The sequence below is a fragment of the Ruegeria sp. CDSC002 genome (genome assembly GCF_059610905.1).
Genome location: NZ_JBXWOM010000007.1, coordinates 1 through 56,293 on the forward strand (window position 1 = coordinate 1; position 56,293 = coordinate 56,293).

Here is a 56,293-nt window from a genome sequence, read left to right on the forward strand (position 1 = left end):
ACAGGCATCTCCCACCCAGCAAAATCAACCAACTTACCCCCCAACTCAACGTGCAAAGAATGCAATGGGGTGCGTTTTAAATCGGTCATATCTCTAGCCTTTCGATCAGCGAGATTGGTCACGAACGACCATGACGGTGCAATGCGCGTTGCGCACGACACGGGCCAGATTTGGGCCAATCTCATAATTCGGGAAATCGCCTTTGGTCGACGCCATGACGATCAGATCAAAGCCGTCCTTGTAGGCCAGCTTCAGGATTTCGCGGTAGACGCTGCCTTCTTCGACATGCACTTGTACGTTAGAGGCGTTGCCGTGATCCAGAATGGCCTGAACCGCATTGCGCACGTGGTCCTTGGCGCCGGCGCCATAATTGGCGGGCAGATTCGGCAGCTGGATGATCTCGGGGATGACGGCAACCGCATGCAGTTCGGCACCGTAGAACTTCGCCTGTTCCAATGCGACCGGCAGGGCCAGTTTCCACGAGCGGTCGTCGGTGTGATCAATAGGCAGCAGGATTTTCGTGGCCATCACGTCTCTCCTCGAGATATGGAATTCTGTTTAAGTGCGGAGGGCCGACGCGGCCCCCCGTTTTATTTTGGGGCCGGATTACTCGGCAGGTGTTCCACCCGGCTCTTCGGACTTGCCACCCGAGGCAAAGAACTCTTTCGTCAGTTTGAAGACGATCGGGCTCAGTAGGGCCAGGGCGATCAGGTTCGGGATGGCCATCATGGCGTTCAGCGTGTCCGCCAGCAGCCAGATAAAGCCCAGATCCGCGGTTGCGCCAAAGTAGATCGCGATGATCCACAGGATGCGGTACGGCATCAGGGATTTGACACCCAGCAGGAACTCGACGCATTTCTCACCGTAGAACGACCAGCCGAGGATGGTTGTGAAGGCGAAGATCGACAGAGCGATTGCGATCAGAGCACCGCCACCCGGCAGCGACGTGGCGAATGCCAGCGAGGTCAAGGCCGCACCGGATTCCCCGGAGGTCCATGCACCTGTGGAGATGATCGCCAGACCGGTGATCGAGCACACGATGATGGTGTCGATGAACGTACCCAGCATCGCGATCAGGCCCTGGTTGACCGGACCTTTGGTCTCGGCTGCCGCGTGAGCAATCGGAGCCGAACCCAGACCGGCTTCGTTCGAGAACACACCACGTGCCACACCAAAACGGATGGCGGCCCAAACGGCTGCACCTGCAAAGCCACCTTCGGCGGCGGACGGCGTGAAGGCGTAGGTGAAGACCAGTGACAGCGCGTTGCCGATCTCGCCAATGTTGATGATCAGAACCAGAAGACCAGCGACAATGTAAGCGATTGCCATGGCCGGAACCAGTTTACCAGCAACCGCACCGATGCGGGTGATGCCGCCCAGAATAACGGCTGCGGTCAGGATCATCAGAACAACGCCGGTGACCGAAGTGTTCACGCCGAAGTTCGATTCCAGAACCTGCGCCACGCCGTTGGCCTGCACGCCGTTTCCGATGCCAAAGGCTGCAACTGCGCCGAACAGGGCAAATGCAACGCCCAGCCAGGCCCATTTCGCGCCGAGGCCGTTTTTGATGTAGTACATCGGGCCGCCGACAAAATTGCCCAGCTCGTCTTTTTCACGATATTTAACCGCGAGAACGGCTTCGGCATATTTGGTGGCCATGCCCACCAGGGCGGTCATCCACATCCAGAACAAAGCGCCCGGACCGCCCAGGAAGACAGCTGTGGCCACACCGGCGATGTTGCCCGTACCGATGGTTGCCGACAGCGACGTCATCAGCGCGTTGAACGGGCTGATCTGACCATCACCTTGGCCTTCGCGGCCAGCAAACAGCAGCTTGAAGCCGGTGCCGATTTTCAGGATCGGCATGAATTTCAGCCCGACCTGCAGGAAGAAGCCGACGCCAAGGATGAGGACCAGCATCAGCGGCCCCCATACGACGCCATTGATGGCTCCTACGATTGAATTTAACGCTTCCATGGTTTCCCTCCCATTTGCGTTTGGTTTATGCCCCGTTGGCGATGGCCCGCTGGCGGGCCTGCTTGAGGGCGGCAAAATCTTCGTCGGCGTGGAACGAGGAACGTGTCAGCGGCGTCGCTGACACATGCAAAAAGCCCTTGGACCTTGCGATCTGTTCCAGTTGGGCGAACTCCTCCGGTGACCAGAACCGGTCAATTGGATGGTGTTTTGGGGTCGGCTGCAGGTATTGACCTACGGTTAGAAAATCGACTTGTGCTGCGCGCAGATCGTCCATGACCTGACGCACGTCATTCAGGCTCTCGCCCAGGCCAACCATCAAGCCGGATTTCGTAAAGATTTCTGGGTTTGCGCGCTTGGCATCATCCAGAAGTCGCAGTGAAGTATAGTAGCGTGCGCCGGGGCGAACGGTCGGGTACAGGTGCGGAACGGTTTCCAGATTGTGGTTGAACACGTCCGGGGCAGCATCGAACACCACATCCGCCGCATCGCCTTTGCCCAGAAAATCGGGGGTTAGCACCTCGACCGTGGTGCCGGGGTTCTGATGACGCACGGCACGGATGGTTTGCGCGATATGCTCGGCCCCGCCGTCTGCCAGATCATCGCGATCGACCGAGGTGATCACTACGTGGCGCAAGCCTAGTTTCATAACCGCTGCAGCAACACGGCCCGGCTCGAACAGATCCAGTGCATCAGGGCGTCCTGTTGAGACGTTGCAGAAGGAACAGCCGCGGGTGCAGACCTCGCCCATGATCATCATGGTGGCGTGGCGCTTGGACCAGCATTCGCCAATGTTGGGGCATGCAGCCTCTTCACAAACCGTCGTCAGATTGTGGTCGCGCATCAGGCGACGGGTCTCGTAATACTCGGGCCCGTCGACCTTTTTCTTGCGAATCCACTTGGGCTTTCGCGGGATGACGCTGTCAGCCTTTTTGGCTTTTTCCGGATGGCGGGTGCGAAGCTGGATGGTCATCTGGCTGTTCCCTCTCAGGCGTGGATTGCGCGGCCCATGGCGTCCAGGCAGGCTTCCTTGACGGCCTCGCCCATTGCCGGATGCGCATGACAGGTTGAGGCGACCTCGCCGACGGTTGCGCCCTTGGTCATGGCCAGAACCAGTTCGGCGATCAGGTCACCGCCATGTGCGCCGCAGATATGCGCGCCCAGGATTTTGCCATTTGGGTCGGCCAGTACTTTGACGGCTCCGTCTGTCTCGCCAGTCGAACGCGCGCGTGAGTTGGCCATGAAGGCAAACTTGCCGACAGCGTATTCGGACCCGGCTTCTTTCAGCGCTTCCTCGGTCAAACCGACCGAAGCGACCTCGGGGTCCGTATACACAACGCCAGGAACGGTATTGTAGTCCACATGCCCGGTTTCACCGGCCAGCATTTCGACACAGGCGACGCCGTCTTCTTCGGCCTTGTGGGCAAGCATCGGGCCGGGGACACAGTCGCCAATCGCATAGATGCCGGGAACCGAGGTGCGGAACGACGTGTCCACCTGAATGAAGCCGCGCGGGTCAAGGGCTATCCCCAGATCTTCCAACCCAAGCCCGCGCGATACGGGGCGGCGTCCGACGGCGATCAGAACCTTGTCGGCTTCGATCACCTCTTCCTTGTCTTTGCCGACCCGGTCCAATGTCAGCGTCAGCCCAACGTTGGTTTTGTCGATGGTTTTCAGTGCGCGCCCCAGCTGAAACTTCAGGCCACGCTTTGACAGGGCGCGCTGTGCGAGTTTTGCTATCTCGCCGTCGATTCCGGGCAGAATGCGGTCAAGATACTCAACAACCGTGACCTTCGCGCCCAATCGGGACCAGACCTGTCCAAGTTCCAGGCCGATCACGCCAGCACCGACGACCACCAGATGTTCGGGAACAGCATCCAGCGCGATCGCTCCGGTCGAGCTTAGGATATCCTGCTCGTCAATCTCGATCCCGTTTAGCGGGGTTGGCTCGGAACCGGTGGCGATCAGGATGTTTTTGGCTTCATAAACATCGTCGCCAACTTTGACCTGCCCGTCAGAGGGGATACTGGCCCAGCCCTCAACCAGATCGACGCCGTTTTTCTTGAACAGAAACGCAATGCCCTTGGTCAGATCGCCGACGATCTTGTCCTTGCGACCCATCATCGAGCTCAGGTCGATGCTGGCCCCCTCGACAGCAATGCCATGGGAGGAGAGATGTGCAAGCTCGGCATACTTAGCCGAGGAGGTCAGCAACGCTTTGGAGGGTATGCACCCCACATTCAGACAGGTTCCGCCAAGCGAACCGCGGCCTTCAACGCAGGCGACTTTCATGCCCAGTTGTGCTGCGCGGATTGCTGCAACATATCCGCCGGGTCCGCCCCCGATGACGATTAGGTCGTAGATACTCATTGAACGGTCTTTCAGTAGATCGGGTGGCTGGCGCAGAGTGCGCGGACTTTTTCGCGGGTTTCGGCTTCGATCTTCGCGTCGCCCTCGGGGGATTGGGCCAAGGCCTCGAGCACGTCGCCGATCAGGTGACCGATCTGTTTGAACTCTTCCGGTCCAAACCCGCGGCTGCAGCCTGCTGCGGTACCCAGCCGGATACCGCTGGTCACGGTAGGTTTTTGCGGATCGCCCGGCACGCTGTTCTTGTTGCAGGTGAAACCGGCACGCTCCAGCGCGGCTTCTGCGTCTTTGCCGGTCACGCCCAGCGGGCGCAGATCGACCAGCATCAGGTGGTTTTCCGTGCCGCCCGAAACGATGTCACATCCACGCGCCATCATGACGTTTGCCAGCGCCGATGCGCTATCCACAACGCGTTGCATGTAGTCCTTGAATTCGGGCTTTAGCGCCTCGCCAAACGCGACAGCCTTACCGGCAATCACATGCATCAGGGGGCCGCCCTGAAGGCCGGGGAATACGGCCGAATTCATCTTTTTCGCCAGCGCCTCGTCATTCGTCAGAATGATCCCGCCGCGCGGACCGCGCAGGGTTTTGTGTGTGGTCGAGGTAACCACATGCGCGTGGCCGATAGGCGAGGGGTGCAGCCCGGTTGCGACCAGACCGGCGATATGTGCCATATCCGCCAGCAGCCAAGCGCCGACCTCATCCGCAATGGCGCGGAAGCGGGCGAAATCGATCTTTTGCGAATAGGCGGATGCGCCAGCGATGATCAGTTGTGGCTTTTCGGCTTTCGCCAGTTCTTCGACCTGATCATAGTCAATCAGACCGGCATCGGTCAGGCCGTACTGAACCGGGCGGAACCACTTGCCGGATTGTGCTGGTTTGGCACCGTGCGTCAGGTGGCCACCCGCATCCAGTGACATGCCCAGGATTGTGTCGCCGGGGCTGAGCAGGGCCAATTTAACAGCGCCGTTTGCCTGCGCGCCCGAATGGGGTTGAACGTTGGCGTATTCGCAGCCGAACAACTGTTTCAGACGGTCGATGGCCTCGGATTCAACTTCGTCTACAAATTCGCAGCCGCCATAGTAGCGACGGCCAGGGTACCCTTCGGCGTATTTGTTGGTCAGGACTGACCCTTGCGCGTCGATCACAGCTTGCGAGACAATATTCTCGGACGCGATCAATTCGATCTGTTCAGCCTGACGTTTGCCTTCTCGCGCAATTGACGCAGCGACAACCGGATCTGCTTCGGTAAGCGACGTTTTGAACATGGTTTCCTCCTCAGGCACCGAATCCTCAGTACGAAATTTTGTTTCCTATAGTGGAATTCGTGCAGCTAAAGCAACATATATCTCACATTTGTGAAGTTGTGTGGTTAGAGGGAAATCTGTAACCTCTGGTAAAAAAGGGAGATATTTATGGGCGACGAGACTCGCGGTGATGTTTCCTCACCGGAAGATCAGGACGAAGGTGAGGTTCTGGGGCGCTCCATCCGCGATGCACGACGTGCAAAAGGCTGGACTTTGGAGGAAGCCGGACGCGCGGCGGGAATCGGTCGGTCCACCCTGTCGAAGATCGAGAACAACCAGACGCGGCCAAGTTTCGACATCGTGCGCAGGCTGACGCAGGCGCTGGATATGAGCACCCCTCAGCTGTTTCTGCAGTCCGGGCAATCGGGGATTTCGGGAAGGCGCGACTTTACCCCGAAAGGTGAAGGCGAGATAAAAAGCACACCGACCTATTTGCACGAATTGCTGTGTCCCGAGCTGACCAGCAAGCGGATGCTGCCCTATATCGCGACAATCAAAGCTCGCGACCTGTCAGAGTTCGAAAACTGGATCCGGCATACGGGTGAAGAGTTCATGTATGTCATCAGCGGCGAGCTGATCTTTGTATCAGAGCATTATCGCCCGCTGCCGATGAAGGCTGGTGACTCGCTTTATTATGACAGCGGGATGGGGCACGGGTGCATTTCAACCAGTGAGGAAGATGCGAAGGTGCTGTGGGTGTCACTCGAATAAGCGCGACGCACAAGGCATGAATTAAAGCGGTCCCAGCGGCCGCTTTTTTGTAGGATAAGACGGTCTCTGGGTCAGGTGTGGCCCAGCACCTTGCGGGCAACGCGGAAACACTCCAGCGCTTGCGGGACGCCACAGTAGATGCCAATCACGTGGATGATGGCTCGGATTTCCTCGGGCGAGACGCCGTTGTTGATCGCGCCCTTGCAGTGAATTTCCCATTCATGCATTTTGCCCAACGCGCCGATCATGGACAGGTTCATCATCGATCGCGTCTTAGGGTCGATCACGTCATCGCCCCAACCAAACCCCCAGCACCACGCCGTCATCGCTTCTTGAAACGGGCGGGTAAAGTCATCGGCCGCCGCCAGGTTCTTTTCTACATATTCCGCACCAAGCGTGTTCTTGCGCTGCTCCAGGCCTTTCAGGAACAGGTCTTCGTCGAAAATATCAGCCATCTATGGTCTCCGGTTCTTCATCGCTTTGCGCGGTGTTCGTAAATGCGATCATAATGTGGGTTCGTTTTGAACTGTACCCGTTCGATCCGATCCTGCAGGTCACTTTTGGGCGCACACAGATTACTCCACCCCCTCGCGCATCCATTGCTGCAAACGGGCAATCGAGTGTTCCGACATCACACCACAACCCGGGTCCAGTACGAGCGGACCGGGGCGGTAGCCGCGGGATTTCAGGCCGCGATGGACGCTTTCAACCAGATGGATGTCTTCCTCGACCGTGGTTTCACGGTCCTGTACAGCCAGTTGCCGGATCACCGCACTTTCCGAGCCGCCCTCGGTGTACCAGCCGCGCCAGACGGTGCAGTGATCGGCATCGACCGCGCGCCAGTGATAGGTGTTCAGCACATTGCCCGGGTAACACTGGAACGAGAACATCGGCCAAAGGAACCATGACTGGTAGTCGCCCGCATGCGGCACCGACAGGTCGACCGGGTAGGTCATCTTGTCGAGGCTTTGGCATTCGGTCGTATGGCGCAGCACGTAACCGCCGCCTGCATCGGGCTGGATGTCGTAGGTCTCGGGCTTGACCACACCTTCGGCAAAGGTCGGGTGGTTGGTCGGGCAATGATAGCACTCCGAGTAATTCTCGATACTGACCTTCCAATTGCAGTTTTCCGGGATTTCGACCCATTCCAGCGGTTCCAGATCATCGATATGCTGAACGAACGCGCGGATTTCCTCGCGCACGCCGGGGTACCATTCATCCATCGGGGCGGCGTTGTCGTCGAGGTTGACGAAGATGAATCCGTTGAACACCTCGGTCCGAACCGAAGTCAGGCAGATGGCGCTGCGGTCAAAACCGGGGACGGATTTGATATTGGGTCCCGCGCGCAGCTGGCCGGACAGCTCATAGGTCCAGGCGTGATAGGGGCAGACCACGACGCGGGTGTTACCAGCACCGGTGACCATTTCATGCGCGCGGTGCTGGCACACGTTATAGAACGTTCGAATTTCGCCGTCTCGGCCCCGAATGCAGAACAGGTTTTGCCCGGCGATTTCAAAAGCAAAGTAATCGCCCGATTCCCGAACCTGCGCCACATGCCCGGCGAATTGCCATGTGCGGGCCAGAAGCCCCTGCATCTCCTGCGCGAAAATCGCGGGGTCGGTATAATACCGCGCGTCCAGTGAATGCGTCAGAGGTGCGTTCATTCGGGTTCCTCCGCGTAGAGGCCAAGCTGGTGGCGGCGTTGGTGAAATCGTTCCACCCGCTCGACGATCTCATCGCTGGAAACGGCGATCACAAAGGACAGCAGCGTTTCCAGCAAGGCGATGGTCGAAACCGAGGACGGAAAGAACTGCGGTGTGTCGGCGGCAACGACAAAACCGTGCTGTGCGTTCAGGATCACCGGGCTGGCCGGGCTGTCCGAAATGCCGATGACGGTCAGCCCCTGTTGGCGGGCCAGTTTGATCGCGTCGATGACTTCAGTGCGGTAGGGATGGCAGGTGATCGCGATCAGTACGTCTTGCTCATCCGCCCAAGCCAGATCGTCGACTGGGGTCGAGCCGGGGCGCGGGATGGCGTGAAACTGCTTCATGCCGGTTGAGGCCAGATAGGTGAAGTTTCGCGCGTTAGAATTGTTGACGCCAACGCCCAGTGTGAAAATCTGGCGACAATTCCAGATATCCTCGGCCGCGGCCTTCAGGTTTGCGGCGTCGATCCCGGCAAAGGTTTCTTCGATATTGCGGATCGCGGCGCCGATCATATCGGCATAAAGACCGCCCAGTTCCCCTGACTTGCCGATGTCCTGCAACCAGCGGGCGCGGTCCGGAAATGACACACGTCCCTGCCGGATCGCATCCCGGAACGGGGCACGGAAATCTTCGTAGCCTTCGAACCCCACCTGCTGGGCCATCCGCACGAAGGTGTTCGGTTTTACTCTGGCGGCCTCGGCAATCTCGCGCACAGTAGAAACCCCAACGTCCGTCGGGTTTTCCAGCACGTAGCGCGCGGCCTTCTGCGCCTCGGGCGTCAGGGCGTCCCATTCTTCGGACAAGCGTTCCAGAACGATCGATGATACATTTGTGTCATTCATGATTGACGATGGTACATTTGTGGAATTAGCCTGTCGAGCAGAAACGCGACTCGGGAGAGGAAAAATCATGTCCGAGAAGAATCTGCCGTCCCATTCCCGCGTGGTGATTGTCGGTGGCGGCGTCATGGGGGTCGGTCTGGCCTATCATCTGGCGCACGAAGGCTGGGGCGACGACACGGTTCTGCTTGAAAAGGCCGAGCTGACCAGTGGCAGCACCTGGCACGCCGCTGGGCAGATCACGCATTCGACGTCCAGTTTTGGGTTGGGCAAATGCGTCGACTACAACATCGGTTTGTATTCCGGCCTGCTGGAGGCTGAGACCGGCCAGCCGGTGACATGGCATGGGTGCGGGTCTTTCCGTCTGGCCTATACCGAGGATGAGATGGACTGGCTGCGCCACACCTTGTCGGTGGGCCGGTCGCTGGGGTTCAACATTGAGCTGGTCGGACCTGAAAAGGTGGCCGAACTGCACCCGTTCTACAATCACGAAGGCGTGTTGGGTGCACTGCACACGCCTGATGACGGGCATGTGGACCCGACCAACGTCACCATGGCAATGGCAACTGGAGCGCGGCAAAAGGGTGTACGCATCTTCCGCAGCTGCCGTGCGACCAACATCACCCAGGCCGAAAACGGCGAGTGGGTGGTCGAAACCGAGCAGGGCGCCATTACCTGCGAGCACGTGGTGAACGCTGGCGGCACGTATGCCCGTCAGATGGGTGAGTGGTCGGGACTGCAACTGCCCATGACTTCGATGACGCACCATTATTTTGTAACGGAACCGGTGCCCGAATTCCAGAATCTGGACAAGGAACTGCCGGTGATTCGCGATGACCGCAAGGTCTCGGGCTATATCCGGATGGAGCAGCAGCGCGGCCTGATCGGGATATACGAGAAAGAGAACCCGAACTCGGTCTGGCATGATCATTGCCCCTGGGAATACGAGAACTGGCTGTTCGATGCCGATTACGACCGGGTGATGCCGTGGCTTGAGGAAAGTCTGAACCGCATGCCGATCTTTGCCGAGTTGGGCATTCAGCGCGATGTGCATGGGGCAATTTCGCATCCGCCCGATGGCAACCCTCTGATCGGGCCGGCGCCAGGTGTGCGGAACTATTGGTGCTGTTGTGGGACGCAGATCGGCATCGGCTGGGGGCCGGGTCTGACCCGCGAGTTGGCACGCTGGATGGTGCATGGCGCGGCCGATATCTCGATGCGTGAGTTCGATCCACGCAGGTTCGGAAGCTACGCGAACAAGGATTGGCAGGTGATCAAGGCTGAGGAAGACTACTGCCTTCGCCACGAGATCCCGTTCCCGCATTTCAACCGTTTGGAAGGGCGTCCGATCAAGCCGTCGCCTCTCTATGATCTGTTGAATTCCAAGGGTGCAGTACATGAAGAGGTTTATGGCTTTGAGCGCCCCCGCTGGTTCGCGCGGGATGAGGTCGAGCAGCGTGATCACTACTCCTTCCGCCGGACCCCTGCGGATCACATGGTCGCGGCTGAGGTCAAAGCGGTGCGCGAACGCGTGGGCATCATGGACGTGACCGCCTTCACCAAGGTCGAAGTCTCGGGCCCTGATGCCTACGCGCTGCTGGACCGGCTGATCGCCAACCGGATGCCGCAAAAGGTCGGCTCGATCACTCTGACGCACATGTTGAACCGCCGTGGCCGGATCGAATTGGAAACAACCATCGTTCGGATGGCCGAAGACCGCTTCTATCTTGTCTGCGCTGCCTTCTTTGAGCAGCGTCTGCTGGACCATCTCGCGCAACAACGCACGAAGGAGAATGTTCAGGTCACGGCCCTGTCTTCCGACTGGTCCGCCCTGTCGCTGAACGGCCCCCGGTCGCGGGACGTGTTGGGGCAGTGCACCGATGCCGATCTGACCAACGCTGGTTTCCGCTGGCTGTCAGCACAGGCAATCACCATTGCAGGTCACAAGATCTGGGCCTTCCGCATGTCTTATGCCGGCGAGTTGGGGTGGGAACTGCACATGCCCAATGCCGCCTGCCTCGATGTCTACACCGCGCTCTGGACCGCTGGCGAACCGCATGGCATCACCGACTATGGCAGCTTTGCCATGAACGTGATGCGGATGGAGAAGGGGATCAAGGGCGCGGGCGAGCTGACCAACGAGGTCACTTTGGCCGAGGCTGATGTGTTGCGCTTTGCGCGTACGGACAAAGAGTATCTGGGCAAAGACAAAACCCTGAACACTGACTTGCCGTGGGTGTGTGCCTATCTCGAAATTGAGCCGGATGGTGAAATTGATGGCCACGGTGGAGAAGCGGTGATGCTGGATAGTCGTGTCGTGGGCTCAACTGCCTCGGTCGTCTATGGGCACACGGTCGGCAAGATACTCGCCTTTGCGTACATCAAGCCCGAGGTTGCTGCCCCGGGCACTGAGTTACAGGTCGTGATCCATGGCCAACCCCGCGCGGCCTGTGTTCTGGGCGAACCTGCTTATGATCCGCAAAGCCTGCTGCCCCGCACCGACGCTATTCTGGAGACTGCATAATGAGCTTGCCTGACAAAATGAAGGCCATGGTCACGATGGGCCATGGCGGCTTGGAACAAATGGTGCTGCACAAAGACTGGCCGCGCCCGGAACCCGCGGCCGGCGAGGTGTTGATCAAAGTCGCTGCCTGCGGGCTAAACAACACGGACGTCAATACGCGGTCCGGCTGGTACTCAAAAGCCGTGACCGATGCGACGACGGGCAGCGCGTTCGAGGAAGTCAGTGACGAGGATCCGACATGGGGCGGCGCGCCCATCACTTTTCCCCGAATCCAAGGGGCTGATATCTGCGGGGAAATCGTCGCCGTGGGTGGCAGTGTCGATCCCGGGCTGATCGGCCAGCGCGTCATCACCGATGGCTGGCTGCGCGACCCGTCTGATCCGGGCAATAAGGACAAAACGGGTTATTTCGGCTCGGAACGGGACGGTGGTTTTGCTGAATACGCCACGACTCTGGCGGTTAACGCGGTGCCGATCCGGTCCGACCTGTCGGATGCCGAACTGGCCACGTTCTCGTGTTCCTATTCGACCGCCGAAGGCATGCTGACCCGCGCAAATGTAACTGACACTGACACGGTTCTGGTGCCCGGAGCCTCGGGCGGGGTTGGCGGTGCCTTGGTGCAACTTGCCAAACGCCGGGGTGCACGGGTGATCGCGATGGCGTCGGATGCAAAACACGCAGACGTTGCCGAACTGGGTGCCGACAAAATCTTGTCTCGTGCCCCGGAAAATCTGCGCGCGGCGCTTGGCGATGAAAAGGTCACCGTTGTGGCCGATGTGGTTGGTGGTCCCTACTGGCCAAACCTGATCGACGTTCTGGAGCGCGGCGGGCGGTACACCTGCTCGGGCGCGATTGCCGGGCCCATGGTCGAATTCGATCTGCGCACGTTCTACCTGCGTGATCTGACCTTCACCGGCTCTACTGTGATTGATCCGCAGGTGATGCGTAACATCGTTCAGTATATCGAGGCCGGTGAGATCAAGCCCGCCCTGGCCGCGACCTATCCCCTGGAAGAGTTGCGCGAGGCACAAGCCGCATTCATTGCCAAGCAGCACACCGGCAACATCGTGGTGATCCCATGACGCTGGACGACGTTCTCGAAGCTGCCCGACAGCTGCATCAATCACATCCTGAGCTTTCAGATTTCGGAGTCTGGCCTGATGACCTGGCGCCAACGGATCAGGAGCCAAACCAAATCCCTGCCGTTGAACTGATTCAGCGGACCGGTTTCCGGACCGGGGATGCAACGCGATCCCTTTCAGACGCGATCAGGGCAACCGCACATCTGGCGCTGTGGAAACACACCTATACTGAGGAAGAGGTCGGAGCCGATTTCCTTAATCGCTATGGCTATTATGAGTTGTTCGGCCCAACTGGGCATTTCCACTCGACCCAAATGCGCGGCTACGTCGCTTACTGGGGGGCGGGCCTGAATTATGATTGGCACAGCCATCAGGCCGAAGAACTCTATCTGATCGTAGGCGGTGGGGCGATGTTCCGCGTCGAAGAAGACGAGACTTACGTCGGCCCCAATCAGACACGACATCACTGCAGCTGGCAAAGCCACGCCATGACAACAACCGACGAGCCAATTCTGGCTTTCGTTCTTTGGCGAGGACAAGGATTGAACGACTTGCCACAAATGGATGCGGCATGAAAACCATCCCGATACATATCTGGTCACCCCAATGTGGGCGGGCCTGTTTTGCGAAATGGCCCAGTATGGCCATTGAGGAGTTCCGTCTATGAGACCGCAAGCCGAAGCCACTCAGATGATTGACGACGCCCGCGTGCGTGTGACGCGATTTGACTTTGCACCGGGGGCCGAAACGGGATGGCATCGTCATGCAATGGATTACGTCATCACCGCCATAACGGATTGCCATATGCGGCTGGAACTGCCCGATGGTTCGGCCAATGAAGTGACAGTTGCTGCGGGAGTAACTTATCGCCGCGACGAGGGTGTCGAACACAACGTGATCAATGCCGGGGACGCGCCGATGACCTTTGTTGAAGTGGAACTGAAATGAAAATCACTCGTCTTTCAGTCTACCATATCGACCTACCGCTTGAGCACCCGTATTGGCTGTCTGGTGGGCGGTTGAAGTTTGAAACGCTCGACGCAACGATTGTAAAGATCGAAACCGATTCAGGTCTGACCGGTTGGGGCGAGGGTACCCCGTGGGGCCACACATATGTTCCAGCCCACGGTCCGGGTATTCGCGCCGGAATTCAGACGATGGCACCGTTCATTCTGGGCCTTGATCCGCGTCGGGTGCTGGATGTCGAACGGGCGATGGATATCGCTCTGCCAGGCCACCTCTATGCCAAAAGCCCCATTGATATGGCTTGCTGGGATATTGCGGGTCAGGCCGCCGGTCTGCCAATTGCCGATCTGATGGGCGGCGGGTCTCGCACGCCGCGCCCGATTGCCTCGTCGGTCGGTGCGAAGACCGTCGAAGAAACGCGCGAAGTGATGGAGCGCTATCGCAGCCGAGGCTACGTTGCGCATTCGGTTAAAATCGGTGGGGATGTAGAACGCGACATTGCCCGCGTCCGTGACGTGGAAAGCATCCGGCGCCCCGGCGAGATCGTCCTTTATGACGTCAACCGTGGCTGGACCCGGCAGCAAGCCCTGCGGGTGATGAGCGCCTGTGAGGATCTGAACGTGATGTTTGAACAGCCCTGCGAGTCGCTGGACGATATCGCCGCGATCGCGGGCCGCCATGCCTCACCCGTTTCGGTGGATGAAAGTCTTGTGACCCTGCAAGACGCCGCCCGCATTGCCCGCGAAGGGTTGGCTGAGGTGTTCGGAATAAAGCTGAACCGTGTCGGTGGCCTGACCAAGGCGGCACGGATGCGGGACATCGCGTTGGCGCATGGAATCGACATGTTCGTGATGGCCACCGGTGGTTCGGTTCTGGCCGATACTGAGGCGCTGCATCTGGCGGCCACCATTCCGGACGATAATTGTCACGCGGTCTGGGCGTGCCAGGATATGATCACCGTCGATGTCGCTGGTGGGCGAGGCCCCCGCAATATCGACGGCCACCTGCATTTGCCGAAAACGCCGGGACTTGGTGTGCACCCTGACGAAGGTGCGTTGGGCGATCCCGTCGGAGTTTATCATTGAGGATCATCAGGATAACGCTCTGGGCCGTCGATCTGACGAGTCATGAGACCTATCACATGGCTGAGGGTAAGACCTGCGCGACCGTGACCTCTCATATCCTGTGCCTTGAGACAGATACAGGCTTGAGGGGTTGGGGCGAGGTCTGCCCGATCCCGCACTACCTGCCAGCGTTTGCAGGCGGAGTGCCGGGCGCAGTGACAGAGATGGGCCGCGAGATTCTGGGCATGTCCCCTTTCGGGGTAGATGCGCCGATGAGAAAGCTGGACCGGTTCCTGCAGGGGCATCTCTATGCCAAGTCTCTCGTCGACATCGCGCTTTGGGATTTGTTCGGGCAGGCAACGGGCCAGCCGGTCTACGCGCTGCTGGGTGGGCGGACGCGGAAGGACATGCCGCTGTACCACTCGATCACCTGCGTCGCGCCGGATGATATGGCGCGGATCTCTAAGACGGCTTACCAGACCGGCATTCGCCAGTTTCAGGTCAAGCTAGGGGTCGAAGGCGACTGGCAGGCCGACGCCGAGCGTTTGACCAAAGTGCGTGAGGCCGTGGGACCGGGGCCTCTGGTTTATGGCGACTGGAACTGCGGTGCTTCACGCTTGCAAGCTACGCGAACGGGCAGGGCGGTGGCCCACTTGGATGTGATGCTGGAACAGCCCTGCAAAACACTTGAGGACTGTGCGGCGGTTCGACAGGCCACTGGCTTACCTATGAAGATCGACGAGAATGCCCATGATCTGGCATCACTACGGCGCGCGCATGAGTTGGGCTGCATGGATGCTGTTGCGCTCAAGCTTTCGAAGTTCGGCGGGTTGTCGGCCATGCGCCGGGCGCGTGATCTGACCGTGCATTTCGGGGCTGAGATTTGTGCCGAATGTACCTGGGGCTCGGATTTAGTCACCGCAGCGTCGCTGCATTTTGCGGCCTCGACCCCGCACGGGTCACTGATGAATACATGTGACCTGTCATCTTATGTGGCGCCTCGCATTTGCCCCGACGCACCAAACCGTGAAAACGGCCGGATTGCCCCGCCCGACGGACCGGGGTTAGGTGTTGTGCCAGACCCAGAGGTTCTTGGTCCGCCAATTTTGGAGATCGTTTGAGATGCTGAAAATCAACACCCAATCCGAATGGATCGCCCGCGCGAATGAGGTACTGCCCGCCGGTGGGTTTGGTAATTTCGATCCCGGAATCATCATCGCGCGCGGCGAGGGCAGCCATGTCTGGGATGAGGATGGCAACGAATATGTGGACTACCTGATCGGTTCGGGCCCGATGTTGCTAGGCCATGGTCACCCCGAAGTCATAGAAGCCGTGCTGGAACAGCTGCCCAAGGGTATGACTTTCTTTGCCAACAACGCCCGGGGCATCGAACTGGCCGAGGCCATCGTTGACGCGGTGCCGTGTTGCGAGCAGGTCCGCTTTGTCGCTGCGGGGGGGGAGGCTGATATGTACGCCATTCGTCTGGCCCGTGCCTATACTGGCCGTAGCAAGATCCTGAAATTCGAAGGCGGCTATCACGGGATGAGCGCCGAGGCACAGATGAGTCTGGCCCCCAGCCGCCACGTCAACTTCCCACAGGCGGTCCCGGACAGCGCGGGCATTCCGGACAGCGTGGCCGAGCAGATGCTGATCGCGCCTTTCAATGATCTGGAAGCCGTTGCCAACCTGCTGGCCGAGCATGATGACGTTGCCGCGATCATGGTTGAGCCGTTACAACGAATTGTCCCTCCGGCACCCGGATACCTTCAGGGATTGCGCGATCTCTGCGACAAACACAATGTCCTGTTGATTTTCGATGAAATCGTCACTGGATTCCGTTTGGCCTATGGCGGTGCGCAAGAGAAATATGGCGTAACGCCCGATATCTGCACCCTGGGCAAAATCATCGGCGGCGGCTTCCCTTTGGCCGCGCTGGGCGCAAGCGCCGAGATCATGCAGCATTTCGACAAAGCGAAAGTAGGCGAGGATGGCTGGCTGATGCAGTTGGGCACGCTGTCGGGTAACCCCGTCGCTTCGGCTGCCGGGTTGAAGACGATGGAGGTTTTGCGGCGCGACGGCATGTATGACCATCTGCGTGAAATCGGCGCCGAGCTTCAGCAGATGCAGATGGATGCTCTGACCGGGGCTGGCATTCCGCATCAAATCTGCGGGGACGAAACCCTATTCGACATCTATTTCACCGATACGGACTGTCGTGATTACCGCAGCGCCAAACATGACGACCCCCGACGAAACGCTGTCTACAACGATTCGCTGCGCGCACACGGGATTTTCAAAGCCCCCGGCAAACTCTATCCGTCTCTGGCTGTGACCCAAGCAGATCTGGATCAGACGCGGATGGCCGTTGAGAAAGCGGTTCAGGCGATCAGCGCAGCCTGAGGGTCAAAAAGGCCATAAAAGTAAGCGGGCCGCTGTCATTTCTGACAGCGGCCCTAACTGGTTGGATTTCAGGGTCTGGTCTCGCCCCCTCGAATACCACTTAAAAGAGAACGGACTAAAAAAACTTTCGACTATTTCGAGACCGACCCGACTTCACAACCGGTATGAATACTTTATGCACCATCGACGGTGCTGTCTCAGTGAAGTAGTTCACTTTTCATAAACTTTTTTATTTCTTCCAATCAAAAAAGCCTGGGCCTGCCTGTTTCAGCAGGGATTCTGCCATGGCGCGACCTATTTCCGGGCCATCTGCGACCGACCCAGTGGTGTCCTCGGATATGGATTCGGACCCGTCGGGGCGCAAAACCTCACCGCGCAGGCGTAGTTGATCACCTTTTTTTTCTGCCAAACCCGCGATCGGCGTTTCGCAAGAGCCGTCCAAAGCGGCCAGCAACGCGCGTTCTGCTGCCAATCGCTGCGCGGTCTCAGCATGGTGGATGGCCTCGAGCATTTTGGCCGCACGGGAATCATCGCCACGGCGTTCGATGCCGATCGTGCCTTGGGCGATGGCGGGCAGCATATCTTCGACGGCGATGGCGGTTGCGGGAACCTCCTCCATATTCAGACGCCGGATGCCGGCCATGGCCAGAAACGTGCAATCGGCCACACCATCTGCCAGCTTCTTGAGGCGCGTTTGAACATTGCCCCGAAACTCGACCACGTTCAGGTCCGGGCGACGGTTCAACAATTGTGCCCGCCGCCGCAGCGATGAGGTGCCCACAACTGCACCCTGCGTGAGGTCACGGATCGAGCTCAGGCTGGGTGAGATAAAGGCGTCGCGCACATCTTCGCGCGGCAGAAACGTGTCCAGGACAAGACCTTTTGGCTGTTCAGCTGGCATGTCCTTGGTTGAATGCACCGCGATGTCGATATCTCCGCGCAGCATCGCCTCTTCGATTTCCTTGGTGAACAGGCCCTTGTTGCCAATCTCTTTCAGCGGGCGGTCCGCATCAATCATGGCGCGGTTGTCACCGGTGGTCTTGATCACCACAATCTCAAACGCGTCTTCGGGCAGATCAAAGGCTTTGCCCAGTCGCTCACGGGTTTCATAAGCTTGCGCCAGCGCCAGCGGTGAGCCACGAGTGCCGATTTTGAGCGGTGATGCGGGGGTTGGCAGGGTCAGTGTCATATGCACAGCTTTAGTCGCGTCACATTGCCCTGACAATGGGGGCAGACCTTGACAAATTGACGCCGAAGGCAGACCCGTTTGCCGCAAACCAGACGAGTGGGGACAAAGATGGCCGAGACAAAGAAACTGCTGCGGGCGCTGGCTGGCGAAGTACAGGACGTGCCACCAATCTGGATGATGCGGCAGGCGGGGCGTTATTTGCCGGAGTACCGCGCAACCCGGGCGCAGGCCGGGGACTTTTTGTCTTTGTGTTATAACCCCGAGTTGGCGGCCGAGGTGACGTTACAGCCGATCCGCCGCTATGGCTTTGACGCGGCTATTCTGTTTGCTGACATTCTGTTGGTGCCGCAAGCTCTGGGTGCGGATCTGTGGTTTGTCACAGGTGAGGGGCCGCGGTTGTCGACGATCACTCAGCAATCCGATTTCGATGCGCTGAAACCGGTATCGGATATCCATGAAACCCTGTCGCCGGTGTACGAAACTGTCCGAATCCTTTCGCGAGAATTGCCATCCGAGACCACCCTTATCGGGTTCGCAGGCGCGCCATGGACGGTTGCGACCTACATGATCGCCGGTCGCGGCACGCCCGATCAGGGACCGGCTCATGCGCTGCGCGAGGAAAACACCGCCCTGTTCGAAGCGCTACTGGAGCGGATCACGCTGGCCACCATCGAATATCTCTCGGCCCAAATCGAGGCCGGTGCCGAGGTGGTGAAGATTTTCGACAGCTGGGCCGGGTCGCTGAAGGGCGATGCCTTTCAGAAATATGCGGTCGAGCCTTGCCGTGTGATCACGCAGGCCATCAAGCAGCGCCATCCGGGCATCCCGGTGATCGGTTTCCCGCGCGAGGCAGGTGATGGTTACATAGGTTTTGCCAAGACCACCGGCGTGGATTGCGTTGCGCTGGACAACTCCGTGTCGCCGGATTGGGCGGTCGAGCATGTGCAGGTGGATGGTTGCGTTCAGGGCAATCTGGCCTCGTCACACATGGTGACCGGCGGACAGGCGCTGGTGGATGAGACGCGTCAGATTGTCGAGGCGTTCTCGAAAGGACCGCATATCTTTAATCTGGGCCACGGGATCACGCCAGATGCCGATCCTGAAAACGTTCAACTGATGATCGACACGGTGCGGTCGTGGCGGGACGCGTAGAGGGGCCAGCCCCACTCGGATTTTGGCCAACTCACCCAGGGAGATTTTTAGCCAGGTGAGGGGTCAGGAGGCGTGTTGGTAGACAGCTGATCCAGAATATCCTGCCTGTGTTCGCCTCGGCGTGGGCTGGTTTTGGGCTGCCATGTCTCGGTCGAAAAGCGGGGCGCAGCCGCAGCCTGCAGCGCTCCGTCATGGTCGATCCAGGTATGGCGCGCGGCGTTCATGGGATGGGCTTGCGCCTCGACCGGGTCGAGTACGGGCGCGACGCAGGCGTCGGAACCTTGGAATATATCGGCCCAGTGGGCGCGGGGTTTACTGGCGAATAATTCGGTGAGCCGTTGCGTGAGTTTGGGCCAAAGTGCCGGAACATATTGGTTTTTGAATTCGGGATCGTTGGTGAGTCCCAGTTTTTGCAGGAATTCGGCGTAGAACTTGGGCTCAAGACACTGGACGGACATGAAGCCCCCGTCCAGGCACACGTAAGTGCGGCTCCAATGTGGGCCATCCAGCAGGCTTTGACCGCGCGCTTCTGACAGGTTTCCGGTTTGGCGCATACTCATCAACAAGTTCATCATGTGGGCCGATCCGTCATAAATGGCGGCATCAACCACGGTACCCTGTCCGGTCCGCTGCGCGTTGAGAAGCCCGGCAAGAATACCGGCAACTAGATACATGGCACCGCCGCCTATATCCCCGACCAGGGTCGCCGGGGTCTGCGGGGGCTGGCCCGCTGCTGATGCATACCACAATGCCCCGGACAATGAGATGTAGTTCAGATCGTGCCCTGCAGTTTCAGACAACGGGCCGTTCTGACCCCATCCGGTCATGCGACCATAGACCAGTTTGGGGTTCGACGCGTTGAACGTGTCGGGACCCAGTCCCAGCTTTTCCATCACGCCGGGGCGGAACCCTTCGATTAGCGCATCGGCCGAAGAGATCAGACTCCTTGCGATGTCCAGATCGGCGGCATCCTTCAGATTCAAGTCAATCGAGCGTTTGCCGCGGTCCAGGACGGATTGCTCGGGCATACCCGGTACGGCAGGCTGGCCTTTGCGGTGGATCGTGATGACGTCCGCCCCCAGATCGGCCAACAGCATGGCGGCGAACGGACCTGGCCCCAAACCTTCAATTTCAATGATCCGTATTCCGCTGAGCATGAGCCCTCTCCTTTCTGCGCAGGTTTTCGGGGATACCCGGGGATTGCAAGCCCGGATTCTGTTGGCTTGCCAGATGGTCACGCGATCCTTAGCGTTCCGAATGGGATGGAGAGCGAGGCTCGGATGCGGTTGTGGTTCCTTTTTGGTGGCGCCGTTGCGCTGGCGGTGTTGGTAGGCGTGTTTTCGCGCCTGCATCCCCCTGGCAGTATGATGTTGGCGGCGGGTCCAGAAGGCGGCGCTTATGAAACGGTTGCGCGGGACTACGCCGAAATTCTGGCGCGCGATGATATTCAACTGGAAATACTGGATACCGCTGGTTCGGTCGAAAATGCTGAACTGCTTAGCGCGGGCGATGTCGACGCTGCATTTCTACAAGGCGGTATCCGGGTTGATCCAAAAAAGGCTGAGGCCGTCGGGGCAGCGTTTTTTGAACCCATCATCTTTTTGGTCAACGAAGGCGCAACTATCCCCAAAAACCCCGCCTTGTGGACCGGTTTGAGGATCAACAGCGGCGCACCAGGCTCAGGTACGGCTGCGGCTTTTCGGGATTTCGAAAAGGCGGTCGGCTTGAATGAGGGGGATAATATACATTTCTCAATCCCCTATGCAAAAGCCGCGGCCGCTTTGTTGGACGGGGATTTGGATATCGCCGTCTATGTTGCGCCCATCGAAGCTCCCTATCTGAAGGCCGCATATGCAGAGCCGGGGCTTCGCGTGCTGGCGCTGGATCATGTTCAGGCGATCTCGCGGCGGTTGGAATACGCGACGGTGGTGACAGTTCCGGCGGGAGGAATGTCGTTGGACCCAGTTCTTCCGCCGCGACCGGTAGAGTTGATAGCGATCGAAGCCCGTCTGGTCGTGCGACCGGATTTGCACCCTGCGCTGATCAACCGTCTGACGATGGCGGCGATTGAATTGCACAGTGCCCGCGGAATTATCGCCGATCCGGGGGCATTCCCCAACCTCGAAGGTGCAGGGATGACTATCAACAATACGGCTCGGCAGCTAATTGTTGATGGTCCTTCGACATGGCATAATTGGCTGCCCTATTGGATCGCGGCACAGATTAACCGGGTTCTTTTGCTGTTGCTGCCGTTCTTTTTCATTGTCGTGCCTCTGATCCGGCTTGTGCCTATGGCCTATGCCTACGCGATGCGGTGGCGGGTTTGGCAGCACTACCCCGAAATCCGGGAAATTGAGGAGGAACTGGCCAACAATCCCGGTGTCAACGAGCTGCGCGAGATGCAGGCGCATCTGAACGCCCTAGATGAACGCCTCGCAACGTTGCGGCTGCCCGCGGCCTATCGGCAAGGACTGTACGATGCGCGGTTGCATGTCGAACTTGTACAAAAACGGGTGGCCGAATTGCAGCAGCATAGTCAGACCTGACCAAGCTGCGCGCCCACAAAAAAGCGCAGAACAATGTGCGGAATTGACCTGTTCTGTGACGGGCCATCGGGGTAGTGTCCCCGCCAGAACAGGGAATGTGCATGACAACTATTCTGTCCATTAGGGATTTGCGTAAGTCCTATGCCGACGGATTCGAGGCGCTCAAAGGAGTGTCCTTGGATATCGAGCAGGGCGAAATTCTGGCGTTGCTGGGCCCAAACGGGGCTGGCAAGACAACGCTGATTTCCACCGTGTGTGGCATTACCACGCCGACTTCGGGCACCGTTACCGTAGGTGGGCATGACATCCAGACCGAATTTCGTGCCGCGCGCCGGATGATCGGGCTGGTGCCGCAGGAAATCGCGCTTGAGCCGTTTGAGAAAGTTTGGAACACGGTCCGGTTCTCTCGCGGCCTGTTCGGATATGGCAGCGACAATGCCCGGATCGAAGAGATCCTGCGCAAGCTGTCTCTGTGGGACAAGCGTAAAAACGCGATCAAGGAACTGTCCGGTGGCATGAAGCGCCGCGTGCTGATTGCCAAGGCCTTGGCACATGAGCCGCGCGTGCTGTTCCTGGATGAGCCGACCGCCGGCGTAGATGTCGAACTGCGCAAGGACATGTGGGAGATCGTGGCCGAGCTGAAAAAGGCCGGGGTCACCATCATCCTGACGACACATTACATCGAAGAGGCCGAAGCCATTGCCGACAGGGTAGGTGTGATCGACAAGGGTGAGCTGCGGCTGGTGCAGGACAAGAACACCCTGATGGCCCAGATGGGCAAGAAACAGATCGAGGTTATGCTGGCCGATCCTATCCAGGCCATTCCCGATAGTCTGGCTGTGCATAACCTGACGCTGAACGGCAATGGCGATGCGCTGGTCTATACCTATGACACGCACGCGGACCGCACTGGGATCACCACTTTGCTGAACGATGTGGCGCAGGCGGGGCTTGTTCTGCGCGACGTGCAGACCCGGCAGTCGAGCTTGGAAGAGATTTTCGTGAACCTGGTATCCGGAGAACCCGCATGAACTGGTCTGCCATCGCTGCAATCTACCGGTTCGAAATGGCCCGGTTCTTCCGCACTCTGGCGCAGAGCTTTCTGTCGCCGGTCCTGTCGACCTCGTTGTATTTTGTGGTCTTCGGCACTGCGATCGGCAGCCGCATCCAAGAGGTCGAGGGTGTATCTTATGGCGCGTTTATCGTGCCGGGGCTTATCATGTTGTCCGTTGTGATGCTGGCAATCTCGAACGCGTCATTCGGGATCTACTTCCCGAAATTCCTTGGTACGATCTACGAACTGTTGTCGGCGCCGGTGAATTTCATAGAGATCGTAATAGGTTACGTCGGGGCCGCCGCCACCAAGTCGCTATTTGTCGGGCTGGTAATCCTTGTGACAGCCACATTCTTCGTGGACATACGCATAGAACATCCCTTTGCGATGGCGGCGTTCCTGATCCTGTCCTGCCTCAGTTTTTCGCTGTTAGGCTTTATCGTCGGGATATGGGCCAGCAACTTTGAACAGATATCTTTGGTGCCCCAACTGGTTGTCACGCCACTGATATTTCTGGGCGGCACGTTCTATTCGATCTCGATGCTGCCGCCGGTGTGGCAGACGATCACCCTGTTCAACCCGGTTGTTTATCTGATTTCCGGGTTCCGCTGGTCGTTTTACGGGTTGGCCGATGTCCCGATCGGATTCAGCCTGTTGGCGATTCTGGTCTTCACGGGGACTTGTCTGGCTGTGATCGGCTGGATCTTCAAAACCGGTTGGCGCATTCGCAGCTAGGGCGTTGCATTTTTGCCCGCCATGTGTGTGAATTTGGTTCACGTCACGTCTAAGGCCCGAACGGTCCCTTGTTTAGGGCCCGGCTGCACTCTACATCGGCACCCATGAAGCTCAGCCTGCCATTTGTCAAAAAGCAGCCCCTCGTGGCCGTGGTTCGCCTGTCCGGCGCCATCGGAATGGCGGGGCGTGGATCGTTGAACGACACCGCGCTGGCCCCCGTTCTGGAAAAGGCGTTTCGCAAAGGCAAACCTGCGGCCGTGGCGCTTGAGATCAACTCGCCCGGTGGATCGCCGGTGCAAAGCTCTCTGATCGGGTCGCGAATCCGGCGGCTGTCGGAAGAGCTTGAGATCCCCGTTATCGCCTTTGTCGAAGACGTTGCAGCGTCTGGCGGCTACTGGCTGGCCGCTGCCGCCGACGAAATCTGGGCGGATGACAGCTCGGTCCTGGGTTCGATCGGTGTGATTTCGGCTGGGTTTGGCGCGCATGTCCTTCTGGCGCGGCAAGGCATCGAGCGGCGCGTACATACGGCGGGCAAATCAAAATCAATGCTCGACCCGTTTTCGCCGGAGAAAGAAGAAGATGTCGCGCGGCTGCAAGGGTTGCTGGGTGATATCCACGCGAACTTCATTGACCATGTCAAAGCCCGTCGCGGTGACAAGCTGGATCAAAGTGCGGATCTGTTCACCGGCGAGGTCTGGCTTGCCAGGCGTGCGCAGGAACTGGGCCTGATTGACGGCGTCGCGCACCTGAGGCCGAAAATGCAGGAGCGGTTCGGCGACAAGGTGAAGTTCCGCCGCTATGGCCTGCGCAAACCGTTCTGGTCGCGGTTCGGTGCCACACTTGCGCAAGACGCCATAACCGGAATTGAGGAGCGGGCGGCTTACGCGCGCTTTGGTTTGTGACGTGATTGTCAAGATTGTCACCCTTTTCCTGATTGCCATGGGTGTCTTGGCGATGTTCGGCAAGCTGCGCTTTCCGGGGCAGAAGAAGTTGCAATCTGCAAGATGTCCGCGCTGTGGACGGTTCAGTATCGGTAAGGGGCCTTGCTCCTGCGAAAAAGGAGGCCGTACATGACGGCATGGCTGTTATCCGGCCTCGGCTTGCTGATCTTGCTTCTCGCAGGTGATGCTCTGGTCCGCGGCGCAGTGAACCTGAGCCTGCGCCTGGGTGTACCAGCCCTGATCGTCAGCCTGACCATTGTGGCCTTTGGCACCTCGGCCCCCGAGCTGTTAATCGCGATCAGTGCGATCAAGGAAAACGCGCCGGGGATTGCGCTGGGTAACGTGGTCGGGTCGAACACGGCAAACATCTTGCTGGTTCTGGGTTTGCCAGCCTTGCTTGCCACGCTGCACACCAGCGAATGCAACACCAGAAGAAACTATGTTTTCATGCTGCTGGCCACGGTGCTGTTCATCGGCCTGGCATTTTGCGGCGTGTTCAACATTGCCAGTGGTGCGATCTTGCTGGCTGCTTTGGGATTGGTCCTGCTTAACGCGTTCCGCGATGCGCGCGCGCATCGCAAAGCCTGCGGTGAAGCCTGCGCGGAAGAGGATGAGCTGGAAGGTCTGGAAGAGGCCGATCCGGACATGCCCTATTGGAAACTATCGATCTATCTGGTCCTGGGCCTGATAGGCCTGCCGATGGGTGCGCATCTATTGGTCGACAACGCCACGATCATTGCCCGCACATACGGCGTCAGCGAAACGATTATCGGACTGACGCTGATCGCAGTTGGGACATCCCTGCCGGAACTGGCAACGACTGTGATGGCGGCCTTACGTAGGCAAGCGGATGTCGCCTTGGGTAACGTGATCGGGTCGAACATGTTCAACCTTTTGGCCATCGTCGGTATCGCCACTTTGTTTGGACGTATCCCGGTGGACCCGGAATTCCTGCGTTTCGATCTGTGGGTCATGCTGGGCGCATCGCTTCTGTTGATCCCGTTCGTGTTCTTGAAACAAGATATCACACGCGGCTGGGGTCTGGTGTTGACGCTGCTGTATGCCGTCTACATCGTCTCGCTGTTGGCGTGACCTGAAGATAGGGGGAAATCCATGGCCCGAGCGTTGGTGACCGGTGCAGGTATTCGTCTTGGTCGGGCAATGGCCCTGTATCTGGCAAACCGGGGATATGACGTCGCAGTGCACTATGCGACGTCTGAACAACCTGCCGCCGAAACCGTAGCCGAGGTGCACGCGCTTGGGCGCAAGGCGGTCGCCTTGCACGCCGATCTGCTGGATGAGGCGCAGGTCCTGACCTTGCTGCCCCGTGCGGCAGAGGCGCTGGGCGGACCGATCACCTGTCTGGTGAACAACGCATCGATCTTTGAATACGACAACCTTCAATCCGCCACGCGGCAAAGCTGGGACCGGCACCTCGACAGCAACCTGCGCGCGCCTTTCGTCCTGACGCAGGCCATGGCTGCCCAGGGGCTGAAGCCCGGCAGGGACGAGGCGGGTGAGCCTGTTGCCACCGGGCTGATCGTGAACATGGTGGATATGCGGGTGCGCAAGCTCACGCCAGAGTTCATGACCTATACGATTGCCAAGATGGGTCTGTGGGCCTTGACGCGGACCTCGGCGCAGGCGCTTTCGCCAGCGATCCGGGTTAACGCGATCGGGCCAGGTCCAACGATGCAAGGTCATCGGCAAAGCCAAGAACACTTCAATGCGCAGCGCGCGAACACGGTGCTGGAGCGCGGGTCAAACCCATCCGATATCACCGCGGCTCTGGGTTATTTCCTGGATGCGCATGCGGTCACAGGCCAACTATTGTGCGTCGACGGAGGTCAGCATCTGGGGTGGAAAACACCGGATGTTCTGGGGCTTGAATAAGTAAAACTGCTGCAAGTTTTGCACCGCTCTCGGTTCTGTTACCTTCGCGTTACAAAAATGTCTTTTTTTTCATACACTTGCCTTGTGAATGAAATTATATACAATGAAAACAATGAGTTAAGTATTTGCTTATTTTTTGTGCAAATCAAGGATTCCTTAATGAATCAAGGGAAATTCGCCACGCTCAGAAACTTATCTTCACACTTATCCACAGAAACCGTGGATTTGTTTTCTCTTGATCTGGGGGCCACAAGATTGCAGCCATGGTCAGAGAATCATATCTCAGGCAAATGACAACAGACAGCGACTCGACCCCTGACACTCAATTGACCGGCTATGCCTGCATTTTGCGGTATGTGAAGACGCTGGACAGCTCACCCGGTGTGTATCGGATGTTGGATGCGGACAGCCGGGTGCTGTACGTCGGCAAGGCGCGCAACCTTAAAGCGCGGGTGTCGAACTATGCGCGGCCGGGACATTCGGGGCGGATTGAGCGGATGATCGCGGCGACGGCCTCGATGATGTTCCTGACCACGCGGACCGAGACCGAGGCTCTGCTGCTTGAGCAGAACCTGATCAAGCAGCTCAAGCCCAAGTACAACGTGCTGCTGCGGGACGATAAAAGTTTTCCCAATATTCTGGTCGCCAAGGACCATGCCTTTCCGCAGATCAAAAAGCACCGTGGCGCGAAGAAAGAGAAGGGGACCTATTTTGGCCCCTTCGCCAGTGCTGGCGCGGTCAATCGAACGTTGAACCAGCTGCAAAAGGCGTTTCTGCTGCGCAATTGCTCGGATTCCATGTTTGACGGCCGCACGCGGCCCTGTCTGCTTTATCAGATCAAGCGGTGCTCGGGGCCATGCGTTGGCCTGATCTCGGAAGATGAATACGGCGAAAGCGTCAAAGATGCCGAGCGGTTCCTGTCGGGGCGGTCGACCAAAGTGCAAGAGGAACTGGCCGAACAGATGATGGCCGCGTCCGAGGCGATGGAGTTCGAACGCGCCGCCGGGCTACGGGATCGCATTCGGGCGCTGACGCAGGTGCAGACGTCCCAAGGTATCAATCCGCGCGGCGTGGCTGAGGCGGATGTGATCGGCCTGTATATGGACAGCGGGCAGGCTTGTGTTCAGGTGTTCTTTATCCGCGCCAATCAGAACTGGGGGAACAAAGATTTCTATCCTCGTGTCGGTGCGGATGTGTCCGCAGCAGAGGTGATGGAGGCGTTTCTTGGCCAGTTCTACGACAACAAGGAACCGCCCCGGCAGCTGATCCTGTCGGACGCCGTCGAAAATGCCGATCTAATGCACGAGGCGCTGAGCGAGAAGGCAGGTCGCAAGGTCGAAATCCTAGTGCCTCAGCGCGGCGAGAAACAAGAACTGGTTGCAGGGGCCTTGCGCAACGCGCGGGAATCCCTGGCCCGTCGGATGTCGGAAAGCGCCACGCAGGCCAAGCTGCTGCGTGGCGTGGCCGAGGCGTTTGATCTGGACAGCCCGCCGAACCGGATTGAGGTTTACGATAACTCTCATATCCAGGGCACCAACGCCGTTGGTGGGATGATCGTGGCAGGCCCAGAAGGGTACATGAAAAATGCCTATCGAAAGTTCAATATTCGCGGCGACGATCTGACCCCTGGTGACGATTTCGGCATGATGAAAGAGGTTCTGACCCGCCGCTTTACTCGCCTGCAAAAAGAGGATCCGGATCGTGACAAGGGGATGTGGCCCGACCTGTTACTGATCGATGGCGGCGCGGGGCAGGTGAGTGCTGTGCGCGAGATCATGGTTGAACATGGGGTCGAAGATATCCCTATGGTCGGTGTTGCAAAGGGCGTTGATCGCGATCACGGCAAGGAAGAGTTCCATCGTACCGGCCAGCGCCCCTTTGCCTTAAAACGCAATGACCCGGTGCTGTATTTTATTCAGCGTCTGCGGGACGAGGCGCACCGGTTTGCAATCGGCACTCACCGTGCCAAACGTGCCAAAGCGGTCGGCGCGACGCCGTTGGACGAAATCCCCGGAGTTGGTGCTGCGCGCAAACGGGCATTGCTGGCGCATTTCGGCAGTGCCAAGGCTGTTAGCCGGGCCAATCTGGCGGATTTGAAAGCGGTCGAGGGGATCTCAGCCGGGTTGGCGCAGAAGGTTTATGATTTCTTCCACGACAAGGGCTAGGCCTTGCGCCCGCGCCACAGGATGTAGAGGCCGGAGGCCACGATCAGACCACTACCGATCCACATTGTCTGGTCCAGATCCTCGCCGAAAAAGATCACGCCCAAGGCAACACCGAACAGCAGGCGGGAATAGCGGAAGGGCGTGACGGCGGACACCTCTCCGGTTCGCATGGCCTTCATCAGGGATGTGTATGCGATTGCGCCCAGGCCCACGGCTCCGGCGATATGCAGGCTTGTGAGCAACGGCACAGGCGCGATGGGGACCTGTTCCCAAAAGCTGTAGGCAAACCCGGCGACAATCACGCTGACAAAGCCGTAGAACCCTAAAACTTCGGTTCCAAGGCTGGCGGGTGCGACTCGGCTGGCTAGATCACGGCCAGCAAACCCCAACATCCCCAGCACGGCCAACAGAGACAAGATGGTGAAACTGTCTCCGGTCGGTTGGATGATGATCACAACGCCGATCAGGCCAACGAGAATGGCGCTCCACCGCCGCCAACCAACGGTCTCTCCGAATAGAAGCGCGGCACAGGCGACGACCACAAGCGGGGTGGCCTGCAGGATAACAGTTGCTGATGACAAGGGCGTCAATGTGATGGCCAGTACGTAGAACAGCCGCCCAAGAATTTCGAACACCGCGCGGATCTTCATTGCAGGCGACAGCACATCCGGTTGCAGCAGCTGCGTGCCACGTGCCATTGCGACACAGGCAAAGATGAGCGCGCCACCCAATCCGAACAGGACAAGTATTTGCCAGACGGGCAAGGCAACCGCCGCCGCTTTCAGCAGCGCGTCTTCCAGTGCGAAACATGCCATCGCGCCGATCATCCATGCGCTACCGATCAGGTTCGCGCGCGCGTCGGTCTCAATATTAGGGGTCATCGGGTCGTCTTTGCCATTGGGCTTGGTCGGCTGCACTCTGACGACAATCCGACCCGGGGCCAAGGCCAATAACCGGTGCCGCGCCGGACTGCGGCGCTTTGACCAAGCCTCTGTGATCGGTACAGTTTTTTTCCGCCCCGTCTTTCCTGTCCCCGGTCAGCGATGTAGGGTCTGCTTCATGAAGTGGAACCTGCCGAATATCCTGACCGTCCTGCGCCTGCTGGCCGCGCCCGGTCTGGCCATAATGTTTCTGTATTTCACCAGACCCTATGCAGACTGGTTTGCGCTGATCCTGTTTCTGACGGCAGCCATTACCGACTGGTTTGATGGATACTTGGCGCGCGCGTGGAAACAGGAAACCAAGATCGGCGCCATGCTGGACCCGATTGCGGACAAGGCGATGGTGGTGATCGCGCTGATGATCCTTGTGGGTTACTCCGCTGAGCACTGGACGCCCTGGTTGGTGCTGCCAGCGACGGTCATCCTGTTCCGCGAGGTGTTTGTCTCGGGCCTGCGTGAATATCTCGGCGATACAGCCGGAACGCTGAAAGTCACGAAGCTGGCGAAATGGAAAACGACTGCTCAGATGGTGGCGATCGCGGTTCTGTTTTCGCAGGGGATTTTCGAGCACTATTTTGTGATGGCTACATTCGGCATGGATGCCGCAACGATGGATCAGGTTCTAACGGGTCAATTGGAAGACCTGAACCATATGCGCTGGCACCTTGAGGCGATGTTCTGGTCCGGTCGCATTGGGCTGTGGCTGTTGTGGATCGCGGCAGCGCTGACATTGATCACCGGCTATGACTACCTACGTAAAGCCATGCCCCATCTGAAGGAGAGCTAAGGGATGGACGTGCTGTATTTTGCATGGGTACGCGAACGGATCGGCCTGCCGAAAGAGCGGATCGAAACCGAGGCCGCAACCGTATCCGATTTGGTCGCCGAGCTGAGCGCGCGTGAAGACCGCTATGCTGCCGCATTTGCGGACCTGTCCGCATTGCGCGTGGCACTGGATCAGGAACTGTCCGATTTTGACGCATCGCTTTCTGGCGTGCGCGAAGTGGCTTTTTTCCCGCCGATGACCGGCGGCTAAATCCATGCGCATCGCGGTTCAGGAAGAAGAATTTGATCTTGGGGCCGAAGCCAATACCTTCGCCGCCGGAGACGATGCCAACGGCGCCATTGTGACCTTTACCGGCGTGGTGCGCGATCTGGCATCCGGCGATCTGGATGTGATGGAGATCGAGCATTACCCCGGTATGACCGAACGGGCGCTAACCAAAATCGCCGAAGAGGCACAGCAGCGCTGGTCGTTGGGCGATGTGCTGGTGATCCACCGCCACGGGCGCCTTGCACCGGGGGATCGGATCATGATGGTGGCCACTGCCGCGCGGCACCGCAAGGATGCGTTTGAGGCGGCAGAATACCTGATGGATTACCTGAAATCCCGCGCTCCCTTTTGGAAAAAGGAAATCACCACATCCGGCGCGGAATGGGTCGCAGCCAAGGATGAGGATGAAGATGCGCTGACGCGGTGGTAGGTTCTGTGCCCGGCACCGGATTATCTGGTGCCGGGTCTATCATAGCGAGTTAGGTGCTTTGTTCGGTGTTACACTGCCGTGCCGCTTCGATGGCTTTTTTAGTACCATCCAGACTAACGGTGAATGCGAACTCTTTCTTCGGAAACACGGTCATTTCGTATTTGTTCATGACGTCATCCACAAACTGGGCGTTGTTCGCAAGGATGTATCCGCCTGTATATCCGTCGGCGAGATGCTTAGTCTTCTTGTGCGCCTCAGCTTCGTAGACGTTGCCGTCGAGTGACAGGAAGATCTTTTCCTTCTTACCCTTCAGGCCAATGTCGTTCTTCGTGAACACACCAAGATAGCCCATCTCGTGGTCCTTGGTCAGACCCATCTGAACGACGTTCTGGTTTTCGTCCATACGCTCGATCAGGCAGGACCCGCGGGAGTCATCCACAAAGATAGTCCAACCGGATTCTTCGCCCCAGTTGGTGAAGGTATCGTTCTCTGACGGTATGACGTCACTTGAAGCCCAAGCGGCTACAGCAGAGAAGATGCTTAGAGTCGCAGCGGTTGTTAATGATGATTTGAAATTCATAGTACACTCCAATTTTCTGGATAGTGAACAGTGATGTGCATGTGTAAAAAATGCACCAATTCCTAATATTGAATTTGTTGTAAGAATTGAAGGCGATTGCCTCGGATCGGCTGATTTGTGCCGAAGGTGCAGTCGGCCCCAACCGGGGTCAGCTATTAAGCCCGGGGCTGGGATCAATCCGCGTTGTTGATACGCCCGCGTAGTTCTTCCGCCTCTTGCCGGGCGGCGCGCAGGCCGTCCATGGCGGCGGCCAATTCGGCCTCGGTCTGGGTCAGCTGGTTGGTCAGTTCGGCCTCGCGCTGCTGCAGATAGGTGATGGCCTGGTCGCGGGTTTCTTCTGCCTCATGCAGCTCCTGGCTCATGCGGTCCAGATCGGCGACGTCGCTTTGGCGGACGCGCGACAGGCGATGGGCCAGCCAGTTGGCGAACCATCCCATGCTAAAGGCGGCAAACAATATGACGGCGGTCGCGATAATGAATTCGATTCTGTTCAATTTACTGGTCCCCTGCGCCCGAGTCGGTTTCCGCATCCGTTTCCGCGGCTTCGGCCTCTGGCTCTGCGTCTTGTGACGTCTCTGTTTCGTCTTCCATCGCTTCCAGCGCGGTTTGAGATTCGGCGGTGGATTCGGGCCGGATCAGGCGGAATTCGATGCGTCTGTTTTCTTCCCGCCCGATTTCGGTGTCATTGTCGGCGATTGGCTGGGTTTCACCATAGCCCAAGGCGGTAAAGCTGGCTGTGGGCACGCGCCGCGCGCGCAGTTCATTTAAGATGGATTGTGCACGCGACTGGCTGAGCTGCTGGTTCATCTCTTCGCGACCTTGGCTGTCAGTGTGGCCCTGAATCTCCAGCCGGATGGGTCCGCATTCCCGCAGGATGTCGGCGATCTGATTGACCGTATCGCGCGATTCGGCGGCGACCGTGGCAGAACCTGGTTCAAAGGCGATTTTGGAACCCGCCTGAACCTCGGCGATGCGCTCTTCGCAAACATCCGGGTCGGGCAGCTTGTCTGCGGGCTCGGGTGGCTTTTGATAGGTGATCGACAGGCTGAAATCTTGTGCCTCGCCCAATTTTTCCGACAAGAGCCCCGAAACATAGGCCCGGGTTTTGGGATCGTGGCTGATGCCGTTCAGAACCACTTCGTCCGGTGTCACGGTCAGCGCGCCATTGTGCAGTTGCGACAACGCCTCAAGCCCGCTGAGAACGCGAATGGGCCAATCAGCGGGCAGGTCAGAGGCCACGCGGGTTGCGGTATGGACGTGTTCATAACCAAAGGCTGCACGGGCATAACTGTCGACCATGTCGCGCTGGGTTTCATCCCCTAGCCGGCCGCGCATTTGCACCAGGCCTTCGGGACTTCGTGTTGCTGAGAATTCGGGCGGGCCGGATTGGTTTTCCGTTTCGGGTTCCGGCAGAACCGCGTGCAGGGCAAAGACCTCGGGCAGCGCGTTTTCCAGTTCACCGATCACCTGATCAAACAGCGCGGCACCAGTGCCTTCGGCCGCGACCAGAGTGATATCTGCATCTGACAAAGTCACCGTACCCTGGCCGATTTCTGACAGCGCCCGAATGCTTAACACGGCGGCGTCGGGCCAGCGAGGCGAGGGTTCACCCAGACCGATGGTGCAGGAATAAGGCCCGGTCAGACCAGCATCCTGGGCGGCTGCGACGATCCGGTCCCGCGCCTTTTCATCCTGGGCCGAACAGGCGTCGAATTGCCCGCCATTTTCGTCGATAAGATAGCGCAGGGTGAAGGGTGTAATGACCGGGCGCGGTGCGGAAATGGACAGGCCAATGCGCAGGCTGGGCGGTGCCGCGCGCGTCAGCTCTTGCTCCAGCCGTTCTTTTTCCTGCTGGCTGTCGGCAATTGCTGTCACCTTTACAAGCCCGGGGCTGGCCGAGATTTTGGCCCGCGGCAGTCGGGTCAGCGCCTCAACAGCAAAAGCGATCGCATCGTCCCAGCCTTTGGGCTTTGGATAGTCGGCGGTTTCCAGCAAATCAGATATCGGCCCGTCATTCAGCGTTCGCAATCTTTTCGTCAGTGCGTCGCGGTCTTCGCTCGCCGGGATCAGGCCAATAACCGAGATACCGCTGTCATTGCGGAGAATTTCGGCTGAAAAGCGTGGGGAGGCCAACTGTGTCGAAGGCGCGACTTCCATTTCATCAATCACGCGCGAGGTGTCGACCTCGGTCCCCGCCGCCGTCAAAGCGTTGAATCGTGTGGCCTCATCCGTGGCGGTGCCGGTCAGAACCACCCGCAGCCCGTCTGACTGGACCTCAGCCCAGTTATGGCCTTTCAGGTCCAGCGCACGCCGAACGGCGAATTCCGAGGCTTCTTCGACCTTTGTTACGGCAAAGCTTGCCGCCAGCAGAGACAGCCCGGCGGACGCAAGGAAGACAAAGGCAACGACGAAGAAATAAGGCAGACGCATGTGCGAACTATCGACTCCTCGGGTGAGTGTTCAGAACTCTTACAGAGGCCTAGGCCCGGGTGCAATCAGAGCAACAAGGCGACGCAAAGGAAGATCAGCGGAATAAGGCCGGTGTCGCGGTTGGCGCGGAACAATTGCAGCAGTTTGGCGTTGTCCTCAATATCAAGCCCCCGCAATTGCCATGCCATGTGCCACCCCATCGCCCAAGGCCCGCCAAGGGCCACTACCAAGGCAATGATTGACGCCTGGGTCGTCGCGGCGTCGATGATTGCCAGTCCCATAAGCGCCACTGTGGCCATCAGGAAATACTTCAACCATCGCGCAGTGTCGGTGCCAAACAGCCGGGCGGTGGACTTGATCCCGATCAGTTCGTCATCTTCGGCGTCCTGGTGGGCATAGATCGTATCGTAGAACAGCGTCCATGCGATCCCGGCTAGGTACAGCGTGATTGCGGGTATACCCACGGTTCCCGTGTGGGCAGCCCAGGCCAGCAGGATGCCCCAGTTGAAGGCCAGCCCCAGAAACACCTGCGGCCACCAGGTGAATCGCTTGGCAAAGGGGTAGATCGTCACCGGCAACAGCGACAGTACGCCCATCGCAATTGCGGCCTGGTTGAATGTCAACAGAATCATCAGCGCCAGCAGGCATTGTAGCCCCATCCAGATCACTGCCTGCCGCACGCTGACCTGACCCGATGGAATCGGGCGGGATCGGGTGCGCTCCACCTGACCGTCAAATTCGCGGTCGGTGATGTCATTCCATGTGCAGCCCGCACCGCGCATCAGAAAGGCTCCGAAGGCGCAGCCGATGGCGATCCACAGATCCTCCCACCGCGGGGTGCCGTCACTGAGGATGGCCAGTGCCAATCCCCACCAGCAGGGAATCAACAGCAACCACGTGCCGATGGGCCGGTCAGCGCGGCTCAGGCGCAGGTAGGGACGGGTGAACGCCGGCGCATATGTATCGACCCAGTTGCCGCTGACAGCGTCGGCAACCTGACCGTCTGGTGTTGGGGCATTGCCTTGCATATGTAAGGTCTCATGAGTGCAAAAATCAGACTGTATGTAGAGCACCCTCTGGGTCAGGGGCAATCGGTTCCTTTGACGCGCGAGCAGGCCCATTACCTGTTTGGCGTCATGCGCCTGTCCGTCGGTGGACAGGTCGCGCTGTTCAATGGGCAGGACGGAGAGTGGCTGGCCGAGGTAATAGAGGCAGGCAAGCGGGGCGGCGTCTTGTCCTGCGTTGAGCAATCCAAACCGCTGCAACTGCCTCCAGACCTGTGGTTCCTGTTCGCGCCGATCAAAAAGGCGCGCACTGACTTTATCGTTGAAAAGGCAGCGGAAATGGGTGCGGCGCGGATCATGCCGGTGCAAACGGAATTTACCAATTCGGAACGCATTCGTCAGGACCGCTTGCAGGCGCACGCCGTTGAGGCGACCGAGCAATGCGGTGGAACATTTGTGCCCGAGGTGGCTGATCTGCAGCGATTGGATCGCGTTTTGGAAAGCTGGCCCGAGGGGCGGCAACTGATGTTCTGCGATGAGGCCGAGGTAGGCTCGGCCCTGCGGTTGGCTGGCAATGAAACGGACCAACCCTGGGCTATTCTCGTCGGCCCCGAAGGTGGCTTTTCCGAGCGTGAACGCGCGAGGCTGGCCGCGTTGCCTTATTCACATGTGGTCAGCCTTGGCCCGCGCATCCTGCGCGCCGATACGGCTGCCGTAGCGGCGCTGACCATGTGGCAGCAGGCGCTGGGAGACTGGGTGTGAACTGGCAAGAAGCGCAAGGCGCAGACGTTCCAAAGATCGACAGGTTCCTGTTCGTACACATCCAGACGTCCATGTTCCCTCTGGCGAACCTGCGGGATTTCGGCTTGCGCGGCTCAGACCCGCGCGCCGTGAACTTGTGGATATTGGGTGATGGCCCACGGGCGGTTTTTGGAATTACCAACGAAGGTATGGTCCTGCCGCAATGCCCTGAATGTTCGGATGATGAACTGAGCCATGCGATTCGCCTGATCCGAGGGCGCAAGTTGTTCGGCCTGGCGGCTGAGGCCACTCAAGCCGGTCGGATCATGCAGCTTGCGGGATGGGAAGACAGGCCTGCAACCCTAAACAGTGACGAGCCGGGGTTCTCGTTGGATCTGAGAAATCTTGTCATGCCGGACGCCACCGGCGCGAAACTGGTGCCGCTGGATGAACTGGACCGATCTATAACAGTGGGATGGCGGCAAGACTATCTGATCGAAGCAATGGGCTTTGACCCCGAACGCGCGCAACCTCAGGCACAAAAAGATATCGCTGCCTATATCGAACGCGATTCTCATCGGGCCTTGTTGATGGATAACCAGCCGGTAGGAATGACCGGGTTCAACTCGCGTTTGCCAGAGGTTGTCCAGATTGGGGGCGTGTACACGCCGCCCGATCTTCGGGGGCATGGATACGCGCGACTGGCAGTGGCGCTGCATCTACGCGAGGCGCACAGCAACGGCGCAACCCGCGCTGTTCTGTTTGCCGCTAGCGATGCCGCCGCGCGTGCCTATATAGCAATTGGGTTCCGGCCAGCAGGCCACTATTCCCTGATTCTGTTCAAAAACCCCGAGGACACGGCATGAGTTTCATCCGACCCGAAGCCAAACTGGCCCTGTGGCGCTGGCGCGAAGTGCTGGTGGCAGGGGTCGTCTTGTTGGTCGGCCTCAGCTGGATCGGCGGACCCGGTGGATTGCTCGGTTGGCTGGGCTGGGTTCTGATCGCGGTCTCGGTGGCGCTGGCCGTTATTGGCATTCAGCGCGCCCGGTTCCGTACCGGTGCAGGTGGCCCCGGTCTGGTGACAATCGATGAAGGTCAGATCACTTACCTAGGGCCGCTGACAGGCGGCATCGTTGCGACACGTGAAATCGAGCGCCTTGCGCTGGACCCGACATCGTCCCCGGCGCATTGGATTTTGGATCAACAGGGGCAGCCGACGCTTCACATTCCTGTGAATGCGGAAGGTGCCGAAGCGCTGTTCGATGTGTTCTCGGCCCTTCCGGGCTTGAAAACCGAACAAATGCTGTCGGAACTAAACGGTGGCGCGACGCATCCTGTGGTTATTTGGGAACGTACGCCTCTGCGTCCGGCCCATTTGAGGCTGCATTGACACTGGCGCGGTTTAAGACCACGACTGACCAAACGACAGACACATCAGGATCGGAGCACGGTTCATGTCCATTCCCCAGTCCGGCGGCGGACCGATCGAACGCCATGAGCAACTGGCCGAATATCTGGAATCGGGCTGCAAGCCCAAACAGGATTGGCGCATCGGAACCGAACATGAGAAGTTCGGCTATTGCAAAGATACGCTGAAACCGCTGCCCTTTGAGGGTGAGCGTTCCATTCTTGCGGTGCTGCAGGGGCTGCGCGATCTGCACGGCTGGGCCCCGGTGGAAGAGGCCGGCAAGCTGATCGGGCTGGAAAAGGACGGCGCCAATGTCTCGCTGGAACCCGGTGGGCAGTTGGAATTGTCAGGCGCGCCGCTTGAGACCATTCATGAAACCTGTGACGAGGTGAACGCGCATCTGCGCGATGTGAAGGATATCGCGGACAAGATCGGTGTCGGCTTCATCGGCCTTGGGGCCGCCCCGATCTGGACCCACGAGGAAATGCCGCTGATGCCCAAGGGGCGTTACCGGCTGATGAATGACTACATGGAAAAGGTCGGCACCATGGGCCGGTCGATGATGCGCCGGACGTGTACGGTTCAGGTCAATATCGACTTTGGATCCGAGGCCGACATGGTGCAGAAACTGCGCGTCGCGCTGGCGTTGCAGCCGGTGGCAACCGCACTGTTTGCCAATTCGCCGTTCTTTGAGGGTAAGCCAAACGGTCAGAAAAGCTGGCGCAGCTATATCTGGCGTCATCTGGATGATGCGCGCACCGGTATGCTGCCCTTTGTGTTCGAAGACGGGTTCGGGTTCGAGGCTTGGGTCGAGTACGCCTTGGATGTGCCGATGTATTTCGTCTATCGCGACGGCAAGTATATCGACGCGCTGGGTCAATCCTTCCGTGACTTTCTGCAAGGCAAACTGCCTGCATTGCCGGGCGAAACGCCGACTTTGTCAGACTGGGCGGATCACCTGACCACAGCCTTCCCCGAGGCGCGGATCAAGAAGTTCATGGAGATGCGCGGGGCCGATGGTGGCCCATGGCGGCGCCTGTGTGCCTTGCCCGCATTCTGGGTGGGTTTGACCTATGATCAGGGTGCGTTGGATGCGGCCTGGGATCTGGTCAAAGGCTGGGACGCCGAAACGCGCGAAGAGCTGCGGGTTGCCGCGGCCCGGGACGGTTTGCAGGCGCAGGTCGGCGACATCAACATGCACGATCTGGCTGGTGAGGTGGTTTCGATCGCCCAAGCCGGCCTGAAATCCCGCGCCTTTCCCGGTGCAGGTGGGTTGGTACCGGATGAGACGCATTTCCTGAATGCGCTCAAGGACAGTATCGAAACAGGCAAGGTTCCGGCGGATGAATTGCTGGATCATTATAACGGCGACTGGAACGGCGATCTGACCCGGATTTATCCCGATTTCAGTTACTGACTGTCTCTTAGGTCTGTTGCCTTTAGGAGAGTATTTGCCAATTAACGCGATGTGACCTTGCCATGCGGCAGGGTCCTTCGAGTATGATTGGCGGGATATTCCCGAGCGTGATGGCGTCATGGCCCGTATCAGCGAACTGCATTATTCCAATGCCTATGCCGCCCAAAGCGGTGTGTCCGAGTTCCTAGAGGTTGCGCTGAGATCCGATGAGGATCCGGCCAATTTCACTGTGTCCTTCTATCAGGCGAATGGTCAGGTCGGGATCGAAATTCCGCTGGATCACCCGTCGGTTCAGGTCTCGACAGACCCTGACAATAACGAACAGGTCTTTGTGATTTCAGCGGATTTCTTTCCGATCCTGCTGACCGATCCCAATGGCGGTGGCTCTACCAACTATGAAGCCTATGCGGTGACCAATACGTCGACGGGCGAGGTCATTGATTTCTACGATATCGGTGGTGGAACCACAGATATCGTCGCTCAAAACGGGTTGGCCGCCGGGGAAACTTCGGAAAATCTGCCGGTTCTTGTCGGGCCGAACCAAACCACAACGACCCTGCAATTCAATCAGCCCAACCCGGACACACTGGTGCATGCGCCGCTCTCACCCGGCGATTCAGGCGCGCCGTGTTTCGCGGCTGGCACGTTGGTCGACACGCCAGACGGCCCGCGCAGGGTTGAAACTCTGGGGCCGGGTGACCTGGTGCTAACGCAGGACGATGGTGCTTGCATCATTCGCTGGTCCGGTGGCTGCACTGTTTCAGGACGGGGTCGTTTTGCACCCGTTCGCATCCGTTCCGGCGCGTTGGGGGCGGAAAGGGACATTTACGTCTCGCCGCAACACCGCCTGCTGGTCTCAGGTTGGCAGGCGCAGCTGCTGTTCGGAGAAGATGAGGTTCTTGTGGCGGCCAAATCAATGGTCAATGACACGACCATCACATCCGCGCCTTGCGACCTTGTCCACTATGTCCACCTGTTCTTTGACCGGCATCAACTGGTGTCGACCTCTGGCCTGATCTCGGAAAGCTTCTTTCCCGGGGCGCAGGGCTTGTCGAGCCTTGATCGCGAAGCCGCAGACGAGCTGTTCGCCCTGTTCCCCGAGCTTTTGGATCAGCCGCAAAATTATGGCCCGACTGTTCGCCCGGTCCGGTGCGGCCCACAAGTGGCAATGCTGCGGGCGATCTGATCCGCCCCTCTTGCTTTCGCAGACTGCTGTGATAGCAGAGCTTCAACAGCATTCAGGGAACCGTCATGGACGATCTTAAGGCAAAATATCTGGGTCAGATCGCCGATGCAGGCGACGAAAACGCGCTCGAAGCGATCCGTGTCGCGGCTGTCGGCAAAAAAGGCGAAGTCGCGCTGAAGATGCGCGAGTTGGGCAAGATGACGCCCGAGGAACGTCAGGTCGCTGGCCCCGCGCTGAATGCCCTGAAGGATGAGATCAACTCGGCCCTGTCCGCCAAGAAAGCCGCTTTGGCCGATGCCGCGCTGGACGAACGCCTGCGCACAGAATGGCTGGATGTGACTCTGCCAACCCGCGCGCGCCGTCAGGGCTCGATCCACCCAGTTAGCCAAGCGACTGAGGAGCTGACCGCGATCTTTGCCGAACTGGGCTTTTCGGTGGCCGAAGGGCCGCGGATCGAAGACGACTGGTACAACTTTGACGCCCTGAACATCCCCGGCCACCACCCCGCGCGGGCCGAGATGGACACGTTCTATATGCACCGCGCCGAGGGCGATAACCGCCCGCCACATGTGCTGCGCACCCATACCTCGCCCGTCCAGATCCGCTCGATGGAGAAACAGGGCGCGCCGATCCGCATCATTTGTCCGGGCGGCGTGTATCGTGCAGACTATGACCAGACCCACACCCCGATGTTCCATCAGGTCGAAGGTCTGGCCATCGACAAGGACATCTCGATGGCGAACCTGAAATGGGTTCTGGAAGAGTTCGTGAAAGCGTTCTTTGAGGTCGACGATGTCGAACTGCGTTTCCGCGCCTCGCATTTCCCCTTCACCGAGCCGTCAGCCGAAGTCGACATCCGCTGTTCCTGGGACAATGGCCAGCTGAAGATCGGTGAAGGCGACGACTGGATGGAGATTCTGGGCTCGGGCATGGTCCACCCCAAGGTGATCGCCGCCGGTGGGATTGATCCGGATGTCTATCAGGGCTTTGCCTTTGGCATCGGCATCGACCGTCTGGCGATGCTGAAATACGGCATCCCTGATCTGCGCGCGTTCTTTGATTCCGACCTGCGCTGGCTACGTCATTATGGGTTTGCGGCACTGGATATGCCGAACCTGCATGGTGGTTTGTCGCGGTGAGCGCAGGCTGGGTAACTTCGGCAGCTATTGTTGGGTTATTGGCTTCGACAGTGATATTTAGCTGGCAACGCTCTCTAGAACATAAATTTCTGCTTCGTAAAGAAAAACGCGAGCTGTTCGTGAAAGTGCTCCGTCAATCAGATCTCCTGTTTAAGGATTTGATTGACGGAAAAATGGATGATGTCGGCTACACGGCCAACAATGAGAATTCGTTGGAAGCGCTTAGACTACTATCCGTTTTAAAGCTGTATGATGCGGCAGGGGTGTACTACGCATTTCGAGAATTGGTTTTTCAATTCAAGAAAGAGGCAGATCGAGGCTATAGACCCGAATTAGAACCTTCGGAAATTGTCAGCGAGATTAACGCCAAAAAAGAGTTTCTAGAAAACGAAATGAAGATGGACCTCGACGAGACAGTGTTGTCGTGGCCATTCGTGAAGACAAAACGCATACGTTTCAAACCAACAGAATCTTGAGTACCTGCTTTGTTTACGTTCTGGGGCTACTAACTCTTCAATTACCCCTAGGAAAAATCGAAGCGCGGATCTGACTACCATAAATTGCACACCACGAACCGAGGATCGCCATCCCGCGGTCCGGCGATGGCGCGGCTTGTCACAATCTCCCACGGGGTTGTGACGTGACAGCGAGCGCAGGCTCGCTAAGTTTCGACGGATGATTTACCGACTGCTCTGCCTTCTCCTGCTGACCGCCACCCAAGCCACCGCCATAGAATCCTGTCACGGCGATACCGCCTGTCAGGTCGGCGACCGCTCGTATCATGTGCTGGAACCGGACGGGTGGGATGGCGAAACGCCTCTGCCGGTGTTGCTGCATTTCCACGGCTGGGCGCGGCAAGGCGATGTTGTGGTGAATCACGAGCGCATCGCAGGGGCCACGAAACGGCGTGGCGTGTTGCTGGTGGCCCCGAACGGATTGGGCAAAAGCTGGAATTTCTGGACCTCGGACACGCGCGATGTCCCCTTTGCCGACCGGGTGCTTGAGGATGTGGCCAAACGCTATCCGATTGATCCGGACCGCATCTATGTCTCGGGCTATTCCTTTGGCGGTGCGATGGCGTGGCGCTATGTGTGCCAGTCGGGCAATGACACGGCCGCTTTGCTGGCGGTCGCAGGCTCGATCCGGCAGACCGAGGATTGCCCGCAGGCCCCGCGCGAAGTGCGCCATGTTCACGGCCTCAGCGATACGGTGATGGATTTCCCCTATGGCGCGGATGGCGACACCACTTATCCGGTGGCACTGTGGCGGCAGAAGTTCGGGTGTGAAACCGCGACGCCGCGCGGGGATTGGAGCGTGGTGCCGATCCTGACGCTCAACCGGGTGGAGTGGACCGACTGCGCCCAGGGTCAGGTCGCGCTGGATACACATCCGGGTGGGCATTTCATCCCGCATGGCTGGATTGGGCGGCAACTCGACGAGCTTTTGGGCCGCACCCCTACCTATCCGTGACTTACAGCGCTTGCACCTTGGCGTAATCTTTGCCATTGCCTGTGCCGACTGGATGTTTGCCAAAAAAGGCCCCGTGCAATGAAATTCACTCTTTCCTGGCTGAAAGACCACCTCGACACCGATGCGTCGGTGGATGAGATTGCAGAGACGCTGACCGATCTTGGACTGGAAGTCGAAGAGATCGTGAACCCGGCGGACCGTCTGGCAGGTTTTACGCTGGGCTATGTGAAGCACGCGGAAAAGCATCCGGATGCGGATAAGCTGCGCGTTTGCACGGTCGCGACTGACGAAGGCGATCTGCAGATCATCTGCGGCGCGCCGAATGCACGCGAAGGTATCACGGTCGTGGTCTGTAAGCCGGGCATGTATATCCCCGGTCTGGATCTGACGATCAGCGTGGGCAAGATCCGCGGCGTCGAAAGCTTTGGCATGATGGCCTCGGAGCGGGAGCTGGAGCTGTCAGAAGAACATGACGGTATCATCGAGCTGCCCTCGGGCGAAGTCGGCGACAAATTCGTCGACTGGTTGGCCGAGAACGAGCCGGCAAAAGTTGATACGATGATCGAGATCGCGATCACGCCGAACCGCCCCGACGCGCTGGGCGTGGCCGGGATCGCTCGCGATTTGGCTGCACGTGGCGTCGGTACGCTGAAAGAACGCGGCTATACACCGGTGCCGGGTGAGTTCGAAAGCCCGATCAACGTAACGATCGACGAGGATACGCGGGACGGTGCGCCGCATTTCACTGGCCGCCTGATCAAAGGGGTCAAGAACGGCCCCAGCCCGCAATGGCTGCAGGATCAGTTGAAGGCAATCGGCCTGCGTCCGATCTCGTCGTTAGTGGATATCACCAACTATATGACGTTCGACCAGAATCGCCCGCTGCACGTTTTCGATGCGGACAAGGTGCAGGGCAACCTGCGCGTTCACCGTGCCAAGGGCGGTGAAAAGCTGGTTGCGCTGGACGAGAAAGAATACACCCTGCAGCCCGGTATGATGGTGATTTCGGACGATAAGGGCCCGGAGTCGATTGCCGGGATCATGGGCGGTGAGGAAACTGGTTGTACCGAGGACACCGTGAATGTGTTCCTTGAAAGCGCGTTTTGGGATCATGTGCAGATCGCGTTGACCGGCCGTGCGCTCAAGATCAACTCGGACGCGCGTTATCGGTTCGAACGTGGCGTGGACCCTGAATACACGCTGGAAGGGTTAGAACATGCGACGCAGATGATCCTGGATATCTGCGGTGGCGAAGCCTCGAAAGTGGTCGAAGCTGGCAAGGCACCGGATCACTCGCGCGCTTACAAGCTGGACGCTGAACGCGTGCAGTCGCTGGTGGGCATGGACATTCCGGAAAGCGAGCAACGCCAGACGCTCACCCGCCTAGGTTTCCGTCTGGAAGGCGAGATGGCGCATGTCCCCAGCTGGCGCCCCGATATCATGGGCGAAGCTGATTTGGTGGAAGAGGTCGCGCGTATCGCATCCCTGACCAAACTGCAGGGCAAGCCGCTGCCGCGTGTGACGGATGGTATTCCCAAGGCGGTGATGACCCCGACGCAGCGGCGGCAGTCGATGGCGCGTCGCACTTGTGCGGCGCTGGGGTACAATGAATGCGTCAGCTATACGTTCATCGATCAGGCTTCGGCTGCCTTGTTCGGTGGCGGGGATGAAGCGACGCAGTTGGAAAATCCGATCTCGTCCGAGATGAGCCATATGCGCCCGGATCTGCTGCCCGGTCTGCTGCAGGCCGCCGCCCGTAATCAGGCGCGAGGGTATGCAGATGTCGCGCTGTTCGAGGTTGGCCCGGTTTTCCATGACGGCGAACCTGGCGATCAGAAAACCCAGATTACCGGGCTGCTTGTCGGTCGCAACGGCCCCAAGGACGTGCACGGTGCCTCGCGCCCAGTTGACGTGTTCGATGCCAAAGCAGATGCCGAGGCCGTGCTGACGGCCATTGGTGCACCCGCCAAGGTGCAGGTCCTGCGCGACGGTGACGCCTGGTGGCATCCGGGTCGTCACGGCAAAATTTGTCTGGGTCCCAAAAAGGTGTTGGGTGTCTTTGGCGAACTGCATCCACAGGTGTTGCAGGCGATGGATATCAAAGGCCCGGCGATGGCGTTCACCATCTGGCCGGATGAGGTGCCTCAGCCGCGTAAATCCGGTGCCACGCGCGCTGCGCTGGAACTGCGTGACCTGCAAGCGGTCGAGCGGGACTTTGCCTTTGTTGTCGATGAGGGCGTCGAAGCACTGACGCTGGTGAACGCCGCGGCCGGTGCTGACAAGGCGCTGATCGAGGATGTCCGCGTATTTGACGAATTCATCGGTGGAAGTCTGGGTGAGGGCAAGAAGTCCTTGGCCATCACCGTGCGCCTACAACCGACGGATGCGACTTTGAAGGAAAAAGATATCGAAGCGGTGGCCGAGAAGATCATCGCCAAGGTCTCGAAAGCGACCGGCGGCGTTCTGCGCGGGTGATGCCTGGCCGCCTCCGGCTGGAGTTTTTTGAAAAGATGAAGGGGCGGTGGCGCCCTTTCTGTTTTTGCGGAGGAGCAAAAGATGCTGAACGTTTACCTATCCGGCGAAATCCATACCGATTGGCGGGAACAGATCATCGAAGGCGCTCAGGGTCTGGACATCACGTTCAACAGTCCTGTGACTGATCACGCGGCCAGCGATGACTGCGGTGTGGCCATTCTGGGGGCCGAGCCAAACAAGTATTGGCACGACCACAAAGGCGCAATGGTCAACGCGATCCGCACGCGCAAGGGCATCGCGGATGCCGATGTGGTGGTGGTCCGGTTCGGTGAAAAGTATAAACAGTGGAACGCTGCATTTGACGCGGGTTACGCTGCGGCCCTGGGGAAATCACTGATTGTGCTGCACGGCCCTGATCACCAACACGCGTTGAAAGAGGTGGATGCGGCGGCACTGGCCGTGGCCGAGCAACCGAGCCAAGTCGTTGATGTACTGCGTTATGTTCTGACGGGCGCGCTGCCACAATAACTCACGCGACGTTTTCCTTGCGGGAAATCAGGGTGCTTTCTACCGTCTGTTTGGACAGTACGGGGAAGCATTCATGGAATTCGACTATGTCATCGTGGGCGGTGGGTCCGCCGGATGTGTTATGGCCGCGCGGCTGAGCGAAGATCCAGACACAAGCGTTTGCCTGCTTGAAGCGGGTGGCGCTGGCGAGGATCTGGTGATCCGGGCTCCGGCTCTTGTGGCGGCCATGGTTTCGGGGCGGCCCAAGCTGAATAATTGGGCCTTTGAAACCGTACGTCAGCCCGGGTTGAATGGCCGCAAAGGGTTTCAGCCGCGGGGCAAGGCACTAGGCGGGTCGTCGGCGATCAATGCGATGCTGTACGTGCGCGGTCACCCCAGCGACTATGATGAATGGGCGGATCTTGGATGCGAGGGATGGGATTGGCAAAACGTCCTGCCCTACTTTCGAAAGGCCGAAGGCAATGCGCGCGGTGCGGATGATCTCCATGGCGGTGATGGTCCCTTGCACGTGTCGGACCAGTCTGAGCCGCGTGCCATCTCTCATGCGTTTGTCGAAGCCTGCGGCCAGCAACAAATTCGCGAGATAAAGGATTTCAACGGGCCGGAGCAGGAAGGCGCAGGCCTGTATCAGGTCACGCAGTTCCAAGACGGGGCGCATAAGGGTGAACGTTGCTCGGCAGCTGCGGCCTATTTGCGGGGCGTCAAATCGCGGCCGAACCTGACAATCATGACAAGGGCAGAAGCCCAGAAGATCCTTTTTGACAAAAAGCGCGCAACCGGGGTTTTGCTGCGTCAGAAAAGCAAAGAAGTCGAAATTCGCGCCCGCCGTGAAGTCATCCTTTCGGGGGGTGCTTTTGGTTCGCCACAATTGCTGATGTTGTCCGGTATTGGGCCCGAAGACGAGTTGAAACAGCACGGTATTCCTGTTCTGCACGACTTGCCCGGCGTTGGTCAGAATCTGCAGGACCATCTGGACTATGTCCTCAGCTATCATTCGAAACGTAAGGATGTCATCGGGATGACCCCGGGCGGGCTATGGAACCTAGCCAGGGCGGGGTTGGACTGGCGCCGCACCGGAGAGGGGCTGTTTGCGACTCCTTTTGCCGAAGGCGGCGCGTTCTTCAAATCTGATCCATCCGTTTCCAAACCGGATCTTCAGCTGCACTTTGTTGTCGGAATCGTTGACGACCACATGCGCAAGATTCACTTGCCGCACGGGTATTCGTGCCATGTCTGTGTGTTGCGCCCGTTCAGCAGGGGCAGCGTTGGGCTAACCTCGGACCGGGCAGGAGAGCCGCCGCGTATTGATCCGGCTTATCTCAGCGATGACCGCGATCTGGATCTGTTGAAGCGCGGGGCTCGTATCATGGAATCAATTCTCGAATCCGAGCCGCTGGAACCCTGGCGCAAAAAGCGGCTCTATGCCCATGAGGGCAGTGATCAGGCCTTGGAGGCTGATATCCGCAGCCGTGCCGACACGATCTATCACCCGGTGGGCACCTGCAAGATGGGGATCGACGATATGGCCGTTGTCGATACCGAAGGTCGGGTTCATGGGGTCGAGGGGCTGCGGGTGGTGGACGCATCGGTCATGCCGACTTTGGTCGGCGGCAATACCAATGCGCCCACTATCATGATTGCCGAAAAGATCGCCGAAGCAATCAGTCCCGGGGCGGCGTAACCAGGCCTTTTTGCACCGCGGGTCGCTTCAGGAACCGGTCGAGATACGCCACCAGATTGGCGTGGTCTTCCCAACCAACAAGGTCGTGCGCATTGTAGAATTCGAGCCCGCGCAGCCAAGGCGCGATTGCGATATCGGCAATCGAATAGTCTCCGGCAATCCAATCCTGGCCTTCAAGCTGTTGGTTCAGGACATTCAGCAATCGCTTGGCCTCGTTCACGTAGCGTTCACGGGGGCGCGGGTCTTCGATCTCGCTGCCTGCGAATTTGTGAAAATAGCCCAGTTGTCCGAACATCGGACCGATGCCGCCCATCTGGAACATCACCCATTGGATCACGCGATATTTGTCGGCTTTGGTTTGACCCAGAAACTTGCCGCTTTTCTCGGCGAGATATATCAGGATCGCTCCGCTTTCGAACAGGCCAATGGATTCTCCGTCCGGACCATTCGGGTCGATGATCGCCGGGATTTTGTTGTTGGGGTTCAATGACAGGAATTCGGGGCTTTTGACATCCGAGTCCGAAAGCGTAACCCGATGGGCTTCATAGGGCAGGCCGGTTTCTTCCAGCATTATCGACGCTTTTACGCCGTTCGGCGTGGGGAAAGAATAGAGCTGAATCCTGTCGGGAAACTGCGCAGGCCAGCGTGCCGTTATCGGGTGAGAGGCGGTATCCAGCATGGGGGGCTCCTGTCATGGGTTGCCAGCAATAGGTAGGTACACCTGCCCAGTCTTGCCAGTATCCGAGCTGTGCATACAAGGTCAGGGGCTGTGTGCGTGAGAACAACGGGGAAAACCTGCGTATCTCACACCTAGACCGAAGCGCGCTTATGGATCACTATTCCGCCAATCCCGCGCTGAGAGACGCGGGTTTGCCGTGAATCGAAAGGAGATGCGCGTGGATGATGTCGTAACACAGGTGGGTGCCTTTGCCCCGCTGATCATAAGCGCAGTCAAAGCGCTGGTCGTACTGATCCTTGGATGGATCATTGCTGGCGCCATTGCCGGTGTAGTCCGGCGCAGGATCAATGCGACACCGCATATTGATCAGACGCTTGGGAATTTCGTCGCCAGTCTGGTGAAATGGGTCATATTGGCCATGGTACTGGTTGCAGTGCTGGGCATCTTTGGCATTCAGGCGACAAGCATCGTCGCCATTTTGGGTGCTGCTTCTCTGGCCATTGGTTTGGCCCTTCAAGGAACGCTGAGCGATCTTGCTGCGGGCGTTATGCTGGTTGTCTTCCGCCCTTACAAGCTGGGTCAGTATGTTGATATCGGCGGCACCGCAGGCACTGTTAAGGATCTGAACCTGTTCACGACCGAGCTGGTGACGCCGGACAACGTGCAGATCATCGTTCCCAACGGACAATCCTGGGGATCGATCATCACGAACTACTCGGCGCATGACACGCGGCGTGTCGATCTGGTGTTCGGCATTGATTACGGTGACAGCGCTGATGAGGCGATGAAGATCATTCTGGATGTCGCGAAGGCCGATGACCGAATTCACTCAGATCCAGAGCCGTGGGTGCGCGTGACCAACCTGGGCGACAGCTCGGTCGATCTGACCGCACGCCTGTGGTGCAACGCCACCGATTACTGGGACCTGAAGTTTGAGATCACTAAGGCCGTGAAAGAGGCGTTTGACGCCAAGGGTGTGTCGATTCCGTATCCACATACCGTGGAAATTCGGAAAGAGGGCTGAACTCTCCCGCCCGTCGAGCGGGCATTGGAAATGCCCTCCTCCGGTTGGGCCCGGCGCCGCGCTTTTAGCGCGGCGTTTTTTTGTTGGTGCAAAAGTCGTTCGATCAAAAGAAAAGCGGCGCGCCAAAGGCACGCCGCCATGCCCAACGCTGCAAAGCAGCCGCTTCAGCGGCTCCTTACAGGGGCGGGAGTGCTTCAGGCGTTGACGATTGCCTCGGGCGAGACAACGTCCAGACCCAGCGCCGTACCAACAGCTTCGTAAGTCAGCTGACCGGCATGGACGTTCAGACCTGCCAGCAAATGCGGGTCGTCCTGACATGCTTTCTTCCAGCCTTTACCCGCCAGTGCCAGCAGGAACGGCATGGTCGCGTTACCCAATGCGATGGTCGAAGTCCGCGCAACCGCGCCCGGCATGTTGGCTACGCAGTAGTGCATGACGCCGTCCACTTCATAGATCGGGTCAGCATGGGTGGTCGCTTTGGAGGTTTCAAAGCAGCCGCCCTGGTCGATCGCAACATCAACCAGAACCGCACCGGGTTTCATGGTGGACAGCTGCGCGCGCGAGATCAGCTTGGGTGCCGCAGCGCCGGGTATCAGAACCGCACCGATGACCATGTCGGCTTCCTGGATCAACTCGGCCGTTGCGCCGGCTGTCGAGTACTGGCTTTTGAACGTGCCGCCAAAGACGTCGTCGAGGTAACGCAGGCGTGGCAGAGACCGGTCCAGAACGGTGACGTCAGCGCCCATGCCGGCCGCGATCTTGGCTGCGTGGGTACCAACAACGCCGCCGCCGATCACGATGACTTTGGCCGGGCCAACGCCGGGAACGCCACCCATCAGAACACCGCGGCCGCCATTGGCCTTTTGCAGGGTCCACGAACCGACCTGAGGTGCCAGACGACCGGCAACTTCGGACATCGGCGCCAGCAGCGGCAGGCCGCCTTTGGAATCTGTTACGGTTTCATAGGCAATCGCCGTGCAGCCCGACGCCAGCAGGTCGTGGGTCTGGTCTGGATCAGGTGCCAGGTGCAGGTAGGTGAACAGCAGCTGGCCTTCACGCAGCATCTTGCGCTCGACCGCCTGGGGTTCTTTGACCTTTACGATCATGTCCGCGGTCGCAAAAACTTCTTCTGCGGTGTCGACGATGCGCGCACCTGCAGCGACATAAGAGTCGTTGTCAAAGCCGGAACCCATGCCGGCATTGGTTTCAATGATGACCTCGTGGCCGCGCGCAACAGCTTCTTGCGCAGCGTTGGGGGTCATGCCAACACGGAATTCCTGGGGTTTGATTTCCTTGGGGCAACCGATTTTCATTTCTCGCTCCTCCATTCATAAACTGCCCAAATTATGTGCAATTCGGGATGCAATTTCTGTGAAACTCTGCCCGTCATTCGGGTTTTCTTTGCGAGATTCTTCGGTATTATTGGAATTTCTTGCAAAGGACTTGCGCGTATGAGCCTCGATACGACCGATAGAAAGATTCTGGCCGCCCTGCAGAGAAACGGCAGGATGTCGAATGCCGAGTTGTCAGATCAGGTGAATCTGTCGCCGTCGGCATGTCACCGGCGCGTCCAACGGCTTGAGGCCGAAGGGTACATTCGAAACTATGTGGCGCTGTTGGATGCGCGCAAAATGAACGTCCCGACCACTGTGTTTGTTGAAATCACCCTGCAGGGTCAGGCGGAGGAGTTGCTGGATGCGTTTGAAAAGGCGGTGGCGCGTATTCCTGACGTTCTGGAGTGTCATCTCATGGCGGGGACGGCGGACTATATTCTGAAGGTTGTCGCCGAGAATACCGAGGATTTCGCCCGAATTCACCGTCAGTACCTGTCGCGCTTGCCCGGCGTGGCGCAAATGCAAAGCTCATTTGCTTTGCGCACTGTGTTCAAGACGACGGCCTTACCGGTGTGACCGTCAGGCTGGGGTCGGGTAGGTGAACAGGAACAGATGCACTGCATTGAAGCCGAAATGCATCAGAACGGGTACCCACAACCGACCGGTTGCATAAAATCCCAAGCCACAGGCGGCACCAAGAATCGCGGCATAAGCGACTAGGGCCGGACCGCCCGGAAAATGAGCTAGACCAAACAGCAGGCCGGCCAGAGTCACACCAAGTGCTGCACCAAGTTTGGACGCAATAAGCGACTGCAGATACCCGCGGAAAAAAGCCTCTTCCGTCAGGCAGGTCAGAAACAGGTTCGACAATGCAAAAATCAGCCACCAAGGCGGTAGGCTGAGTTCTGGCCGGATGGCCTGCGCGGCCAGCCCAACGGCGAAGAGGGCGGGCAAGGTCGCAAGGCCCACCAGCAACGGTGTTCTTCGGACAGGTCTCGCTGAATCGGTCATTCCCGGCCAGGCCAGCAGGACCGCAAACAGCACCATTGGCTTGTCCAGATTCAAGTACATTGAAAACGCCGAACTGTCCGGTCCGGCGTAGACCCGGTCCAGTACCATCAGGTTTTGAAATCCGGGCACCAGATGTGCGCCCAATGCAAGACACCAGCCGATCAACATCACGTGGCCAACCGCCGCGCCGGTGCCTGTAAGATGGTTCAGGGCCGCAGCCCCCAGCAATCCGGCAGCAACAACTCCAACAGCCAAAGGTGTGACCAGCCCTAGGGCGAGGGCGGTAAGACCAAACACCAACAGCAGCGTCAGGCCAAGTTGCCGCCGGCCCGAGGCCGCACTGACCATGCCGGCGATCAGTATGGACCAGGGCCATATCAATGGCAGAAGGGATAAAAAATACGCCACGGCTCTCTCATGTATTCAGGTGCGTATTGATGCCGTCGGACGCCCCCAAATGGCAAGGCCGTGCAAGGGTTAGCCTGTGCCTTACTGCCAGCGTTGCGTCAAATCAGACGCTTGTATCTAGGCGCAGGTCGGTTCAATTATAGGAATGACCGAACGTCTGCCTGTTTTACGGCCCCGCACCAACTTGAAATTGAACCGGCGCGGAGCGTTCATCAATTATATCTGATGACATCAGGCGGTCACACTCTCTGGGTATGGTCGGAACCCGTTGACTGATAAGGAGCAGATCTTGGCTTACCAACAAAATGACGCCCCAAAAGACTGGCTGGAAGCCGAGCTCGAAGACACGCTGGACGAAGATTTCGAAATCGAATTCAGCGAGCCGATGCTGTCGATGGAAGTTCGCAAGATCTATAAGGAACAGCATCCGGACATGCTGGACCGCAAGGTCTATTTCCAGAACTTGCTGCGATTGCAGGCCGAACTGATCAGGGTTCAGGATTGGGTGCAACACACCGGTGCCAAAGTGTGCATCCTGTTCGAAGGTCGCGACAGTGCCGGTAAAGGGGGGGTAATCAAGCGGATTACCCAGCGCCTGAACCCGCGTGTTGCACGTGTGGTTGCGTTGCCCGCACCCAGTCGCAGGGAACAAAGCCAGTGGTATTTCCAACGCTACGTGCCGCATCTGCCAGCAGCTGGCGAAATCGTTCTGTTCGACCGGTCCTGGTACAACCGTGCGGGTGTCGAACGGGTCATGGGTTTTGCCAGTGAAGATCAGGTCGAACAGTTCTTTCAGGACGTTCCTGAATTCGAACGGATGCTGGTGCGGTCGGGTATCATCCTGCTAAAATATTGGTTCTCGATCACCGACGAAGAACAGCAGTTGCGATTCCTGATGCGCATTCACGATCCGATGAAGCAGTGGAAGCTGTCGCCGATGGATCTGGAATCGCGCATTCGGTGGGAATCCTACACCAAGGCCAAGGAGGACATGTTGTTTCGCACGAACATACCCGAAGCGCCCTGGTACATCGTCGAAGGCAATGACAAAAAGCGCGAGCGCCTGAATTGCATTGAACACCTGCTGACCAAGATCCCGTATTCGGATGTGCCGCAGGAAAAGGTCGATCTGCCGGATCGAAAGTACAACCCGGAATATGAACGCCGGATTTTGCCTGACGATCTGTATGTTCCAAAGGTCTATTGAACTATTGAAGTTGAAATTGGTGCGAGGCAGGGTCGCCCCCGCCCCGCACCATGGTATCCGTTAAGCGGCGTCCATCATGCAGTCGAAATCATAATAGTTGAACACAAAGACATCACCTGAATTGTCCCCGGTCATGTCAGAGCAAGTCTCGACATCGTCCACAGGATTGTCATCGCCGGTCATCACCATATCGAAATCGTCGGTTTCGGGTTCCGCATCGGCATAGTCTGTGTCGTTCCAATCAAACTGGTCGAACTGCGCCTGAATCGATTGGACGAATGTCCGGATCTCGGCAAGAAACTCCTGAACGTCAAAACAGGCAAACTCTTCGGGTTCTTCCGTTCCGGGCGTTTCGGCCACCGGTTCCTCGGGCTCGGTAACTTCTGGGTCAGGTACTTCGGCCACAGGCTCCTCGGGCTCGGTAACTTCTGGGTCAGGTACTTCGGCCACAGGCTCCTCGGGCTCGGTAACTTCGGGGTCAGGTACTTCGGCCACCGGTTCCTCGGGTTCGGTAACTTCTGGGTCAGGTACTTCGGCCACAGGCTCCTCGGGCTCGGTAACTTCTGGGTCAGGTACTTCGACCACCGGTTCCTCGGGTTCGGTAACTTCAGGATCAGGCACTTCGGCCACCGGTTCCTCGGGCTCGGTAACTTCGGGGTCAGGTACTTCGGCCACCGGTTCCTCGGGTTCGGTAACTTCAGGGTCAGGCACTTCGGCCACCGGTTCCTCGGGCTCGGTAACTTCAGGGTCAGGCACTTCGGCCACCGGTTCCTCGGGCTCGGTAACTTCGGGGTCAGGTACTTCGGCCACCGGTTCCTCAGGCTCGGTAACCTCGGGTTCTGGCACTTCGGCAACCGGCTCTTCGGGCTGCGGGGTTTCTTCAACCGGTGGCGTCGGCGCCGGCGGAGTGGCAGAGCCGTTGTCCAGCATGACTTCACCCTGGGTGGCAGCAAAGTTCTGCGTCACCATCACAGCGTCGAAACCCTGCATGTCGCCGGTTTCAATTCCGATTCCGATGTATTTGAAATCCGGGTTCAGAATATTGGCGCGGTGACCGGGGCTGTTCATCAGGTTCTGATGAAGCTGGGCGACGTCATCGCTGATGCCTGGCGCGCCGCGCTCGGATTGCCAGGCGATGTTTTCACCTGACCGCCAGTTGCCCGAGAAGTCGAACCCGGCCATTTCCATCCGCTGCGTGGCGCTGGAACCACCCGAGCCGGTGTGGCTGAACCTGTCCGTTTCCAGCATCCATTCACTGTGATCCTCAGACGAGTCGTTCAGCCGCGTTTCAAGCTGTAGGGGGTCCAGCCCGCGGGATGTGCGCTCTTGGTTAATCAGCGCCAGCATTTCTTGTTCGATACTACTTGCAGTCGACATTTTTGCCTCCGATTGGTTTTTTGTCGTGGTAGACGGCGCCAGTTACAAAGGCTCGATACGACCTTCATAGGGATGGCGTGTTCAGAGGCGAGTTTTGGCGGGTCAGTGCTACCGCCACGGGATTCGCTGCGCTGCAAAATGCCGGGCAAAATGTTGCTGAGGGGGAAATGGCAGCTTGTCGCGCGTGGGCGGCCCGAGTCGGCATAAATCATCCGACCCTAAAAACGACAAACCCCCGGGCGATGCCTCGGGGGTCGTCAAATAGTGTCATCCAAAGCTGGACGAGCGAGGTTTTAGAGCAAACCTTCGCGCTGTGCTTTCTTACGTGCCAGTTTACGGGCACGGCGGATCGCTTCAGCTTTCTCGCGCGCTTTTTTCTCGGACGGTTTCTCGAAATGTTGCTTGAGCTTCATTTCGCGGAACACGCCTTCGCGCTGCAGCTTTTTCTTCAGGGCACGAAGCGCCTGATCGACGTTATTGTCGCGAACACTAACCTGCATGTGGTTGTCACCACCTTTCTAGATAGAGTTGCAAGGAAATTGCAGGAATTGGCCGTATAGCAAAGCCGTTCTATCTTGTCTAGTACTGGTCCCCAGAACCGGAGAACCGCCATGACCACCACATATGAAGACTCCAAGCAGCAGTTGTTGGACGCGATTTTGATCCATGTGCCGTTTGACGGCTGGTCCGAAGCCAGCTTTCGTGCAGCTATCTTAGATTGCAATATGGATGACACGCTGGCGCGCGCGATTTGTCCCCGTGGCGCGGTTGATCTGGCACTGGCCTTTCACGCGCGCGGCGACGCGGCGATGGAGGATCGGCTGAAGTCCTCGGACCTGAGCGAGTTGAAGTTCCGCGAGCGAATCGCCGCTGCAGTTCGGTTCCGGCTTGAGGCGGTTCCGGACAAAGAGCTTGTTCGCCGGGGTATGACGTTGTTTTCGCTGCCCACCTACGCAGCCGATGGGGCAAAAGCCTTGTGGCAGACCTGCGATCTGATCTGGGACACGCTTGGCGATTCCTCGGACGACGTGAACTGGTACACGAAACGAGCGACGTTGTCGGGCGTATATTCCTCGACCCTGCTGTTCTGGCTGGGCGACGATTCCCCCGATCACCAGAAAACCTGGGAGTTTCTGGATCGGCGGATAGACAACGTCATGCAGTTCGAAAAGATCAAGGCGCAGGTGAATGACAACCCGTTGTTCAAACCGTTTCTGGCGGTGCCGAACTGGTTGGCTGGTCAGGTAAAAGCGCCGACAAAGATACGGGCTGATTTGCCGGGTATGTTGAACCCGCGCAAGTAAGCGTCTGGGCCTTCTAGAAATTGCCTGCTAGGCATTGGGTAAAGGAGATTTGCCCATGACCCAGATGATGCGCGCTGTCGAAATCACCAAACCCGGTGGTCCGGATGTTCTGCAACTGACGGAACGCCCGGTGCCGGAACCACAAGCCGGGCAGGTGATCCTGAAAGTGGCCTATGCGGGTGTGAACCGCCCGGATGCGCTGCAGCGTGCCGGGGCCTATGATCCTCCTCAGGGTGCCAGCGATTTGCCGGGGCTTGAGGCATCGGGCGAGGTTGTTGCCGTTGGTGCCGGGGTCGAGGGTCTGGCCATCGGCGATCCGGTCTGTGCTTTGCTGCCCGGTGGCGGATATGCGGAATATGTGGCCACACCCGCTGCGCACTGTCTGCCAGTTCCTTCGGGAATGGGGATGAAAGAGGCCGCGTGCCTGCCCGAAACCTTCTTTACTGTGTGGTCCAACGTTTTCACGCGCGGCGGTCTGAAGGCAGGTGAGCGTTTTCTGGTGCATGGCGGGTCCAGCGGAATTGGCACGACAGCGATCCAGCTGGCGAATGCGTTCGGCGCTCGGGTGTTTGCAACTGCGGGGTCGGCTGAAAAATGCGAGGCTTGTGTGAAGCTTGGAGCAGAGAAGGCGATCAATTACCGGGACGAGGACTTCGTAGGCGTCATGCGCGCCGAAGGTGGGGCGAACCTGATCCTCGACATGGTTGGTGGCGACTATATCCCGCGCAACGTCAAAGCTCTGGCCGAGGATGGGCGTCTGGTTCAGATCGCTTTCCTGCAAGGTCCGAAGGTCGAGTTGAACTTTGCGATGATGATGGTCAAACGCCTGACCCTGACTGGCAGTACTTTG

At 58.5% G+C, this 56,293-nt stretch carries 55 protein-coding genes (1 of these 55 cut by a window edge); 35 read left to right on the plus strand and 20 right to left on the minus strand.

All coding sequences use genetic code 11. The annotated features are described in order from the left end of the window. Nucleotides 1-105 precede the first annotated feature (105 nt). The 5 genes from AC2FJE_RS13895 to glyA all read right to left on the minus strand — a co-directional run bounded on the left by AC2FJE_RS13895 (nt 106) and on the right by glyA (nt 5,609). Entirely contained in the window at nt 106-528 is a 423-nt protein-coding gene (locus AC2FJE_RS13895; RefSeq protein WP_282121347.1) for a universal stress protein, read from the minus strand. A gap of 78 nt (nt 529-606) precedes the next feature. Continuing rightward, a complete protein-coding gene (locus tag AC2FJE_RS13900) occupies nt 607-1,977 on the minus strand; it encodes an alanine/glycine:cation symporter family protein (protein ID WP_496758483.1) in 1,371 nt (456 codons plus the stop codon). A gap of 25 nt (nt 1,978-2,002) precedes the next feature. Further along, nucleotides 2,003-2,947 (minus strand): lipoyl synthase, encoded by a 945-nt coding sequence (lipA, locus tag AC2FJE_RS13905; RefSeq protein WP_496758481.1) that lies wholly within the window; start codon nt 2,945-2,947, stop codon nt 2,003-2,005. Nucleotides 2,948-2,961: 14 nt separating this feature from the next. Next, nucleotides 2,962-4,344, minus strand: a complete 1,383-nt coding sequence (lpdA, locus tag AC2FJE_RS13910; RefSeq protein WP_496758479.1) for a dihydrolipoyl dehydrogenase — start codon at nt 4,342-4,344, stop codon at nt 2,962-2,964. An 11-nt stretch (nt 4,345-4,355) separates the two neighbouring features. Continuing rightward, entirely contained in the window at nt 4,356-5,609 is a 1,254-nt protein-coding gene (glyA, locus tag AC2FJE_RS13915; RefSeq protein ID WP_108860661.1) for a serine hydroxymethyltransferase, read from the minus strand. A 147-nt stretch (nt 5,610-5,756) separates the two neighbouring features. Here glyA and AC2FJE_RS13920 point away from each other — a divergent pair, with 147 nt between their 5' ends. Beyond that, entirely contained in the window at nt 5,757-6,359 is a 603-nt protein-coding gene (locus AC2FJE_RS13920) for a helix-turn-helix domain-containing protein (protein ID WP_058273647.1), read from the plus strand. Between the two features lie 71 nt (nt 6,360-6,430). Here AC2FJE_RS13920 and AC2FJE_RS13925 read toward each other — a convergent pair whose 3' ends face one another. The 3 genes from AC2FJE_RS13925 to AC2FJE_RS13935 all read right to left on the minus strand — a co-directional run bounded on the left by AC2FJE_RS13925 (nt 6,431) and on the right by AC2FJE_RS13935 (nt 8,907). After that, nucleotides 6,431-6,814 carry a carboxymuconolactone decarboxylase family protein gene (locus AC2FJE_RS13925; RefSeq protein WP_282169880.1) on the minus strand — a complete coding sequence of 128 codons (384 nt, stop codon included), beginning with the start codon at nt 6,812-6,814 and terminating at the stop codon, nt 6,431-6,433. A 120-nt stretch (nt 6,815-6,934) separates the two neighbouring features. After that, nucleotides 6,935-8,023, minus strand: a complete 1,089-nt coding sequence (locus tag AC2FJE_RS13930) for an aromatic ring-hydroxylating oxygenase subunit alpha (RefSeq protein ID WP_496761063.1) — start codon at nt 8,021-8,023, stop codon at nt 6,935-6,937. Then, nucleotides 8,020-8,907: a MurR/RpiR family transcriptional regulator gene (locus tag AC2FJE_RS13935; protein WP_496761064.1), complete on the minus strand. Its 888-nt coding sequence runs from the start codon at nt 8,905-8,907 to the stop codon at nt 8,020-8,022. Before AC2FJE_RS13935 ends, AC2FJE_RS13930 begins: the two co-directional genes overlap by 4 nt. Nucleotides 8,908-8,974: 67 nt before the next feature. Between AC2FJE_RS13935 and AC2FJE_RS13940 the strand changes: the two genes are divergently transcribed. From AC2FJE_RS13940 to AC2FJE_RS13970, 7 genes are all read left to right on the plus strand, one after another. Next, the gene (locus tag AC2FJE_RS13940; protein ID WP_496761065.1) at nt 8,975-11,428 is read left to right on the plus strand and encodes an FAD-dependent oxidoreductase; all 2,454 of its coding nucleotides are present in this window, start codon (nt 8,975-8,977) and stop codon (nt 11,426-11,428) included. Further along, complete coding sequence (locus AC2FJE_RS13945) at nt 11,428-12,510, plus strand: alcohol dehydrogenase family protein (RefSeq protein WP_496761066.1); 1,083 nt, start codon at nt 11,428-11,430, stop codon at nt 12,508-12,510. The genes AC2FJE_RS13940 and AC2FJE_RS13945 overlap by 1 nt, the downstream gene beginning before the upstream one ends. Then, a complete protein-coding gene (locus AC2FJE_RS13950) occupies nt 12,507-13,085 on the plus strand; it encodes a dimethylsulfonioproprionate lyase family protein (protein WP_282121356.1) in 579 nt (192 codons plus the stop codon). Before AC2FJE_RS13945 ends, AC2FJE_RS13950 begins: the two co-directional genes overlap by 4 nt. Nucleotides 13,086-13,173: 88 nt before the next feature. Next, complete coding sequence (locus AC2FJE_RS13955) at nt 13,174-13,458, plus strand: cupin domain-containing protein (RefSeq protein ID WP_058278883.1); 285 nt, start codon at nt 13,174-13,176, stop codon at nt 13,456-13,458. Continuing rightward, the gene (locus AC2FJE_RS13960; RefSeq protein ID WP_496761067.1) at nt 13,455-14,561 is read left to right on the plus strand and encodes a mandelate racemase/muconate lactonizing enzyme family protein; all 1,107 of its coding nucleotides are present in this window, start codon (nt 13,455-13,457) and stop codon (nt 14,559-14,561) included. Before AC2FJE_RS13955 ends, AC2FJE_RS13960 begins: the two co-directional genes overlap by 4 nt. Beyond that, the gene (locus AC2FJE_RS13965) at nt 14,558-15,661 is read left to right on the plus strand and encodes a mandelate racemase/muconate lactonizing enzyme family protein (RefSeq protein WP_496758465.1); all 1,104 of its coding nucleotides are present in this window, start codon (nt 14,558-14,560) and stop codon (nt 15,659-15,661) included. Before AC2FJE_RS13960 ends, AC2FJE_RS13965 begins: the two co-directional genes overlap by 4 nt. Nucleotide 15,662: 1 nt before the next feature. After that, the gene (locus AC2FJE_RS13970) at nt 15,663-16,940 is read left to right on the plus strand and encodes an aspartate aminotransferase family protein (RefSeq protein ID WP_496758462.1); all 1,278 of its coding nucleotides are present in this window, start codon (nt 15,663-15,665) and stop codon (nt 16,938-16,940) included. A 229-nt stretch (nt 16,941-17,169) separates the two neighbouring features. Here AC2FJE_RS13970 and hemC read toward each other — a convergent pair whose 3' ends face one another. Then, nucleotides 17,170-18,129, minus strand: coding sequence for a hydroxymethylbilane synthase (gene hemC, locus AC2FJE_RS13975; protein ID WP_496761068.1), 960 nt, complete (start codon nt 18,127-18,129; stop codon nt 17,170-17,172). A 108-nt stretch (nt 18,130-18,237) separates the two neighbouring features. Between hemC and hemE the strand changes: the two genes are divergently transcribed. Continuing rightward, the gene (gene hemE, locus AC2FJE_RS13980; protein ID WP_496761069.1) at nt 18,238-19,281 is read left to right on the plus strand and encodes a uroporphyrinogen decarboxylase; all 1,044 of its coding nucleotides are present in this window, start codon (nt 18,238-18,240) and stop codon (nt 19,279-19,281) included. Between the two features lie 47 nt (nt 19,282-19,328). Here the strand turns inward: hemE and AC2FJE_RS13985 are convergent, their stop codons facing one another. Then, the gene (locus AC2FJE_RS13985; protein WP_496761070.1) at nt 19,329-20,438 is read right to left on the minus strand and encodes a CaiB/BaiF CoA transferase family protein; all 1,110 of its coding nucleotides are present in this window, start codon (nt 20,436-20,438) and stop codon (nt 19,329-19,331) included. A 123-nt stretch (nt 20,439-20,561) separates the two neighbouring features. Between AC2FJE_RS13985 and AC2FJE_RS13990 the strand changes: the two genes are divergently transcribed. The 7 genes from AC2FJE_RS13990 (at nt 20,562) to uvrC (ending at nt 28,615) form a co-directional block, all read left to right on the plus strand. Beyond that, nucleotides 20,562-21,827: a TAXI family TRAP transporter solute-binding subunit gene (locus AC2FJE_RS13990; RefSeq protein ID WP_496761071.1), complete on the plus strand. Its 1,266-nt coding sequence runs from the start codon at nt 20,562-20,564 to the stop codon at nt 21,825-21,827. A gap of 101 nt (nt 21,828-21,928) precedes the next feature. Continuing rightward, nucleotides 21,929-22,858: an ABC transporter ATP-binding protein gene (locus AC2FJE_RS13995; RefSeq protein ID WP_058273632.1), complete on the plus strand. Its 930-nt coding sequence runs from the start codon at nt 21,929-21,931 to the stop codon at nt 22,856-22,858. Next, nucleotides 22,855-23,616, plus strand: a complete 762-nt coding sequence (locus AC2FJE_RS14000) for an ABC transporter permease (RefSeq protein ID WP_058273631.1) — start codon at nt 22,855-22,857, stop codon at nt 23,614-23,616. The genes AC2FJE_RS13995 and AC2FJE_RS14000 overlap by 4 nt, the downstream gene beginning before the upstream one ends. Nucleotides 23,617-23,720: 104 nt before the next feature. After that, nucleotides 23,721-24,518: a S49 family peptidase gene (locus AC2FJE_RS14005; protein ID WP_282121365.1), complete on the plus strand. Its 798-nt coding sequence runs from the start codon at nt 23,721-23,723 to the stop codon at nt 24,516-24,518. 168 nt (nt 24,519-24,686) lie between these two features. Next, entirely contained in the window at nt 24,687-25,649 is a 963-nt protein-coding gene (locus AC2FJE_RS14010; protein ID WP_058273628.1) for a calcium/sodium antiporter, read from the plus strand. A 21-nt stretch (nt 25,650-25,670) separates the two neighbouring features. Further along, complete coding sequence (locus AC2FJE_RS14015) at nt 25,671-26,450, plus strand: SDR family oxidoreductase (protein WP_496758452.1); 780 nt, start codon at nt 25,671-25,673, stop codon at nt 26,448-26,450. A 290-nt stretch (nt 26,451-26,740) separates the two neighbouring features. Next, the gene (gene uvrC, locus AC2FJE_RS14020; RefSeq protein WP_282152549.1) at nt 26,741-28,615 is read left to right on the plus strand and encodes an excinuclease ABC subunit UvrC; all 1,875 of its coding nucleotides are present in this window, start codon (nt 26,741-26,743) and stop codon (nt 28,613-28,615) included. Here the strand turns inward: uvrC and AC2FJE_RS14025 are convergent. Next, nucleotides 28,612-29,496 carry a DMT family transporter gene (locus tag AC2FJE_RS14025; protein WP_282152573.1) on the minus strand — a complete coding sequence of 295 codons (885 nt, stop codon included), beginning with the start codon at nt 29,494-29,496 and terminating at the stop codon, nt 28,612-28,614. The genes uvrC and AC2FJE_RS14025 overlap by 4 nt on opposite strands. A gap of 178 nt (nt 29,497-29,674) precedes the next feature. Between AC2FJE_RS14025 and pgsA the strand changes: the two genes are divergently transcribed. From pgsA to AC2FJE_RS14040, 3 genes are read left to right on the plus strand one after another with little or no spacing between them, the layout of a single operon-like run. Then, nucleotides 29,675-30,343, plus strand: coding sequence for a CDP-diacylglycerol--glycerol-3-phosphate 3-phosphatidyltransferase (pgsA, locus tag AC2FJE_RS14030; RefSeq protein ID WP_496758448.1), 669 nt, complete (start codon nt 29,675-29,677; stop codon nt 30,341-30,343). Between the two features lie 3 nt (nt 30,344-30,346). Beyond that, on the plus strand, nt 30,347-30,592 hold the full coding sequence (gene moaD, locus AC2FJE_RS14035; protein WP_058278869.1) for a molybdopterin converting factor subunit 1: 246 nt from the start codon (nt 30,347-30,349) through the stop codon (nt 30,590-30,592). Between the two features lie 4 nt (nt 30,593-30,596). Next, nucleotides 30,597-31,040, plus strand: coding sequence for a molybdenum cofactor biosynthesis protein MoaE (locus AC2FJE_RS14040; RefSeq protein ID WP_282121369.1), 444 nt, complete (start codon nt 30,597-30,599; stop codon nt 31,038-31,040). Between the two features lie 49 nt (nt 31,041-31,089). Here the strand turns inward: AC2FJE_RS14040 and AC2FJE_RS14045 are convergent, their stop codons facing one another. The 4 genes from AC2FJE_RS14045 to ubiA form a co-directional block, all read right to left on the minus strand. Next, nucleotides 31,090-31,620: a hypothetical protein gene (locus AC2FJE_RS14045; RefSeq protein ID WP_058278867.1), complete on the minus strand. Its 531-nt coding sequence runs from the start codon at nt 31,618-31,620 to the stop codon at nt 31,090-31,092. Nucleotides 31,621-31,793: 173 nt separating this feature from the next. Continuing rightward, nucleotides 31,794-32,114: a hypothetical protein gene (locus AC2FJE_RS14050; RefSeq protein WP_058278866.1), complete on the minus strand. Its 321-nt coding sequence runs from the start codon at nt 32,112-32,114 to the stop codon at nt 31,794-31,796. Nucleotide 32,115: 1 nt separating this feature from the next. Then, nucleotides 32,116-34,050 carry an OmpA family protein gene (locus AC2FJE_RS14055; protein WP_496761072.1) on the minus strand — a complete coding sequence of 645 codons (1,935 nt, stop codon included), beginning with the start codon at nt 34,048-34,050 and terminating at the stop codon, nt 32,116-32,118. 65 nt (nt 34,051-34,115) lie between these two features. Next, entirely contained in the window at nt 34,116-35,078 is a 963-nt protein-coding gene (gene ubiA, locus AC2FJE_RS14060) for a 4-hydroxybenzoate octaprenyltransferase (protein WP_496758444.1), read from the minus strand. A gap of 12 nt (nt 35,079-35,090) precedes the next feature. Here ubiA and AC2FJE_RS14065 point away from each other — a divergent pair, with 12 nt between their 5' ends. The 11 genes from AC2FJE_RS14065 (at nt 35,091) to AC2FJE_RS14115 (ending at nt 47,099) form a co-directional block, all read left to right on the plus strand. Then, nucleotides 35,091-35,816 carry a 16S rRNA (uracil(1498)-N(3))-methyltransferase gene (locus AC2FJE_RS14065; RefSeq protein ID WP_496758438.1) on the plus strand — a complete coding sequence of 242 codons (726 nt, stop codon included), beginning with the start codon at nt 35,091-35,093 and terminating at the stop codon, nt 35,814-35,816. Continuing rightward, the gene (locus AC2FJE_RS14070; protein WP_496761073.1) at nt 35,813-36,661 is read left to right on the plus strand and encodes a GNAT family N-acetyltransferase; all 849 of its coding nucleotides are present in this window, start codon (nt 35,813-35,815) and stop codon (nt 36,659-36,661) included. The genes AC2FJE_RS14065 and AC2FJE_RS14070 overlap by 4 nt, the downstream gene beginning before the upstream one ends. After that, a complete protein-coding gene (locus AC2FJE_RS14075; protein ID WP_058273616.1) occupies nt 36,658-37,185 on the plus strand; it encodes a hypothetical protein in 528 nt (175 codons plus the stop codon). The genes AC2FJE_RS14070 and AC2FJE_RS14075 overlap by 4 nt, the downstream gene beginning before the upstream one ends. A gap of 64 nt (nt 37,186-37,249) precedes the next feature. After that, the gene (locus AC2FJE_RS14080; RefSeq protein WP_058273615.1) at nt 37,250-38,620 is read left to right on the plus strand and encodes a glutamate--cysteine ligase; all 1,371 of its coding nucleotides are present in this window, start codon (nt 37,250-37,252) and stop codon (nt 38,618-38,620) included. A 118-nt stretch (nt 38,621-38,738) separates the two neighbouring features. Beyond that, complete coding sequence (locus tag AC2FJE_RS14085; RefSeq protein WP_496758432.1) at nt 38,739-39,806, plus strand: Hint domain-containing protein; 1,068 nt, start codon at nt 38,739-38,741, stop codon at nt 39,804-39,806. Nucleotides 39,807-39,871: 65 nt separating this feature from the next. After that, nucleotides 39,872-40,945: a phenylalanine--tRNA ligase subunit alpha gene (gene pheS, locus AC2FJE_RS14090; RefSeq protein WP_496758430.1), complete on the plus strand. Its 1,074-nt coding sequence runs from the start codon at nt 39,872-39,874 to the stop codon at nt 40,943-40,945. Further along, the gene (locus AC2FJE_RS14095) at nt 40,942-41,421 is read left to right on the plus strand and encodes a hypothetical protein (RefSeq protein WP_496758428.1); all 480 of its coding nucleotides are present in this window, start codon (nt 40,942-40,944) and stop codon (nt 41,419-41,421) included. The genes pheS and AC2FJE_RS14095 overlap by 4 nt, the downstream gene beginning before the upstream one ends. A 199-nt stretch (nt 41,422-41,620) precedes the next feature. After that, entirely contained in the window at nt 41,621-42,415 is a 795-nt protein-coding gene (locus AC2FJE_RS14100; RefSeq protein ID WP_496758425.1) for a CE1 family esterase, read from the plus strand. A gap of 78 nt (nt 42,416-42,493) precedes the next feature. Continuing rightward, a complete protein-coding gene (gene pheT / locus AC2FJE_RS14105) occupies nt 42,494-44,890 on the plus strand; it encodes a phenylalanine--tRNA ligase subunit beta (RefSeq protein WP_496758421.1) in 2,397 nt (798 codons plus the stop codon). An 81-nt stretch (nt 44,891-44,971) separates the two neighbouring features. Then, on the plus strand, nt 44,972-45,418 hold the full coding sequence (locus AC2FJE_RS14110; protein WP_472722792.1) for a YtoQ family protein: 447 nt from the start codon (nt 44,972-44,974) through the stop codon (nt 45,416-45,418). Between the two features lie 73 nt (nt 45,419-45,491). Then, nucleotides 45,492-47,099 (plus strand): GMC family oxidoreductase, encoded by a 1,608-nt coding sequence (locus tag AC2FJE_RS14115; protein ID WP_496761074.1) that lies wholly within the window; start codon nt 45,492-45,494, stop codon nt 47,097-47,099. On the opposite strand, the gene AC2FJE_RS14120 is transcribed toward AC2FJE_RS14115, so the two are convergent. Then, nucleotides 47,080-47,778: a glutathione S-transferase family protein gene (locus tag AC2FJE_RS14120; protein WP_496707358.1), complete on the minus strand. Its 699-nt coding sequence runs from the start codon at nt 47,776-47,778 to the stop codon at nt 47,080-47,082. The two genes, AC2FJE_RS14115 and AC2FJE_RS14120, sit on opposite strands and share 20 nt — an antisense overlap. 211 nt (nt 47,779-47,989) lie before the next feature. Here AC2FJE_RS14120 and AC2FJE_RS14125 point away from each other — a divergent pair, with 211 nt between their 5' ends. Beyond that, the gene (locus tag AC2FJE_RS14125; RefSeq protein WP_496761125.1) at nt 47,990-48,802 is read left to right on the plus strand and encodes a mechanosensitive ion channel family protein; all 813 of its coding nucleotides are present in this window, start codon (nt 47,990-47,992) and stop codon (nt 48,800-48,802) included. A 194-nt stretch (nt 48,803-48,996) separates the two neighbouring features. On the opposite strand, the gene ald is transcribed toward AC2FJE_RS14125, so the two are convergent. Further along, entirely contained in the window at nt 48,997-50,115 is a 1,119-nt protein-coding gene (ald, locus tag AC2FJE_RS14130; protein ID WP_108860695.1) for an alanine dehydrogenase, read from the minus strand. A gap of 138 nt (nt 50,116-50,253) precedes the next feature. Here ald and AC2FJE_RS14135 point away from each other — a divergent pair, with 138 nt between their 5' ends. Further along, complete coding sequence (locus tag AC2FJE_RS14135; RefSeq protein ID WP_058278916.1) at nt 50,254-50,712, plus strand: Lrp/AsnC family transcriptional regulator; 459 nt, start codon at nt 50,254-50,256, stop codon at nt 50,710-50,712. A 3-nt stretch (nt 50,713-50,715) separates the two neighbouring features. On the opposite strand, the gene AC2FJE_RS14140 is transcribed toward AC2FJE_RS14135, so the two are convergent. Further along, the gene (locus AC2FJE_RS14140; RefSeq protein ID WP_496758413.1) at nt 50,716-51,555 is read right to left on the minus strand and encodes a CPBP family intramembrane glutamic endopeptidase; all 840 of its coding nucleotides are present in this window, start codon (nt 51,553-51,555) and stop codon (nt 50,716-50,718) included. A 289-nt stretch (nt 51,556-51,844) separates the two neighbouring features. Between AC2FJE_RS14140 and ppk2 the strand changes: the two genes are divergently transcribed. Continuing rightward, entirely contained in the window at nt 51,845-52,762 is a 918-nt protein-coding gene (gene ppk2, locus AC2FJE_RS14145) for a polyphosphate kinase 2 (protein WP_109313013.1), read from the plus strand. Nucleotides 52,763-52,822: 60 nt separating this feature from the next. On the opposite strand, the gene AC2FJE_RS14150 is transcribed toward ppk2, so the two are convergent. Together AC2FJE_RS14150 and rpsU are read right to left on the minus strand one after the other, a co-directional pair. Then, nucleotides 52,823-54,139, minus strand: coding sequence for a CAP domain-containing protein (locus AC2FJE_RS14150; RefSeq protein WP_496761075.1), 1,317 nt, complete (start codon nt 54,137-54,139; stop codon nt 52,823-52,825). Nucleotides 54,140-54,432: 293 nt separating this feature from the next. After that, complete coding sequence (rpsU, locus tag AC2FJE_RS14155) at nt 54,433-54,639, minus strand: 30S ribosomal protein S21 (RefSeq protein WP_005614280.1); 207 nt, start codon at nt 54,637-54,639, stop codon at nt 54,433-54,435. A 111-nt stretch (nt 54,640-54,750) separates the two neighbouring features. On the opposite strand from rpsU, the gene AC2FJE_RS14160 reads away from it, so the two are divergent. After that, nucleotides 54,751-55,443 carry a COQ9 family protein gene (locus AC2FJE_RS14160; protein ID WP_282169850.1) on the plus strand — a complete coding sequence of 231 codons (693 nt, stop codon included), beginning with the start codon at nt 54,751-54,753 and terminating at the stop codon, nt 55,441-55,443. A 55-nt stretch (nt 55,444-55,498) separates the two neighbouring features. Then, nucleotides 55,499-56,293, plus strand: the 5' portion of a protein-coding gene (locus AC2FJE_RS14165; RefSeq protein ID WP_496761076.1) for an NAD(P)H-quinone oxidoreductase. Its footprint extends 192 nt past the window's final position; only the first 795 of its 987 coding nucleotides appear in the window; it begins with the start codon at nt 55,499-55,501; the stop codon falls past the right edge of the window.

Excerpts from the sequence above, each read along its gene's own strand:
- AC2FJE_RS13895 (WP_282121347.1), bottom strand. The coding sequence starts at position 528 with ATGGCCACGAAAATCCTGCTGCCTATTGATCACACCGACGACCGCTCG.
- AC2FJE_RS13900 (WP_496758483.1), bottom strand. The coding sequence starts at position 1,977 with ATGGAAGCGTTAAATTCAATCGTAGGAGCCATCAATGGCGTCGTATGG.
- lipA (WP_496758481.1), bottom strand. The coding sequence starts at position 2,947 with ATGACCATCCAGCTTCGCACCCGCCATCCGGAAAAAGCCAAAAAGGCT.
- lpdA (WP_496758479.1), bottom strand. The coding sequence starts at position 4,344 with ATGAGTATCTACGACCTAATCGTCATCGGGGGCGGACCCGGCGGATAT.
- glyA (WP_108860661.1), bottom strand. The coding sequence starts at position 5,609 with ATGTTCAAAACGTCGCTTACCGAAGCAGATCCGGTTGTCGCTGCGTCA.
- AC2FJE_RS13920 (WP_058273647.1), top strand. The coding sequence starts at position 5,757 with ATGGGCGACGAGACTCGCGGTGATGTTTCCTCACCGGAAGATCAGGAC.
- AC2FJE_RS13925 (WP_282169880.1), bottom strand. The coding sequence starts at position 6,814 with ATGGCTGATATTTTCGACGAAGACCTGTTCCTGAAAGGCCTGGAGCAG.
- AC2FJE_RS13930 (WP_496761063.1), bottom strand. The coding sequence starts at position 8,023 with ATGAACGCACCTCTGACGCATTCACTGGACGCGCGGTATTATACCGAC.
- AC2FJE_RS13935 (WP_496761064.1), bottom strand. The coding sequence starts at position 8,907 with ATGAATGACACAAATGTATCATCGATCGTTCTGGAACGCTTGTCCGAA.
- AC2FJE_RS13940 (WP_496761065.1), top strand. The coding sequence starts at position 8,975 with ATGTCCGAGAAGAATCTGCCGTCCCATTCCCGCGTGGTGATTGTCGGT.
- AC2FJE_RS13945 (WP_496761066.1), top strand. The coding sequence starts at position 11,428 with ATGAGCTTGCCTGACAAAATGAAGGCCATGGTCACGATGGGCCATGGC.
- AC2FJE_RS13950 (WP_282121356.1), top strand. The coding sequence starts at position 12,507 with ATGACGCTGGACGACGTTCTCGAAGCTGCCCGACAGCTGCATCAATCA.
- AC2FJE_RS13955 (WP_058278883.1), top strand. The coding sequence starts at position 13,174 with ATGAGACCGCAAGCCGAAGCCACTCAGATGATTGACGACGCCCGCGTG.
- AC2FJE_RS13960 (WP_496761067.1), top strand. The coding sequence starts at position 13,455 with ATGAAAATCACTCGTCTTTCAGTCTACCATATCGACCTACCGCTTGAG.
- AC2FJE_RS13970 (WP_496758462.1), top strand. The coding sequence starts at position 15,663 with ATGCTGAAAATCAACACCCAATCCGAATGGATCGCCCGCGCGAATGAG.
- hemC (WP_496761068.1), bottom strand. The coding sequence starts at position 18,129 with ATGACACTGACCCTGCCAACCCCCGCATCACCGCTCAAAATCGGCACT.
- hemE (WP_496761069.1), top strand. The coding sequence starts at position 18,238 with ATGGCCGAGACAAAGAAACTGCTGCGGGCGCTGGCTGGCGAAGTACAG.
- AC2FJE_RS13985 (WP_496761070.1), bottom strand. The coding sequence starts at position 20,438 with ATGCTCAGCGGAATACGGATCATTGAAATTGAAGGTTTGGGGCCAGGT.
- AC2FJE_RS13990 (WP_496761071.1), top strand. The coding sequence starts at position 20,562 with ATGCGGTTGTGGTTCCTTTTTGGTGGCGCCGTTGCGCTGGCGGTGTTG.
- AC2FJE_RS13995 (WP_058273632.1), top strand. The coding sequence starts at position 21,929 with ATGACAACTATTCTGTCCATTAGGGATTTGCGTAAGTCCTATGCCGAC.
- AC2FJE_RS14000 (WP_058273631.1), top strand. The coding sequence starts at position 22,855 with ATGAACTGGTCTGCCATCGCTGCAATCTACCGGTTCGAAATGGCCCGG.
- AC2FJE_RS14005 (WP_282121365.1), top strand. The coding sequence starts at position 23,721 with ATGAAGCTCAGCCTGCCATTTGTCAAAAAGCAGCCCCTCGTGGCCGTG.
- AC2FJE_RS14010 (WP_058273628.1), top strand. The coding sequence starts at position 24,687 with ATGACGGCATGGCTGTTATCCGGCCTCGGCTTGCTGATCTTGCTTCTC.
- AC2FJE_RS14015 (WP_496758452.1), top strand. The coding sequence starts at position 25,671 with ATGGCCCGAGCGTTGGTGACCGGTGCAGGTATTCGTCTTGGTCGGGCA.
- uvrC (WP_282152549.1), top strand. The coding sequence starts at position 26,741 with ATGACAACAGACAGCGACTCGACCCCTGACACTCAATTGACCGGCTAT.
- AC2FJE_RS14025 (WP_282152573.1), bottom strand. The coding sequence starts at position 29,496 with ATGACCCCTAATATTGAGACCGACGCGCGCGCGAACCTGATCGGTAGC.
- pgsA (WP_496758448.1), top strand. The coding sequence starts at position 29,675 with ATGAAGTGGAACCTGCCGAATATCCTGACCGTCCTGCGCCTGCTGGCC.
- moaD (WP_058278869.1), top strand. The coding sequence starts at position 30,347 with ATGGACGTGCTGTATTTTGCATGGGTACGCGAACGGATCGGCCTGCCG.
- AC2FJE_RS14040 (WP_282121369.1), top strand. The coding sequence starts at position 30,597 with ATGCGCATCGCGGTTCAGGAAGAAGAATTTGATCTTGGGGCCGAAGCC.
- AC2FJE_RS14045 (WP_058278867.1), bottom strand. The coding sequence starts at position 31,620 with ATGAATTTCAAATCATCATTAACAACCGCTGCGACTCTAAGCATCTTC.
- AC2FJE_RS14055 (WP_496761072.1), bottom strand. The coding sequence starts at position 34,050 with ATGCGTCTGCCTTATTTCTTCGTCGTTGCCTTTGTCTTCCTTGCGTCC.
- ubiA (WP_496758444.1), bottom strand. The coding sequence starts at position 35,078 with ATGCAAGGCAATGCCCCAACACCAGACGGTCAGGTTGCCGACGCTGTC.
- AC2FJE_RS14065 (WP_496758438.1), top strand. The coding sequence starts at position 35,091 with ATGAGTGCAAAAATCAGACTGTATGTAGAGCACCCTCTGGGTCAGGGG.
- AC2FJE_RS14075 (WP_058273616.1), top strand. The coding sequence starts at position 36,658 with ATGAGTTTCATCCGACCCGAAGCCAAACTGGCCCTGTGGCGCTGGCGC.
- AC2FJE_RS14080 (WP_058273615.1), top strand. The coding sequence starts at position 37,250 with ATGTCCATTCCCCAGTCCGGCGGCGGACCGATCGAACGCCATGAGCAA.
- AC2FJE_RS14085 (WP_496758432.1), top strand. The coding sequence starts at position 38,739 with ATGGCCCGTATCAGCGAACTGCATTATTCCAATGCCTATGCCGCCCAA.
- pheS (WP_496758430.1), top strand. The coding sequence starts at position 39,872 with ATGGACGATCTTAAGGCAAAATATCTGGGTCAGATCGCCGATGCAGGC.
- AC2FJE_RS14100 (WP_496758425.1), top strand. The coding sequence starts at position 41,621 with ATGATTTACCGACTGCTCTGCCTTCTCCTGCTGACCGCCACCCAAGCC.
- pheT (WP_496758421.1), top strand. The coding sequence starts at position 42,494 with ATGAAATTCACTCTTTCCTGGCTGAAAGACCACCTCGACACCGATGCG.
- AC2FJE_RS14110 (WP_472722792.1), top strand. The coding sequence starts at position 44,972 with ATGCTGAACGTTTACCTATCCGGCGAAATCCATACCGATTGGCGGGAA.
- AC2FJE_RS14115 (WP_496761074.1), top strand. The coding sequence starts at position 45,492 with ATGGAATTCGACTATGTCATCGTGGGCGGTGGGTCCGCCGGATGTGTT.
- AC2FJE_RS14120 (WP_496707358.1), bottom strand. The coding sequence starts at position 47,778 with ATGCTGGATACCGCCTCTCACCCGATAACGGCACGCTGGCCTGCGCAG.
- AC2FJE_RS14125 (WP_496761125.1), top strand. The coding sequence starts at position 47,990 with ATGCGCGTGGATGATGTCGTAACACAGGTGGGTGCCTTTGCCCCGCTG.
- ald (WP_108860695.1), bottom strand. The coding sequence starts at position 50,115 with ATGAAAATCGGTTGCCCCAAGGAAATCAAACCCCAGGAATTCCGTGTT.
- AC2FJE_RS14135 (WP_058278916.1), top strand. The coding sequence starts at position 50,254 with ATGAGCCTCGATACGACCGATAGAAAGATTCTGGCCGCCCTGCAGAGA.
- AC2FJE_RS14150 (WP_496761075.1), bottom strand. The coding sequence starts at position 54,139 with ATGTCGACTGCAAGTAGTATCGAACAAGAAATGCTGGCGCTGATTAAC.
- rpsU (WP_005614280.1), bottom strand. The coding sequence starts at position 54,639 with ATGCAGGTTAGTGTTCGCGACAATAACGTCGATCAGGCGCTTCGTGCC.
- AC2FJE_RS14160 (WP_282169850.1), top strand. The coding sequence starts at position 54,751 with ATGACCACCACATATGAAGACTCCAAGCAGCAGTTGTTGGACGCGATT.